Source organism: uncultured Tenacibaculum sp. (genome assembly GCF_947502995.1).
In the GTDB taxonomy this organism is placed as follows: domain Bacteria; phylum Bacteroidota; class Bacteroidia; order Flavobacteriales; family Flavobacteriaceae; genus Polaribacter.
On record NZ_CANNBW010000019.1, the window covers coordinates 57,672 to 106,897 of the forward strand.

Genomic DNA, 49,226 nt, shown 5'->3' on the forward strand with positions numbered 1-49,226 from the left:
AAAGAATTATGATATTTCTAAAATAAAAGTTTCAAAATATATAGGTTTTGAAAAACTTGCTGGAGGCTATCAAATTAGAACAAATCAAGTGTATCCTTCAAAAAAGGATATTAGTATTATTTCATATATGAGACAAAATGACAACATTCCAAATGTAGACTTAATCATTAGGTATGCTTTTTCTAAAAAAGATTCTTTGATGAAAGAAATACAATACGAATTTGACATCATTAATTTTGAAGATCAAATTGATAAAAAACAAAATCTCGATTTTAGAAAAGCTTTAGTTTCTCATTACTTATCCTTTGAAGAAGATTTAACTTCTAGCTTTGGAAAAAGTAAAATTAAAGGAAAATTAAGCAAAAACACCCATATAGATGATCGAAAAGATTATTATAAAATGAATACTTGGATTTTAGATAACACAAAGCTGGAACTTTTCATTGAAATGTCTAACACGATTAATTATGAAAAGTTTAAATACCCTGTACATAAAATGATTATGAAATACAAGGTTACAGAAACCCCAAATATTGAATACATAATCCGAAAAAAAAGACGGTTAAAATCTATTCCTAAAAAATTCACAAACAGATCTAGAACTCCATTATTAAAAAAATGTAGAAAAACCCCTACAGATGCTTGCTTTATGAACACTATTAGTGATTTAGTTTTAAAAGAAGCAAAAAGGAAAAAACTTATTTTAAAAAATGATACTTTGAAAATTGGTATTGATGTTAAAACTAATGGAAAAGCTTCTTTAGGAATCAATCAAACAAAAAATTCAGAACTTAAAAAACTAGTCAATCAATTATTCTCATCTATGGAAACTATTGAACCTGCTTATTCTGATTATTCAAAAAAATATACTCAATCTTCTACGTCTTGGTATATTATTATAAAGGATAATGAAATGGTAAACCGATTCAAATAAGACTTAAAAATACTCCAAACCCAATCTTTAAAGATTGGGTTCTTTGTATAATAGAAGTAATAAAAAACGCTCATCAAACGTTTTTCTACTCTTATCATTCAAACTACAACACTTATCTTTTTTAACTAATTAGCTAACTATTAAAGTTTATAGATTTATAACTAAAGGAGGTTTTAACCTTCACTTAAACTTTAGGATAGTTACTCAACACACATAAAAACTACGCTAGCTTCCCTAAATAAAATTTGATTGCTTAACAACCTCCTTTAATAGACATAACCTTTGAATGTCTTTAAATGTTCAAAGTATTAATCAATTTTAAATTTTAATTATTATGAAAAAATCAATTTTAGATTTAGGTAAAACTTTAGACAAAAGTGAGCAAAAGAATGTTTTTGGAGGTATTGATATCACAATTACTGCTGAGTGCGGTTTTGTAGGTATAGGAAAACCTTATAAAAAATGTCCTCCAGGAGCTGCTTGTATTAGCGGTAAATGTCGCTATGTATTATTATAGAGATTATTTATAAGCTCACAAGGAAGAATAATATTTTCTTCCTTGTATCTTGTTAACTACCTAAAAGCGTTAACACTAATTTTCTACGTCCACCAAAGTTTCTATGTTCTCCCAGATAAATACCTTGCCAAGTTCCTAAATTTAATTTTCCATTTGTAATTGGAATCAGTACTTGACATCCTAACATAGAACTCTTAATATGCGCGGGCATATCATCAGCTCCTTCGTAATCATGCTTGTAATATGGCATATTTTCAGGAATCATTTTATTGATATGCGTTTCAAAATCCATACGAACTGTTGGATCTGCATTTTCATTAATCGTTAAACTGGCAGAAGTATGCTTTATAAATACTTGCAACTGTCCTATTTTGATTTCTTTTAACTCAGGTATTTCATTAATTACGATATCAGTAATTAAATGATAACCTCTTTCAAAAGCAGGTAAACTAATTTCTTTTTGATAAAATTTCATTGAATTTAAAGTTAGGATAATTCTAATTTAATTTCTCGAAGTGATTTATTAGATGTTAATATTTGCTTTATAATTTTCTCTTGTAAAACCTCAACTTCTTCTTCATGATATTGCATCCATTTGGTATTTTTAAACACCTCTTCTACTTCCTTTTTCTTTTTAAAAACAACAGTTAAATTAAACAACTGATCTTTTCTTTCAGGTTTGTATACTTCTACTTTTTTAGTTTCAAAATCAATTTTTAATCCGAATAGTTTTGCTTCCGAAGTTAAGCTATAAAAATCAGCCCATTTTGCATATCCTACATAATAATTCTGATTCTGATATTTAGCAATACCATTTAATTTCCATCGACAATTTGCTACTCTTCCCCAGTGATTCGAATATCGATATACACCTTTTTCAGTATACACATAAGAACTTCCCGATTTACTCTTAAAATGAATATTTTCTTCTTGTAAAACACTTAATTCTTTGTATTCAAATTGACAATATGTGTGTTTAAAAAAATTAGTTTTATCGTACTTACGCATAAATTACTGCATCAATTTAAACACAAACCTAAAACATTTATCAGTATAAATAAAAAAGCCTGAAAAGTTTTGATTTTACTTTTCAGGCTTGAGTAATTAGAATATTGAAAATATGATAAAAAACACCAAGGAGTACATTACCAACAATAGTATTTCTAGTTTATATTTTTCGATTTTATTCATCATTACCTTTTAATAATCCTTCTAGAAGCTACACGTCCCTCCGAATTTGTTACTTTAAGTATATAAATTCCGTTTACTAAACTAGATAGATTCATCTTTCTCTCTTTTGTTTCTGACACCTTTTTCCCCACTATACTATATAAAACAACTTTCTTTATATCGTAACCTGTTGTTACTTCAATATTTAAAATATCTGAAGTTGGTATTGGATAAATTTTTACTTCTTTATCGAATTCTTCATCAACAACACTAGCTGTAACTGCACTAAACATTGCCGTAACTGTTTTATCTGCATCCATAACAACATCAATCGGATTTGTAGTTCCTGATAAATCTCCACTCCATCCGTCAAATTGATAACCTACATTTGGTGTAGCAGTTAATCTTAATGTTGTTCCGTCATCAACCTGTCCTGTTGTTGGGGTATTGTTTATGTTTCTTACTGCGAATGGATTAGATATTGTTACCGTTCCATTTGTCGCATTTACTGTTAAAGTTCGTTGAATTCTACTGAATACTGCTGTAACCGTTTTATCAGCATCCATTGTAAGTGTTAATGGGTTTGCAGTACCCGTTGCATCACCGCTCCATCCATCAAATTGATATCCTGTAGCTGGCGTTGCTGTTAATTCAACTGATGTTCCATCATCATAAGTTCCTCCTGCTGGATTAGGATTTGTACTAACCGAACCATTTGTCGCATTAATAGTTAATATTCGCTGAATTTTACTAAACATTGCTGTAACTGTTTTGTCAGCATCCATAACAAGAGTTAATGGATTTGTAGTTCCTGTTGCATCTCCACTCCATCCATCAAATTGATAACCTGTAGCTGGTGTAGCTGTTAACTCAACTGATGTCCCATCATCGTAAGTTCCACTTGTTGGATTTGGACTTGTACTAACCGAACCGTTTGTAGCATTAACAGTTAAAGTTCTCTGAATTTTACTAAACATTGCTGTAACTGTTTTGTCAGCATCCATAACAAGAGTTAATGGATTTGTAGTTCCTGTTGCATCTCCACTCCATCCATCAAATTGATAACCTGCAGCTGGTGTAGCTGTTAATTCAACTGATGTTCCATCATCGTAAGTTCCTCCTGTTGCATTAGGATTTGTACTAACCGAACCATTTGTAGCATTAATAGTTAAAGTTCTCTGAATCTTACTAAACATTGCTGTAACTATTTTATCAGCATCCATTACAACTGTTAATGGATTTGTAGTTCCCGTTGCATCGCCGCTCCATCCGTCAAATTGATAACCTGCAGCTGGTGTAGCTGTTAATTCAACTGATGTTCCATCATCGTAAGTTCCACTTGTTGGATTTGGACTTGTACTAACTGAACCGTTTGTAGCATTGATAGTTAAAGTTCTTTTAATTTTACTAAACATTGCTGTAACTGTTTTATCAGCATCCATTACAAGAGTTAATGGATTTGCAGTTCCTGTTGCATCACCACTCCAACCATCAAATTGATATCCTGCAGCTGGCGTAGCTGTTAATTCAACTGATGTTCCATCATCATAAGCTCCTCCTGTTGGATTTGGATTTGTACTAACCGAACCATTTGCAGCATTAATAGTCAATGTACGTTGAGCAATGTAAGGAAGTGCTCCAAATTCATAAGCCCCCATATCAACAGTAGTATTATGAACTCTGTTGTTACTTAATAAATCTGTTACAATTCCAGTTGGTATTTTAGTGTTATCACCTGAATCTAAAGCAGGAGAAGTATTTTGTAATGTAAAATCTCCATTAGTAGGATCTGTAAATAATGGATCAGAATTTGATGTATTTGTTAAATTACTAGAAGTAATATTTGAGAATCCTTCTTCATCAATACTATTGAAAATTGTTAGTCCAGAAGCAATACTAGTATCGGTTCTTCTTCCAAAAGCCAAAGCTGTATTCCCAGAATTATCAATATTGCCCCAAAAAATATTATTCGCAACATTAACAGATCCATAAGTTCCGTTTTGTTGGCTAATACCAAAAGTTGCAAAATCTGAAGTTCCTGTACCTTCATTTCTATTATTAACAAAAGTATTATTTACAATATCTGTATTAATCTCACTTCCTGAGTAAAATGAACGTATCCAAACAGTACTTAATCCATTTCCAAGAGCAGAACCATTATTTGCTGTACGATTATTATTAAATAATGAATTCGTTAATGTGAAATTTATTGTTGTATTAGCTTCCGGAAAAACATAAATACCAGCTGCTACATTTGAACTTAAATTATTTTCAAAAACACAAGCATCCACAGTATAACTTAATACATTACTAGATTGAGCTCTTAAATTTAATGCTCCCAATACACTTGTATTATCTTTAATAAGTGAATTTTTTATAGTAAAATTTTCTGCATTATTGTTTACCCCTAAAGCAGCACCAAATCTATCATTCCCTGAACCGTTTGCATTACCTCCTGAAATAGTAACACCATCTATAATAATATTGTCTCTAATAACATCAACTACTCTATAACTATTGTCTGAACGAGTAGCTTCAGTAAAACTTACAACACCGTTGTCATCTCCATTTAAATCACCACTTAAGACAGTTGCATTTGTAGTATGAATAAGTGACATATCTCTATCTGACAATAGCACTTCATTCCCTGAAAAACCACCATAAACTTTTACGCCAGGATTTCTAAATTCAAAAGTTGTACTTCTGGATGTAGTTGAAGGAATATATATTCCTTTAGCTACCCAAACTTCTCCATTAGCAGCAGCAGGTTGGTCTAATGCAACTTGCAGATCATTGAAAGCATTAGCCCAATCTAAACCTGTATTATTTCCTGTCGCATTTATATCTACAAAAACAGGTCCTGGTAAAATGACTGTCTTAAAAGAAGACCAACCTAACATTGGATCTTGACATGTATTCTGTTTTATGTAGATTCTGTATTTTACATTCTTGACTAAATTTTGTAAAGTGGTTACACCAGTTGAAACTCCTGAAACTATTGTTGCCGTAGAAAATGGTTCTACCTCATTATGATAAGCTATATCAAAATTTCCAGTATCATTAATATTTACATTAACAGCATTGCTTCCAGAATTCATTATAGAAAAAACACTATCAGATGAATAACAATTATCATTTTCTGTATATATCTGCTGGATTTCACTAGGAGATAAAACTCGATTGAATATTGCCAAATCATCAAAATCAGATGAATAATTGTATATACTGGGGAATGAATTTTTAGCTGCTCTAAACAGCCAGACATCAGTATTATTATCTACCCCATATACAGAAGTAGGATTATATCTAAATTCGTCAGTAGATAAAACACCTTCTTCAACTCCATCAATATAAACTTTCGTAACAATTCTTGTTATTTCATTAGGTAAATTAGAAAAACTAAATGTTACAGCAACATGATGCCATTGTGAATCTGAAATTATAGTATTTGCAAAATTTTCTCTTTTAGTAAATTGTATATTAGTTGCAAAATGCTCCTTAGCAAAACGATATTCTAATCCTATTTTACCATCCCTTAAAACAACTGAAAAACCACTACTATTAAATCCTGCAACGGGTGAGGTACCAGAACTAAAACTAGGAAAAACTTTGTCTGATTTGTCTATTATATTCCTATTATTAGCATCATTTACAGAAGTTCTAATCCAAAAACTCAAAGTAGATGCATTAGATATAGAGAAATTATTCCTTTTAAGACGAACATTAGTTGCACTACTTCTTAATGCCGACACTTGAACTCCAAATCTATCTTTAATAGGACTAGTCACAGATGAGCTAGCAATTTGTAAATTTCCTCCGCCTGAAACCTCATTAAGATAACTTCCATTTGAAAATTTATAATAGGAAATCAATCCATTAGTAGGGACTTGTGCTGTAGTAGTTATTGCTACAAACATTATTATTCCTAAGAGTATTTTTTTAAGCATAACTTTTTGATTATATAATTATGACGCAAAAAAACACACCTGTTTTTAAAGGGTTAGCTTTTTATTTCCGAATGAACATTTTTTATTTCCAAAATTAATTTACGAAGTGAAAGAAGCTTCAAAAGATTCTTTATAACCTTTACTTACTGGTATTAATTTTTCTAGGCTTAACTTTAATTGTCGTTCTCTTTTTGAATAGATAATTACATGATCTGTATTTACAATCCAAGATCGATGAACTCTTGTAAAAGAAACTTCATTTTCAAATAAATTCTCGTAGTAATTTAATTTTTTTGATGCTATATATTCTTTATTTTGAATTGTATAAATAATAGAATACATTCGATCTGCTTGAATACAAATAATATCTTTTGTATCGATAATTGCATAATCGTTTTTGTATGGGATTGCTATTTTCTTTAGCTTTTTTTTGTTTTCTTTTAATACTGAAATTCTAGTATCAGACTTTTTTTGATTGATAAATTCTTTTGCTTTTTTTACTGCATTTTGTAATAAACTTACCTCAACAGGTTTTAACAAATAATCTATTGCAGCTACTTGAAAAGCTTTTATCGCGTATTGATCGTAAGCTGTTATGAAAATAACTTGAAAATTAATTTCCTCGAACTCATTAAAAATTTGAAAACCATTTTTTTCTGGCATTTCTATATCTAAAAACACTAAATCTGGAATTTCTTTTTCTATTAGAATAACCGCATCATCTATATTTGAAGCCTCACCTACTATTTCAACTTCACTACAAAAATCTCCTAATAAATACCTTAAGTTTTCTCTAGCATTTAATTCGTCGTCTACCAATATTGCTTTTACTTTATTCATTTTCTATTATAAAAGGTATTTTAATAATTACTTTTGTTCCTTCTTTTACTTTTTCATAGTTAAAACCAATATTCGATTTATAATAATCTTTTAACAACATTAATCTCTCCTCAATCAATTTAGTAGATAATGAAGTAGATTTTATTCCATTTCTTTGCTTTATTCTTTCTGACTCTGAAATACCAACACCATTATCAATAATAGTACAATGTAAGACTTCTTTTAATTCAAACTTTAAAATTATTTTTTTTACACCTTCTTTCTTGTGTAGTAAACCATGTTTAATCGCATTCTCTACAAATGGTTGAATTATCATTGAAGGAATTTTAATATTAAATAAATTTTCTCCTCCATTTATACTGTATTCAAAGTTTGTACGAAATCTGAGCTTCTCTAATTCTAAATATTTTTCTAATAAAAGTAATTCTTCATCAAAGAAAATAAAACTTTTCTCACTCATGTTTAAGTTTTCTCTTATTAAAGCAGCAAACTTGGTTAAATAATCGTAAGCTTTATGCTTATCTCCTTTCAATACTAAATTTTGAATTGAATTCATCGCGTTAAACATAAAATGTGGATTCATTTGTGCTTTTAATGATTTCAATTGTAAATGAGCAAATTCATTTTTTCTTTTTTCCTCTAACTCTACATAGGCTTTTTTGAGTTTCTTCTCATTTGAATCATTTAAATTTTTAAAAAAATTTACGACTAGAAATAAAATCACAAATAGGAATATCTTTTCTTCCGGAACGAAATTCTCTATATTTCTTTTTTGCGTCACATAATAAGGTATAAAAAACAGACCAACTGATATTAGTAAAGTCATATAATGCACCCATTTTTTATCAAAAAAGAACAAGGCTAAAATAGGAAGTGCTAAGTAATTATATTCTGTATTTTCATATTCAAATAAAATATGAGTTAAACCAACTACTGCTATAATATAAGAGCACAAAAATAGTACTCTAGCTGTTATATAACATCTTGCTTTTTGTAATGTGTAAACGATAACAAACAATGTTAAAAAAGCAGTATAAAAATACGCTATCTCAGATGTTAGTGTTTTTTCAAAAAATCTTTTAATTGTAAAAAACACGATATCCAGCCCCATCATTAAGCAGCAAAAATTTAGAATCGTAATTCTTTTTGCATCTAACCCTTGTAGCGTTAAATCTTGATTATAAATATATCTTTCTAAAAACCTTTTCATTCAACTCCACAAATACTAACATAAATATGAAAGTTAGAAAATTTACTTTCTTAACGACATAAAAAAGTTTCCGAACAGCTAAAACTTAAAATGAACTAAGCTAAATATGGAATTTTAATAATCACGATAGTACCTTCTTTAACTTCTGGATACTCTACTCCAATATCAGTTTTGTAGTAATCTCTAAGAAATAATAATCGTTCTTGAATTGATTTTGTTGAAAATGATTTTCTTTTCACTCCATTCGCTTTTTGAATTTCTTTTGATCTTTTTATACCAATTCCGTTATCATAAATTTTACTAACTAAAACGCCTTCACTAATGTAAAACTCTATTTTTATTCTTTTAATTCCTTCTTTTTTATGGAGCAAACCATGCTTTATTGCATTTTCTACATAAGGTTGAATAATCATCGTAGGTATTTTAACCTCTTCAACATCTTCACCAAGAATAATTTGATATATAAAATTCTCTTTGAATCTGAGTTTTTCTAACTCTAGATATCGATTAATAAGCGATAGCTCTTGTTCGAAAACAACAAAATTCTGAGTACTTAAATGTAAGTTTTCACGGATTAAAGATGAAAATTTTGTTAAATAGTTATACGCTTCTTGTTTATCGTTCTTTAAAATTAAATTTTGTATTGAATTTAATGCATTGAATGTAAAATGTGGATTCATTTGAGAACGTAAAGTTTCTAATTTTGTAGACACCAACTCTTTCTGTAATCGTGCTTTTTCTAAAGCTACTTCTTGTCTATTTTTAACTCTTTTAAGTCGAATACTGAAACGATACCAAATAAACAAAACACCTGATAAAAAAATAGAAATTATAAACCACCATTCTTTATAAATAGGTAAAGCGATTGCAAATTTTATATTTCTAGAAAATTTATTTTTTGGATTATCTATTGATGTTGCTTTCAGCGTAAATTCATATGCACCAGACGCCAAATTATTAAAAGTGACTTGATTTATATTTTCATCAAGATTATTCCATGAACCACTATCTTTTTTATTCGATAATTTATATGAATACTGAACATTTTCTTCTGATAAAAAACCATTAATTTGAAATTTAAAATGCACCTTATTTTCATCAGAGTTCAAATCGTATTTCTCTTTTATTTCTCTAGTTTTATCATTAATTGAAACATCTGTAAAATAAAATTCAAGTGTATTCACTTTTTTAAATAACCTTTCCCTATCAACTACAATAACTCCTTTATTAGAACTAAAAAACAATTTATCTTCAAAAGGTATAATATCTGTGATATTATATGTATTTATTCCATCTCTTCTAGTTAAATTTCTAAACTTTTTAGTTTTTGTGTTTAATAACTGTACTCCATTAGTAGTTGAAATCCATAAATTATCTCCATCTCCTTTAATCTCTCTTGTTAGATTTGATAATAACCCGTTATCTCTGTTATAATTTATATAAATATTATTCTCTTTAACACCCAAAATCCCTTTCTTAAATGTAGATAACCAAACTGTTCCATCATTAGTTTCTCCAATATCTATTGTAAATATTTCTCTATCTTCATGCAATATCTTCATCTCTTTATTTTCATCGTAAACTCTAGTTCCATCCACGTAACCCACATATTTCTTATTATCTTTTTTACTATAATGTGTAGTGTAAGAACGTAATGCTCCTAGTGGTTTTGCTTTAATTTCTTTTGAGCTTAATTCTAATTCTGCCGCAGAATTGTAACAAGCCACTAAAACTTTGTTTTTTTCTACAAATGAAAAATCTTTTATTCCAGTAAGATAATAGTCGAATACATATTCATAACTAAAATCATTAACATCTATAATTACAGTATATGATTCATAACTTACAATGGCCTTACTTTCATTAATTTCAACAATTGCAAAAACTTTTTCCTTTTTTAACGTTGGTAATTTTGTTCGTTTTTTTGTGTTTACATCTACTAAATCAAGATTACCTTTAGAAGAACCTATTAATATTTTATCTTCTCCTATTTTACTCATTGCCGTTATATTAGCATCTGTTAAATCGAACTTAAGTTCATTTAAATGAATATTAGGAACAATATAAACACCGTTTCTTAGCGTAGTAAACCAATAATTATCATTTCTATCTTTAATAACTTTAGAAACTCTCCTACCTTTAAAAATATGATCTTTAATTATAATTTCACCCGCTAAATCATCATAATCACAAATAAAGACACCATTTTCGGTAGCTAACCATAGTAAATCTTCGTATTTGTAATAATCGATATACGGAGTATATTTTAGAATATCAGGTAATTTGATTTCTGCTAAACTATCTTGGGTTTCTAATACTAACCTATTGTTTTCTTTATTTACTTTTGTTGCTAGTTTTTCTAATCCTAAAAAAAAGTTTTTTCCTCTAAAAGGAATAAAATTCCAATTGATGTAGAAAAAATTTGACTGTAATTTATTTTTGAACTTCTTTTCTATAGTTGACTCCCCACCAACCCCAATACTAAACTTATGATCTTCTATGATGTATGAAAGGTTTCTTTCATTTTTAATCACAGATATAGTTTTACGATCATCATTAATTTTTTTTACAGTATTTGAATTATTTAAATCAACTAAAATAATTTCCCTGTAGTAATAAATGACGAGTTTATTTTCAAAAAACACAAAATTTGTTAGCTGTCCTTTTGCTTCATTTTTTACATCTTTAAATAGTGTTAGTGAATCATTTTCAACATAAAAAAACTGCCCTGATATATTATTACACCAAACTCTACCCTGACTATCTAATTTTACTCCAAAAACAGATAAACCTCTTTTATCTGGATGTGTGTAGTTTTTAAATTTCTTTCCATCATAACGGAATAAACCTTTATCTGCTGCTAACCAAATAAAACCTTTATTATCTTCTACAATACCATAAAATTCAATATCCGGTAATCCGTCTTTTTCTGTGAGTTGTGTATACACAGGATGTTGTGAAAAAGCTTCAACAACAGAGAACAGTAAAATATAAAATAATAGTAATGTAACTTTATTCATAATCATCAAAACTACTTATTTTTAACTTGAAACTTTAGCTTAAAAATAATGTTTTAATTATTTCTGATTTCTGATAATAAATTATTTAATCTTTCTTCTGGTGATTTTGCAGATATAAGTATATCTGGTATTGTTTTAGTTTCTTCATTAGCACTACCATCTGGATTTAAGCCCATTTCTCCTGTAAACCTTACTACTAAACCACTATTAGGCAGAGTTAATAAAAGAGGATCAGTTCCTACTCCATCTCCGTTGGTGCGTTCCCCAATTACCATTCCGATTTTAGTTGTTTTAAAAAAATGTGCTAAAGCTTCTGCACTTGAGTAAACTTCTTTATCTACTAATAAAAAAACTTTTCCTTGATACCTTTGATTTGATTTAGGATTTATCTTGTGTTTAGTTGAATAAATTAAATATTCTTGAGATTTTAATTCCTGAGGTATTTTTTCTAAACCTAAATCTTTATAGCTACCATTTTTCTTAAAATAATCCGGTTTAAACCTTTTAATTCTTTCAGAGGTTTTATATCCATAATTAACAGTATATTTTAAAGTATCTTTAATTAAATAACTTATAATATTATCTGACCAATAACTTGTATCACCTCCTTTATTTCCTTGAATATCGATGATTAAACTCGAATAATCATTAAGTTTATTTTGAAAAAATATCTGCAACTTTTCGGAATCTTGCTCTATTAGATCGTAACTAAAAGACCTTATCTTTATAATAGCAATGGAGTCTTCCTTTTTCTCGTCTACAATTAAATTAACCTCTTTTTCAGTTTCTTTTAAATTTTTATTAGATACTTCTATTTTTTTTAACTCTTTGTCAATTAAGCTCCAATAATTAGTTTTAATTGTGTTTGTTTTTTCTAATTCTTCAACATAAGCTTTATAAAGACCATATTTTTTAAAGCCTCGTTGATAAGCTTTTAAAAAATAATCATAAATTAAAGTAGGATAAATATCGGTATGATCGTTATTTAAATCATCTAGAATTTCATTGATTGCATTTAAAAACTCTTTGTCATTTTTAGTTTTTAATACATTATCTAAATAGAGATTTTTATTCGACAACCAATCTATATTATTTAGTCTTTTGTTAATATGAAAATACGGATAAGATTCTTTTAACTCTTTGTACAAAAACTCAAAATCTTCAATTTTCTCCTTTGTGGTTAATTGTGAACTTTTTTTTTCACAACCTAAGTTGGCTATCACAATCAAAAAAAACACTACTATTTTTCTCATCATTTAAGTAATTATTTAATCCTAATAAAACCTTAATAACTGAAAAATGCATCAACAATAGATTTATATATTTCCTAATGTCAAATTTATGTTTCCTAATGTCTATTTTTATTCAAAAAAGAGGGTTGTTCTAAATTAGAACAACCCTCTTTTAAATTTATGTAAAAGTTGTGAATTACTTCACTTCTTCGAAATCTACATCTTCTACATTATCATTGCTATCCGCTTGCGCATTTGCTCCAGCATCAGCTTGAGGTCCACCTGCAGCTCCACCAGCTTGTTGTTGTGCAGCATACATTTCTTCAGACGCAACTTTCCATGCTTCATTAATTTTCTCCATTGCAGCATCAATTTGTGCTAAATCTTTACTCTCATGAGCTTTCTTTAACTCTTCTAAAGCTGACTCAATTGGAGCTTTTTTATCTGCTGATAACTTATCACCAAACTCTTTTAATTGCTTTTCTGTTTGGAAAATCATAGAGTCTGCTCCGTTAATTTTATCTGCAGTTTCTTTAGCTTTAGCATCAGCTTCTGCATTTGCTTCAGCATCAGCTTTCATTTTTTGGATTTCCTCATCAGTTAATCCAGAAGAAGCTTCAATACGAATATCTTGCTTTTTACCAGTAGCTTTATCAGCAGCAGAAACATTAATAATTCCATTCGCATCGATATCAAATGTTACTTCGATTTGAGGAACACCTCTTGGTGCTGGAGGAATATCAGCTAATTGGAAACGTCCAATTGTTTTATTATCAGCTGCCATTGCTCTCTCTCCTTGTAACACGTGAATATCTACAGAAGGTTGGTTATCTACAGCTGTAGAGAATACTTGTGATTTCTTAGTTGGAATAGTTGTATTCGCTTCAATTAACTTCGTGAATACATTACCCATTGTTTCAATTCCTAATGATAAAGGTGTAACATCTAATAATAATACATCTTTTACATCTCCTGTTAAAACTCCTCCTTGAATTGCAGCTCCTAAAGAAACTACCTCATCTGGATTTACTCCTTTACTTGGAGATTTTCCGAAGAATTTTTCTACAGCTTCCTGAATTGCAGGAATACGAGTAGAACCTCCTACTAAGATTACTTCATCAATATCAGAAGTACTTAAATCTGCATTTCTTAAAGCAGTTTGACATGGCTCTATAGTTCTCTTTACTAAATCGTCGATTAACTGCTCAAATTTTGCTCTACTTAATGTACGCACTAAGTGTTTAGGTCCGCTAGCAGTAGCTGTAATATAAGGTAAGTTAATCTCAGTAGATGTAGTACTAGATAATTCTATTTTTGCCTTTTCAGAAGCTTCTTTTAAACGCTGTAAAGCCATAGGATCCTTACGTAAATCCATATTCTCTTCAGCTTTAAACTCCTCTGCTAACCAATTAATGATTTTTTCATCAACATCATCTCCTCCTAAGTGAGTATCTCCATCAGTTGCTAATACTTCAAATACTCCATCTCCTAATTCTAAGATAGATACATCATGTGTACCTCCACCGAAATCAAATACTACAATTTTCTTATCAGAATCAGCCTTATCTAAACCATAAGCTAAAGCAGCTGCAGTAGGTTCGTTAATAATACGACGAACTTTTAATCCTGCAATCTCTCCTGCTTCTTTTGTAGCCTGACGTTGAGCATCGTTAAAATAAGCTGGAACTGTAATTACTGCTTCAGCAACATCTTGCCCTAAGTAATCTTCAGCAGTTTTCTTCATTTTTTGTAACACCATTGCAGAAATTTCTTGCGGTGTATACAAACGATCGTCAATCTTTACACGAGGTGTATCGTTATCTCCTTTTACTACTTCGTAAGGTACCCTTTCTGCTTCTTGTAAACTTTCAGAATATTTATTTCCCATAAAACGTTTAACAGAATAAACCGTTTTAGTTGGGTTAGTTACTGCCTGACGTTTTGCTGGGTCTCCAACCTTACGTTCTCCTCCTTCTACGAAAGCAACAACAGAAGGTGTAGTTCTTTTTCCTTCTGAATTAGGAATTACTACTGGCTCATTACCTTCCATTACAGAAACGCATGAGTTGGTAGTACCTAAATCTATTCCTATAATTTTACTCATAACTTTATAATCGATTTTATTTTTAATCTAAATTTTACGAGTAGAAATAGTCAAAGGTTATGCCATTAGAAAAAAACTATTGTTTTGACAGTAATCGATAAATTTTAATGACAGTGTGACAGTATTTAGTTTTATAATTTGTAGTATTCTTCTAGAACGCTTCTAACATTGGCATATGTATTCTGTAAAGCTGCTTTTACTTGAGAAGGATTTTTAAATTTAACTCTTTTAATTCCTTCTTCTAACAAAGGTGTTAGTTTACCAGAATAATCTGTATACATTAAATACCAATATATTTTCTTTAATCTTAATTTCTTTTCGTGATAGTAGAAATGATAAGTATTAAGTAAAAATTTTTTTATAATAACATTATTTATTCCACACTCTTCCTCCACTTCTCTGACAGCAGTTTCTTCAATATCTTCATTTCCATGAATTCTTCCTTTAGGCAAATCCCATTTCCTTGCTCTAAAAATAAATAAAAGCTCTTCTTTAGCATTGCACACTAGTCCACCACCTGCTTTAATCATGTTATATTGATTGCAGAATTGTTTCCAATCGTTTTCTATATCTTCAGAATATAGGTATACACCTTTTAATTTACCTGTTTTTACCTGCTTTATAACACTACGTATTACAATATCTTTGACGTTTAATAAAGAAAAATTTTCTTCATTTTTTAGTGAAGAAGTAAATATTATAGGTCGATCATTCACAAAAACTTTATACATTTGCGCTATGATTTTAAACAAAGATACTGCAAAAAAAACTGCTGAACTTCTTTTGCAGATTAAAGCCATCAAACTAAGTCCAAATGAGCCTTTTACATGGGCTTCTGGTTGGAAATCTCCAATTTATTGTGATAACAGAGTCACACTCTCTTATCCACCGGTAAGAAACTTCTTAAAGGAAAAAATAGCGAAACTAATTGAAGAGAAATATGGAAAACCAGATGTAATCGCAGGTGTTGCTACAGGTGCTATTGCAATTGGAGTATTAGTTGCACAGGAATTAGGTCTTCCTTTTGTTTATGTAAGACCAGAACCAAAAAAACATGGCCGTAAAAATCAAATTGAAGGTTTTTTAGAAAGTGGACAAAATGTTGTCGTTGTAGAAGATTTAATAAGTACTGGAAAAAGCAGTTTAAATGCTATTAAAGCTTTAAAAGAAGCAAATGCTACTGTTAAAGGTATGGTTGCTATTTTTTCTTATGGATTTTCTATTGCAGAAGAAACATTCAGTGAATATAATTTAGATTTTTCTACGCTTAGTAATTATGAAAACTTACTAGAACAAGCTTTAGAAAGTAATTATATTACTCAAAAAGAATTACAAACCCTAGGAAATTGGAGATTAAATCCAAGTGAATGGGAACAATAATTATATATTGATCATTTAAATCTACCATAAAAATGAATATTGAAGGAAATAACGTTAATGTAAATAAATCTCAAAAAGATTTGTACGAGTTTTTAGTTCAGTTAGAGAACTTTAAAGTATTAATGCCAGAAAATACTGAAAAGTTTGAAGTAGACGGAGAATCTTTCATTTTTGGTTTAAAAGGTATGCCAGAAATTAGATTAGTGATGAAAGAAAAAACTGAATACTCAAATGTTACTTTAGGAGCAGCAAGTAGCAAATTACCTTTTACTTTATCAGCAGATATACAAGAAGTATCTGATAGTGAAAGTAATGTTCAGTTAAAATTTGAAAGTAGCTTTAACCCTATGATGGCTATGATGGTAAAAAAACCATTAACTAACTTTATTAATACACTTACTGAAAATTTAGGAAAACTATAAATTACACGAAAGTAACTTCTTTTAAATGGAACGATCGTATTGTTTCATCAGCAAGTTCTATCAGTAGTTTTCCATTAGAAGTATCTACTTCTAATATTTTACCCATAAAAACAACATCTTTATCATCTTTAAACATGCTAGGGATGTTTTTTTTATGTAAAACATTATGATACTCGTTTTTTAAAACCTCATATTGTTTTGTCGATAATAAAAGAACTTTTTCTTCAATTTTTTTTACAACATTAAATAAAACATCATCTATTGCAGCTGATTCCCCTGTAATATTTTTAATTGAAGCTGCATTGGGTATCTCATCAGAAAAGCTATTTTGATTAACGTTGATACCTATACCAACAATTGTGGCATCTATCTTATTACCTTTTAAAATATTTTCAATTAAAATCCCACAAACTTTCTTTTTCCCTGACAGAATGTCGTTTGGCCATTTAATATCTAAATTTGGCAGTCCAAAACTAGATAAAGCTTCATGTATAGCTATTGCAATAGCAAAATTTAAATATACTTGTTTACTAATTGGAAAGTCTGAAAAAGTAATATAAACACTACATAACAGGTTTTTATTAGGTTCAGAAATCCATTTTGTATTCATTTGCCCTCTGCCAGAAGTTTGTTTATCAGTTACAACAACAGTGTAGTTTGGAAGGTCTGAATTTACTGACAATTCTTTCAAAAAAGAGTTGGTAGACTCAGTGGCATCAAGTTTGATTATATTCATACACGATTAATAATAATGAACTCGTGTCAATATTACGTAAATTACTCACAAAAAAGTAATAACTTTGCTAAAAACTAAAAATATTTAATGACAAAAACTCAAGCAAGTACAGACGATTTAATCGCTACAATAATCAAAGGGATAGACGATGTTAAGGGAGAAGATATTCAATTACTAGACTTAAGAGATATCGAGAATACAGTATGTGATTATTTTGTAATTTGCACAGGAAATTCTAATACTCAAGTAAATGCTATATCTGGTTCGGTACAAAAAGTAGTTAGTAAAGAACTCAAAGACAAACCTTTTAATGTTGAAGGTCAAGGAAACTCAGAATGGGTTTTAATGGATTATGTAAATGTTGTTGTTCATATTTTCCAAAAACACGTTAGAGATTATTACGACATAGAAAGTCTTTGGGGGGATGCTAAAATTACCGAGATTAACCCCGCATAATTCTATAATTTTTCACCTACACTTATGAGCGAAAAGAAAAAAAACACTTCAAACTTTAATCTAGGCTCGAACTGGATTTATATAATATTAATTTTATTCTTAGTAGGGATGACTCTTTTTGGTAGATCTAGCGGATTTACAGAAGGAAAAGACTTATCTTCTATTGCTTTTAATGAAATTTTAAATGACAATGATATTGATAAAGTTCTTATTTTAAATAATTCAAGAGCTGAGATATATATCAAAGAAGAAGCTATAAAAGCTAAAGAAAAATATGGTAAAATTGTAAAAAATCCATTTTACAGAAAAGGTAGCCCTCTTTATGAATACAACTTTGGTGATCTTCAAAATTTTGAAAATAAAATAGAGCGTGCTAAAGAAAAGAATAATTTATCATTAGACTATCAGTACAAAGAAAGAACAAGTATTTTAGATACTGTTTTAGGTTTTTTACCTTTCATTTTATTAATCGCTATCTGGTTATTCTTCATGAGAAGAATGTCTGGTGGTGGTAGTGGTGCTGGTGGAGGCGGACAGATTTTCAACATTGGAAAATCTAGAGCTAAATTATTTGATGAAAACACCAAAGTAAAAACTACTTTTAAAAATGTTGCTGGTTTAGAAGGTGCCAAAGAAGAAGTACAAGAAATTGTTGATTTCTTAAAGAACCCTGATAAATACACTAAATTGGGTGGTAAAATTCCAAAGGGAGCTTTATTAGTAGGACCTCCAGGAACAGGTAAAACTTTATTAGCAAAAGCAGTAGCTGGTGAGGCTGGAGTACCTTTCTTTTCTCTATCTGGTTCTGATTTTGTTGAAATGTTTGTTGGTGTTGGTGCCTCACGTGTGCGTGATTTATTTAAACAAGCTACACAAAAATCTCCTTCTATAATTTTTATTGACGAGATTGACGCTATTGGTCGTGCTCGTGGAAAAAATAGTATGACTGGTAGTAACGACGAACGTGAAAATACATTAAACCAGTTATTAACTGAAATGGATGGGTTTGGAACTGATACGAACGTTATTGTATTAGCCGCTACAAACCGTGCCGAAATCCTTGATAAAGCCTTAATGCGTGCTGGTCGTTTCGATCGTCAGATATATGTTGATTTACCAGACTTACATGAGCGTAAAGAGATTTTTGATGTACATATTAAACCACTAAAACTTGCAGAAGATGTAAAGCTAGACTTCTTAGCACAACAAACTCCTGGTTTCTCTGGTGCCGATATTGCAAATTTATGTAACGAAGCTGCTTTAATTGCTGCCCGAAACAATAAAACTGCTATACACCACCAAGACTTTATGGATGCTGTTGACAGAATTGTAGGTGGTTTAGAAAAGAAAAACAAAGTGATAACTCCTAAAGAAAAGAAAGTTATTGCTTATCACGAAGCTGGGCATGCAACTGTAAGTTGGATGTTAAAATACGCTGCTCCATTAGTTAAAGTTACAATCGTTCCTAGAGGACAATCTTTAGGAGCTGCATGGTACTTACCTGAAGAGCGTAAAATTGTACAAACAGAGCAAATGCTTGACGAAATGTGTGCTACAATGGGCGGTAGAGCTGCTGAAAAGTTAATTTTTGATAAAATATCTACAGGTGCTTTAAGTGATTTAGAAAAAGTTACTAAACAAGCACGTGCTATGGTTACGGTTTATGGATTAAACGATGAAGTTGGTAATGTAACTTATTACGATTCTTCTGGAAATGATTCATTTGTAAAACCATATAGTGAAGAAACTGCTAAAACTATCGATAAAGAGATTTCTAAAATTATTGAAGGACAATATCAAAGAGCAATAGAAATCTTAGATCAGCATAAAGACAAATTAGATATTTTAGCACAAAAACTTCTAGAGAAAGAAGTTATTTTTAAAGATGATTTAATAGAAATTTTCGGTAAGAGACCTTTTGAAAAAGATGAAAAAATATCTGATGAATTAAACTCTACTGAAGAATAGTATAACTAGTAACTTTTAAATGAATTTTTTAAGAAAGTTATTTAATATAGATAAAGAGTCGTCTAATGATAAATTGATAAAAAAACAACCTGTCAATTTATCATTGGACGATTCTTTTGTACATTATTTTATTAATAAAGGCGGTAAGTTTTTATACAGTACAAAAATTGAAGAAGTCGTTCATAATTTAAAGCATATTATTGCAGAAAATGGATGGAATGAAATTTCTTGTAATGACATTGATCTGTTAAAACTTACAACCAATATTCCTGTAAAAACAAACGAAAAGTTAACCAATACAATGCCTATTCTTACAGGGTGTGAACATTTGATTGCTAATTCTGGAGAAATTTTATTTTCTTCTAATCAATTAGGAAGTCAAAAATTAGCACAACTGTCTAATGATTTTATTGTATATGCTACCACAAGCCAACTAGTAAAGAATATTGGTGAAGGTTTAACAGGAATTAAAATGAATTTTAAAGGGAATATCCCTACAAATATAAGTTCTATAAAAAATTACTCTATAACAGATTCTAAAGATGATATCTTAGAATTCAATCGTAATTCAAAAAATTTATATTTATTATTATTCGAAGATTTGTAATTATGAGTAATTTTTTAACAAGAATTATTTCAGCAATTGTTTATGCTGCACTTTTTATCTTCTGTATTGTTTTTTCAAAAGAAAGTTATATTTCATTAATAACAATCTTTGGTTCTATATGTATTTGGGAGTTCTCTAAAATAATTAATACTAGAGAAATTTTAGGATTTATACCTTTACTTCTAGGTGGTGTATATTTGAAATACACAAATTCTTTAACAGACGATATAAGTTTATATTTTTTAATTATTACTATAATCTACTTATTGTATTTAATAGTAGATTTATATGATCAAAAAATTAGAACTAGAAGTTTTTTTAATAGAATGTTTTTAACTCTAAACTATCTTATTATTCCTTTTCTATTTTTAGCCTTTTTACCTTTTGACCAAGAAAATTACAAACCACAATTAATTGTATTTGTTATTTTAATAATATGGGCCAATGATAGTTTTGCTTATTTAGTTGGTAAAAACTTTGGAAAAAGAAAGCTATTTGAGCGAATTTCACCAAAGAAAACTATAGAGGGTTTTATAGGTGGTTTTATATTCTCAATTTTTACTGGTTTATTAATAGGTAAGTATACACAACTGTTAAGTTTAACTAATTGGGCTATTATCGCTATTTTAATTTCTGTCTTTGGAACTTATGGTGATTTAGTTGAAAGCAAATTCAAAAGATTAGCAAACGTAAAAGACAGTGGTACAATTATGCCTGGTCATGGTGGACTTTTAGATCGTCTAGACAGCTTGTTTTTCCTTGCCCCCTTCGTATATTTGTATATACATTATTGTATATAAAATGATTTCTGATTTAGATAAGCTTTTTTCTGATGCCTTTGAACGTGCGAATAATACTACAAAAAAATTCGCTCCAGATGTTCAGTTACGTTTATATGCATATTATAAACAAGCTACAAAAGGAGATAATTTTTCGTACAACAATGAAGACAATTTAAAAAATGCATTTAAATTTAATGCATGGATTCAGTTGAAAGGAATGGATGAAAATGAAGCTAAAGAGAATTACATTAAATTGGTTAATTCAATTTTAAAATAGATTATCATTATTGAAAACAAACGAATAGAAAAGTAATTAGTATTAATTTAACCAACAATCTAAAATAAGATCCAAGATGAACAAATTTCTAACTATTGTAAGTATTGTAGTATTATCTTTACAATTTACTTCATGCAAATCTGAAGCTAAAAAAGAAGAAAAAAAGGAAGTTGAAACCACTACAGAAACTCCTGTAGAAAAAACTGCTCCTTTTGCTATAAAAAATGCAACAAATAGTATCAATTTTACTGCATATAAGACTACTGATAAAGTACCAGTAAACGGAATTTTTAAAAAAATTGAAATCACGAAAGGTGGTGAAGGAAATTCTATTAAAGAGGCAATGAATGGTGCTGAATTTAAAATTCCTGTAAGTAGTTTAGAAACTAAAGACAATGGAAGAAACATAAAAATCAGAAAGTTTTTCTTCTCTGTAATGGCTAACACAGTAGATTTAACAGGAAAAATTACTATTGATAACGATAGTTTAGGTACTGCAGAATTTACAATGAATAGCGTTACTGAAAAACTTCCTTTCAAATATACAATTAATGACAAAGTATTCTCTATGAGTACTACTATGGATATTGATAAGTGGAATGCACAAAGTGCTATCGCTTCTTTAAACAAAGTTTGTGAAGATTTACACAAAGGAGCTGATGGAGTTTCTAAAACATGGAATGAAGTTGCTATTAATGTAACATCTACATTTAAATAAGCTACATAAAACGATACTTTTAACATAAAAAGACCGAAATATTTTTAATATTTCGGTCTTTTTAATTTCTGCCATAACTTACTAAATAACAATGACTTGAACTTTAAAACACTTAATCTGAACATTCCCCCTCAATAAAAACAAATAATTCAATATCAAACACTTAAACTAAAACCCTCCCTTATTCGAACTTAATTTATTGTAGATTTTTCTTTTTTCCTTAACACAAGTTTTTTCTTTGCTGCAACATTTTAGTTGAAGTACTAAAAAGATGTATATGCTTTACTCTATCCCAACTATAAAAGAGTAAATATTAATAACCCTTTTAAACATTTTACAATGAAAAAACTAATTACTGCAATTGGTATCACATCAGCATTATTGTTTTTGCAATCGTGCGACAATCAAGAAGAAGAATTAAATATTATTGAAAACGAAACTAGCATACATCCTGAACATGTTTATGGACCAGCTATAACCATTAAAGATAGTGAAGAATCTGGTTTAACTAACAGAAATACTAACAGCATAAGTACAAACTGGAAAAGAATTTCATATGACGATCTTCGAACTTTTGAAGATGAGCATGGTAGAAAATCTTTTACAACTACTGATGCTTTAAAAAACAGATTCACTTTTATTTTAAATAGAGGAAGTAGAAGACCTAATAATGTTAGTATTAATGGTAGTAAATTTGGATTTGGTTCTAACCCTAACGGTAGATTTAACTGGAATGCAGATTTTAGAGCTTCTGGTAAAAAAACGAAGAATTCTAACTCAACATATACTGCTTGGAAAAGAATACAAGACATACCTGCTAGATGGGATAGAAACCGATCTAAAAAAGGAAGATGGATGGAACTACCAGGGGAATGGAGAGTAGAAACTACTAACGAAACTAATTGGAGTGTTAAAAATAGTTTTAGTCATAGTTTTTCTTTAGAAATTTCGGTTCCAGACACTTTTAAAGCTACTAATACTTTTACTGTTGGTTTAGATAGAACCAAAGGAGGTAGCGAATCAAGAAAAGTTACCGATGTATTAAGAGGTGGAAGAATTTGGGTTCCGGCAGGAAAGGCAGTAGTATGGGAAGCACAAGAACGTCATAAAACAAATAAATCTACTTGGAGCATTCCTTTAGAGTTTAGAGGGAAAATTGGTGCAGACTATGGGACTCAAAAGCATCATGGTTCACACTACTGGAGTGTACCAGCTAAAAACTTCTTTTACGATTATACAGAAAGAGATCGTAAATATGTTGTAAACGTAAGTGAAGATAATAGCAAACAAATAAGAGTTCACGCTTATATAGAATAAAAAATAAACATACATCTTTTTAGTATTCTCTAAACTTCACTGCTTTTAAACAAAAAGTATATGCAAAAACAAAAGCAGTATCTAATAATTTCTTAAATAATTTTATAATGAAAAAAGTGATTACAGCTGTAGGTATAGTAGTACTTTTCCTACACTTACATTCTTGTGATAAACAAGAAGAACAATTAATCCCCGATGAAACCAATAGTGGGGTTACAGAAAGCTTTATTATACCAGAAAGTATAATCAAAGTTAACAATCGAACTAAAAAAATTTTATCAAAAAAAAGAGACGTATTTAACACAAAATGGAGAAGGGTTACAAGACAAGATCTACAAAACTTTAGAGATGAACATGGCAAAAAGACATTTTTAAACTCAAATGGGGCTAAAAACAAATTCACCTTTATTTTAAATAAAGGAAATAGAAGACCTTGGAGTGTTAGCATCAATGATACTCAAATTGGATATAAAGGTATCAACTATAATAATAGAGCTGGATCTTTTGCTGAATTTAGAGCCTCAGGAAGGTTAATTGAAGATAAAGACACAAAACTAACTAAATGGACTCCAGTTAAAGGTATGTCTGCTTTTGTGGATAAGAATAGAGATCGTAAAGAAAAATTTATGTCGTCACCAGGTAAATGGACTGCTTCTGTTAGAAAGGGTACAACATTAACTGTTACTGGAGAAAATACAGTAACTAATGGGATAACCTTAAATATTGGTACGCTTCTTAGTGTAGAAGAAAGTGAAAGTTTTTCTTTAACCAAATCAGAAGAAAAATTACTTCTAAAAATAATTTCTCAAGAACTAAAATCTTCTGGTATATGGGTACCAGCTGGAAAATGTGTCCGCTTTACACCAGTAGAAAGACACAGAATAAATAAAGTTAAATGGAAATTTCCATTAGAATTTAAAGGAAAAGTAAGTGCAGATTTTGGAAGTAAAAAACATCAAGGTCGTCATTACTGGACTGTTAATGCTCATGATTATTTCTATGATTATACAAAAAGAGATCGAAAATTCATTGTAAATATTGATGATGAAGTTGCTCATGAATTTGGAATAAGAGCAGAAATCGTTAACTCAAAAGATAAAGGTTGTAAAAATCTTTAAAATTATTAATCATTTATTTAACCTCCTAAAATTATGAAAACCTCTATTACAAAAAACATATTAGCGTTTGCTATACTATCATTTTTTATTTCTTGTTCCTCAGAAGAATTAGTTACTAATGACGATATTCTTCAAGAACAAAATACTTCTAATTACTTAAACGAAACCAATACCATTCAGGCTAAAATTCCTAATGATAAAAGCCTTAAACTATTCTGTAAAATTGGTAGAAGTGTAAATATTAGTAAGAAACCTTCAGGTTCTCTAAAAAAGAGATTATCTCCTTATTATACTGAGAACTCTAAAAGAACTTCTCAAACTTTTAAGTTAGGTGCTAACGATTTTATTTTTAGAAAAGACGGTAAAACAAAACACTCAAGGTGTGAAGCTTTCTTAGGTGCTCAAGCTCCTAGTAAAGGAAAATACAAAACTTTAGAAGCTAAAATGAAAGTAAATACTGCTTTAAAAGAAGAATTAACATTAGCGCAATACTTTTCAGTAAACAAAAGTAAGCCTCAAATTGCACTTAGAATAGACAAAAGAGGACGTCTTAAAATTAATAGAACTGTACTAACTAATGAAAACATGGCTGGTAAATCTTTCTTTATAAGAATAGAAGCTGACGGTCATAAAGTAAGAGTTAAATACGCCAAGTCTTTAAGCGCTTTAAAGAAGAAAAAATCTTGGGATTACAATCAAAATGTTAGGTATAAGAATACAAAAAATCAGTTTAGATGGGGAGCATATTATAATTCTAAAACTGGAAAAAATGTTTCTAACACTGTAACAAATTTATTTACAAAACGTTAAACATCTTGCTTAAACATAAAGCCTATAAACAATTATAGGTTTTATGTTCCTTATATCCATTTTAACCTAAGCGATATACATCATAATAAGCTTTATTACTGATACAATGTAGCTATATTTTATTCCCTGAGTTTATTAGTTTAACCTTAGACAAATTCTGTTAATAATTATCAGTTAACAACTCTTCTGTGTAATAATGCATATTTATATCAATTAATTTACAAACAAAACCTGTGCAAAAGCACAAAAAACTGACTTGCTATCAGTTAAAAACCAAATAAACAAACGAAAAACTTTAAATCATGAAACTTACAAACATAAGTATACCCCTATGCTTTTATGTAATTTTTTCTTTAATTACATTAAACCTATCAAGTCAAACTATCGTTGAAAAACACGGTAGATTACAAGTGAAAGGAAATACAATAGTAGATAAAAGTAATACTCCTATCTGCTTAGCTGGTAATAGCTTATTTTGGAGTAACGCTGGCGATACATCAGACTTTTACAATGCTGAAACTGTTACACATTTGTCAAACAACTGGAATAGTTCTATAATTCGAGTTGCAATGGGTGTAAAAGAAAGTTGGGATTCTGGCAGAGGTTATATTGATAGTCCAGAAGCTCAAAAAGCTAAAATTAGAAAAGTTATCGATGCAGCTATCGATAATGGAATGTATGTTATTATAGATTGGCATACACATGAAGCAGAAAAATATGAAGACGAAGCTGTTGTCTTTTTTAAGGAAATGGCTGCTTTATACGGAAATTACGATAACGTTATTTATGAAATTTATAACGAACCAATTCGTCAAACTTGGCAAGAAATTAAAAGCTACTCAACAGCTGTAATAGCTGCCATTAGAAGTGAAGATCCTGACAATTTAATTGTAGTTGGAACTCCAACTTGGTCACAAGATGTAGATTTAGCATCTCAAGATCCTATTAGTGATGTTAATGTTGCATATACATTACATTTTTATTCAGGAACTCATACTCAATATTTAAGAGATAAAGCGCAAACTGCCTTAAATAATGGTATTGCTTTATTTGTTACAGAATGGGGAGCAGTTAATGCTACTGGTAATGGTGATGCAAATATTTCTGAAACTGAACGTTGGATGGATTTTTTAAAAGAAAATCATATTAGCCATGCAAATTGGTCTGTTAGTGATAAACCTGAAGGAGCTTCTATTGTTTTAAAAGATAAAGGAGTAAACGGATTACAAAATGATGAATTAACAGAAACTGGTGTTTTTATAAAAAACTTAATTAAAAACTGGCAAAATGATACAGATACAGACCCTGATCCAGATACCGGTCATGGTAAAATAGAATGTTCTACTGTGGACTGTATTTTACAAGCTATGAAAAATGCCAAACCAGGAGATGAAATTATTATAGCAGAAGGAACTTATATTCCAAGAGAAAAAGACAATACTAATGGTAGAGCTTCTAGATTTTTCTCTGATAAAAATGGAACTCAAGAAAAACCAATTATTATCCGTGCTAAAAACCCTAATAAACCTCCAATTTTAAAAGCTCCAGAAGGAAGTTATGATGGCTATGTAATGAGAATTCTTGGTGATTTTTGGCATGTTAAAGACCTTATTATAGAAGACGGTTCTAAAGGTTTAGTTTTTGATAACGCAAACAATGGAATTATTAGTAACATTACCGTTAGAGATATTGGCGAAGAAGGAATTCATTTAAGAGATGGTTCTAGTAATAATTTAGTTATCAACTGTAATGTTTCCAATACAGGAGTTAAAAAACCTGGTTTTGGTGAAGGTATTTATGTTGGTTCAGACAAATCTCAACACAACAATCCTTATGATCCAGATTGTGATAATAATACTATTGAAAATTGTATTGTTGGACCAAATGTTGCTGCTGAATGTTTTGATATTAAAGAAGGGACTACAAATACAATTATAAGAAACTGTACTTTATCTGCTAAAGGTATCACAGGAGAAAATAGCGCTGACGCATTCATTGATCTTAAAGGGACATACACATTCGTGTATAACAATACTTTTAACTTAGAAAATTCTGATGTTATTAATGCCGTTATAGATTTTCAGGATAGAAAAACAGGTTATAAAACAGGAAATAGAAATGCTGTTTTTAATAATACTTTTAATTTAGGAAACAGAGCAGATGAAATTCCTTCAATGCGCGCTAAAGGTGGTAAACCTTCAGAAATTCATTTTTGGAATAACAAAAGAAATCCTACTGGAGTTGATCCTATTTCAAACTTTTCATTAAAAGCTATGGTATTATCATGCCCATCTTGGAACATTGTTCCTTGTGAAGACAATACGAATATCGCGCCTGTTGTAACGATCTCCTCTCCTAATCAGAATGAAATATTTTTTATTGAAGATCAAATTAATGTAAATGTTTCTGCTGAAGATAGTGATGGAAGTATTGAAAATGTTGAACTTTATCTTAATGGTAAAAAAATAGATGAAGATGACTCAAAACCATACGAGTTTTCTATCTCAGATTTATCTGTTGGAAACTATACTATAACAGTTAAAGCAACTGACAACGAAGGTGCTTCTTCGGAAGATGAAGTTTCTATTGAAGTAAAAGAAAACGACAGCACTAATGAAAAACCAACTGTAACTATTACTTCACCAACTAACAATAGCACATTTACAGAAGACACAAATATTGAAGTTAATGTTAACGCTGAAGATAATGATGGAAATATTGAAAATGTGGAGCTTTATGTTAATGGTGAAAAAATAGATGAAACGAATACTAAACCTTATCTATTTTCAATTTCAGATCTTACCGCAGATGATTATACGATTTCTGTAAAAGCTACTGATGACAAAGGTGCATCTTCGGAAGATGAAATTACTATTAAAGTTACATCAGAAGATAATAACAATAACTGCAACTTTGGAACACCAGCTCAAAATGGTTTACCTTCTTTTAATGATGTTTCTTTTTTATATGCTCATATTTTGGGTAACAACGGACCTAGTTTAACTAATTTAAGACGTTTTAGAATCAATTGGAATGCAGCTCAAGGTAGACTTAGAAGATTTGCAATAAATACCGATAATGGAGTTCCAAAATACTATGTAGATTTAAAAAAGAACATCACATATGATTTTTCTAATCCTAATCCACACATCACTATTACAAATTCAGAAATAGATCGTTTAGATGGTTCGTACTGGGTTGCAAAACATCAAAATAATTTCGTAATGGTTTCCAGAGATAAAGATTTTACAATCTATTTTAGTAATACTGAAACTAAACCTAATTGTTCTCAAAACGAAATAACCTCAAGAAGTAACAATTCTAATATTCAACCAACAGTTTTCCCTAATCCAAACAAAGGAAACTTGTTGACAATAAAAAATCTTACTCCAGGAAAAAATAGCATTTCAATTATAAACTTTGATAATCAAGTTTTCCAAAAAGTAGAAGTTGAGAATGTAAATAGTACCCAAATAGATACATCTTCTCTCAAGAAAGGTATATATGTAGTAGTTATTCAAAACAATGGTACCAAAAGAACCATTTTACTTTCAAAGCTATAGTAAACACAAAGCCATCTTTTATTAAGGTGGCTTTACAATCAAACTAAAAAACAAACATCTTTCTATGTAACATTAAAGAAAATAATACAAAATAAAACCCTAAAAATGAAATACAAATCTATTGTATCACTTATTACTACTGGCATACTATTACTTGCCTGTCAAAATGAACACGAACTTATAGAAAATCAAGACGATACAAAACTATCCGCAGAAGAAACTCTTGACATTTACAATAAGAATTCAAATTTATCAAATTGTAATCCTGGTAAAAAAAATATGTTTACAAGAGAAGTAGACATAAAAAACCCAGTAAATGATGGTAAAATTGACGATCGAACTTGTTTCTCCGACTATTTTGAAACTAAAGAGGGAAATACCATTTATGGTAATTATCAAATCGCTGAGAATTCTAATCACTTTGGTGGAAGATTACAACCTAGGATGGAACGATCTTTTCCTAGATCAAACAATAAAAGTGGAAGTTTTGTAGAATTTAAAGGAACTGTACGAATATTACAAGTTGGTAATACTACTTCTTCTAGTAATGATGGTACTTACATTGCACAGGCCAAAGGAAAACACATTGGTGGAGGTGGTTCTCCAGATCCAGCCATTTGTTTATACTTAGCTAAACCAGTTTATGGTAAAGACAGACAAGGTAGAAGAACACAAATTGCTTTTGATATTTATAGAGAACAAATTAATTACAGAGGTGGTTCTGGTAAAAATGGTCGAAAACTTGTTAAGTTAACTAGAATAGATAAAGGTAGACCTACCAATTTTGAATTAAAAGTTGGATTTAGAACTGAAAATGGTAAAAAAATACAGTATGCTAATGCCGTTATTGGCAATAAAATTTTTTTCTGGAATATTCCTCAACCTCAAAGAGGAAGAGAATCTGGAATTAGATACGGTGCATATCGTGTAAAAGGTGGTAAAGCTAGAATTCAATGGGCTAACACATCTTTCAGGAAAATAAACAGATAGTAATTACGTAGTAATTTGTTTGGTTTAGTTTGATTATAAAGGAAGGCTGTATTTTACAGCTTTCCTTTTTTATTTTAAACATTCTGTAAAAAACTTATCACGATAAACACTTGGTGATAATTCGTGATGTTGTTTAAATACTTTTGAAAAATGCTTACAATCTTTATACCCTACTTTGTATGCTATCTCTGCTATTGTAAAATCTTTATTTTCTATCAATTTAGCAGCTCTTTTCATTCGTTTACATATTATAAACTCTTTAGGTGTTTGATTTGTATATTCTTTCATTTTAGCAAATAACATTGTTCTACTTAACCCTAATTCATTTGCAAATAAAGCAACATTAAAATTATAATCTTCAATATAACTTTCTACTATAAAATGCGCTCTGTTAATTAAATCATCTTCTCTAGATACATAATCATCACTATTTGTTTTAATGTGATTTTCACTTTTAATTTTAGTTATAGCATTTACTTTAGTACTTATTAAATTACTAGCTAATAAATTAAATTCACTTATGTTAAATGGTTTTGTAAAGTAACCATCAGCTCCTACCAATAAACCATTAAACCTATCTACTTCTGAAGATAATGAAGTAAGAAGTATCACAGGAATATGATTTGTATTTTCATTATGCTTTATCTTTTTACATAAATCAATTCCATCAATCAAAGGAATTTTAATATCTGAAATTATCAAATCTATATTACATTCAATAACTTTCTTATAACCTTCTTTCCCGTTTTCAGCAATTTTAATATTGTATTTATTTTTAAAATTATCGACTAGAAAATCTCTAAATTCAGTATTATCTTCAACAATTAACACTGTTCTTTTATTCTTGTCAAATTTTAAATCATCTACCTTTTTTATGTTTAACTTTTGTTCATTAAACACATCATATTGATAACATATATCTGATTTTGATTTTGTTTTATTTTCTTCAAAAAGTATTTCTTCATCAAAATGACTTTTTCCCTTTTTTATTTCAACCTTAAAAATTATCTCTTCAAAACTTTCATTATTTACAACGATATTTCCTTTATGTAGATCAACTATTTTCTTAGCTATAAATAATCCTATTCCAAAACCAGAATCAAAATCTTGAAAAGGATTATTTGTATCTAGTTTTGTATAAAAATTATTAAAAATATTACTGATTTCATTTTCTTTTAAAGGTGATTTTTGAAAATTAAAAATTTTTACAGCTATATTATCTTTATTTTCTCTAATTTCAATCTTAACCTTACCGTTCTTAGGAGAATGTTTAAAAGCATTGGAAATTAAATTGTAAAATACTCTTTCTAAACTAAACTTATTGCAATAAACATTTACACAATTTGTAGAAGATGTAAATGAAAAATCAATGTTTTTTAGTGTTGCAAAGTCTTGAAATGATTTATAAACGTTTTCTACTAATGAAATTAAATTCTCTTCTCGTATTTTAAATCTTTTTCTTTCTTCCAAAGATCTAAAGAATAATACTTCGTTAGATAACTTTAATAACTGATTTGCATTTCCTTCAATTACTTTAAGTTTCTTAAAGGTTTCTACTTTACCATTATAATCTTTAAGAATTTGTTGTAACGGTAATAAAATTAAGCTTAACGGAGTTCGCAAATCATGAGAAATATTAGTAAAGAAATCAATTTTGTTTTTATTTAAAATTTCTTGATTCTGGCTTTTTAATTTTTGCTTCTCTAACTTGAATTTAAGTTTTAGATTATTCTTATAATTAATACCATACAAATAAATCCCGGCTATTATTAATAACACATATAAACTGTAAGCCCAATACGTTTTCCACCAAGGTGACTTTATGCTTACTTGTATACTTTTTACTTGCGCATTAGGGATATCAGCTAACTTTACTTGAAAGATATAGTTTCCTGCTTTTTGTGGTATAAATGAAGCTTCATTTTGCTTCGTATATATCCATTCAGTATTTAACCCTTTTAATCTGTATGCGTATGTATTTTTATGTAGATTGTTAAAATCTGGACAAGCAAATTGAATGGTAAAAAAGTGTTCATCTGGATTTAAATACACAGTACTTAAACCTAATAAATTCTTATTTGAATCTTTTTGATTGATTTGAAAATTTGTAAGAATAATGTCTGTTTTCCTATCTTTTATCTCTAATTTATTTGGGTTAAATCTTATAACATTATTAACGGTCGAAAAATAAAAATCTCCATAATCATCTATACTACAAGCACCCATTAAAAAATCATTACCCTTAAAAGTTTTAGATTCATTGTGAAGTCTTATCTCTTTTGTTTTTAAATCATAACTAGTTACTCCTATATTACTTGTAAAAAAAATACTTGTTTTAACTTGACCAAGAATACTATAAACTGAAGTAAGTTGAAATTTATCTTTATTTTGATAAACTGACTGAAATGAATTATTTTCATACAAAAACAAGCCATTTTCATATGAACCTGCTATAATTTCCCCTTTATTAGTTTTTAAAAATGATGTGATTTTATTTGCTAATACATCACCATTATCATTTAAATAAAAAGATATTTTAGGTTTTTCAAATTTTTCATCAGCAGTAAATTGAAACTTTGTTATTCCTTTTTCAGTTCCTATCCATAGGTGATTATTTGTAGCATCTAATAATAAACTTCTAATTTGATTGTGTGTTATAACTTTCCTTTCTGAAAATTTATTTTTAAACTGTTTAATAAACTTGAAGTTCTTTAAGTTATAAACGATCAATCCACTACCAAAGGTTCCTAATATTAAGTAATTTTTAAACTGTACAATATCGTATACACTAACTCCTTTAAAGTTTGTATTGTAATGCTTTAAAATATCATTTTGCTCAAATTTTTCTGTATCCAAATTGAAATAGAAAATTCCATTTTTTAAAGTAGTAATCCATAATTGAGATTTAACAATATTTATTTTTTTGATTTGTTTGTCTTGAAACCCAACGCTTAGTTTTTCACTCAACTCTTTTTTAAAAGTTTTTTCTTTACTAAACACCTTAATTCCTTTTGAAACAAAAAACATATTACCTTCTTTATCTCTTGTCATAGAATTACACAAGGATAACCTTTTAAAGCTATTCGCTTTCTTATAGTATATTTTATTAAAAGAAGAATCATTATTTAAAATATTAATTCCTCCATAATAGGTTCCTACAATTACTTCTCCAAGTTTATCGGTATAGATATCTTTGATACTATTTTTACTTAAACTTTCCTTTCTTCCTTTTTGATTGTATAGTTTTAGCAACTCATTTCTTTGATTTAAAACATAAAGTCCTTCAAAAGTTCCAATCCATAAATTATGATGACTATCATACTGTAATTTTCTAATATCTTTTGATTGTACTTTTGTTTCTAAGTCTGAAGAAATTAATCTAGATAGTTTTTTATTAAAAAGTTTTAATCCATTTTTTTTAGTGGCTAATAAAAGTTTATGAGGTTCAAAAAAAATAATATCCTGAATATTTAACTCTTTTGTTTCACGATAGTATTCTAATTTATTTTCAAGTTTATTTAGTTTACAAAGTCCTTTATTTGTCGTTATCCATACATCATCTTTATCTTCAAAAAAACTAGTAATTGTGTGGCTTGATAAATCATACCCGTCGCTACTTTCTATACTAACTGGATTAAATGTATCCTGATTATTATCATATATAAAAAGCCCTCTAGAAGTTCCAATCCAAAGATTTCCATTTTTTAATTGAAAAATTGACTTTATAATTAAATGAGACAATTTGTCTTTTGGACATTTTATAATGTATCTTTTAAACTCATTAGTTTTAAGATTGTAGCTGTTTAAACCTATGTTAGTTCCTATCCATAAAAGACCTTTTTTATCTTTTTTTATAGTAGTAATATCATTACTTATTAAAGTATTTAACTTGCAGTCATTTGCTTTAAAAACAGTGATATTTTCTCCATCAAATTTATTTAATCCATTGCGTGTACCAATCCACAATTGACCTAGATTATCTTTCTCTAAAGCAGTAATAATACTATTTGATATTCCATGCTCGGTATTAAGTTTTACGAAGTTATTGGGTACTTGATAAGAATATGCTTTCTGAAATAAAAAACAGAAAAACATAAAATAATAGATTCGGAGGGGGATCATTTTATTAAATATTTCGTGAAAAATACTCAATAAATTTATTTTTTAACAAAACACAATCAAAACATTAACATTATGTAATTTTATTCATTAAAAAACGTCATATATGTAAGCAAAATATGACGTTATCTTTTTTTATGTTACTAAGCTAGTATTTTATCTACTAAATCTTGTTTTTTAGTTTCATTATCTCCAAATAGCCATTGCAAAACATTACATTGCCACATTTGATCTCTATGTTCTTCTGAAATAATTTCTCTATCTATGGCCAAATCAAGAATTTTCCCTGGATAAGAAGATTGTTTATCACTTTCCATTTCTCCTAACGGATAAGGATCATCTAAACCTATTAAAACTTGATTCACTCCTTGATTTTTAATTAATAAATCTAAAGAACCAGTATCGTGAACTAAAGTATCAAAGAAAATATTTTTATGCCCTACAGCCTTTCTTGGGTGTTGTTTTCCTTCAAATAAATCAGGTCTTCCATCAAAACCTTGTATTCTTCTTCCCAAATTCATTTGAGCTAACTGACCACCATGAGCAAAACATATTCTCATATTAGGATATTTTTCATAATAACCATTTAAAGTTAAAAAATGATACGCATCTGCACACTGAGCTAACATCCAAATTAAATGAAAACGCCAACTTGTATTTTCTAACTTAATAAATTTCTCTCCATCATAAGGATGAATTTCTACAGCTAAATTATATTTATCTGCTAATTCAAAAATTGGTTCATTTTCTTCATCGAAAATACAACGCCAAGTTCCAATAGTATCCATGTAATGCGTAGGTAAACACAAAAGATTCATTCCTAACTGTTCTACACATCGTTCAATTTCCCAACATGCTCCTCTTACAAAACCCGGATGAACAACAAAACCACAGGTAAACTTACTTGGATGATCTTGTTGTATTTTTGCGTTAAAATCATTCTGGAAACGTAAAGCTTGTTTCATTTCTTCTAATCGTAAACCATTTCCATATAATTGAGAAAGATTTAAAACTACAGCATGATCAATTTTAAAGTGTTCCATCCATGCGAGTTTCTCATTCAGAAAGAAACTGGAATCAGTTACTGGTCTTTTCCAGTTTTTTTGAAGCATGAATTTTTTATCTTTATCTACCCAAAAAATCCCTTTGTCTTTCATAAACTGAGGAATTTCTTCTGGATAAGGAAGTAAATGAGAATGTCCGTTAATTCTTAGTTTTCGTTTAGCTTGCATTAATTTCTTTTAAAGTTTCAGTTTTTCTTTTAGCTATTAACTTTTTTTCTTCGGAGCTTCCATAACTGTTCCGCAATTAGAACAAGTACATTTTTCTCTGTCTGAATAATATTTATCAAAGATAATTGGCATATCTGTTTCAATATTATCTAAAGCAAACTCTTCTCTATATAAAGGAGTTCCACAATTTTCACAATACCACTCTAAAGCATCTAACATCCCTTCGGATCTTGGATACTCGATAACTAAACCAACTGTATTTTCTTTACGCTGAGGAGAATGCGGAACTTTTGCAGGTAACAAATAAATATCTCCTTCTTTTATTTCTACATCAATCATTTCGCCTTTATCATCAATAATCTTTAATACCATATCTCCTTCCACTTGATAGAAAAATTCTGGTGTTTCATTATAATGATAATCTTTTCTATTATTTGGTCCACCAACGACCATTACGATATATTCTCCATTATCCCAAACCTGTTTATTTCCTACAGGCGGCTTTAATAAGTGACGATGTTCATCAATCCACTTTTTAAAATTTAAGGGCTGTACTAAATTCATATTATTTTGTATTGAGTTATAAAATTAAATAAAAACTACTCAGAAAATGCACTTAAAAGTTAATTAAAATTGTGAATTAAGTTATTAAACAAACTAAAAATTACATTTTATTCGTATTCTAAATAAGAAATGCTACTTTTAAACACATCTAAACGGGACAATTTCAACTAGGTATAAAATACTTAGTTATGTACAAAAAACCTCTTATGAAGAAAAAAATAATAATTGCATTATCTATCCTTTTAATTATATCTATTGCTGCCTTTATCTGGATAAAAAACAGTAACAATTTTAAACGAGAAGGAAAATTTGAAATAAGCATTAATGAAAAACCAATCAAAATTATTCGTGATGAAAATGGTATTGCTTATGTAATTGCGGAAAACAAAGCTGATCTTTTTAGAGGGCAAGCTTTTGTAACCGCTCAAGATCGACTATTTCAAATGGAGTTTTACAGAGCTTTAATCAAAGGAAAAGCTGCCGAATTAGTTGGATCGTCTATGTTACAATCTGATATTAAAATAAGGGTTCTTGATATTTATGGAAATGCAAAAAGAAGCTATGCGTATTTAAGTGAAGAAACTAAAGAGATTTTGCAATGGTATTGTGAAGGTTACAACGAATATTTAAAAGTTGCCAAAGATGAATATCCGTTGGAATTAAGTTTGTTAAAAATGAAACCAACAGAAATGTTACCTGAAGATATTATGTCTATTGTACATTTTGTCGGTTTATTTCAAGGACAGAATATGGAAGACGAAATTATTAGTCACAATTTGGCTGCTCGTTTCAAAAATGCTTCTGAATTATTACCGCTTTCTATTAATGTTGATAGAACAAAACCGCTACAATTCGACTCTATTGTTAAACATCGAAGCACGACAAAAGAACTTACATATACCAAACTTCCAAATCCTTTGATTCCATATCCAAAATTAGGTTCGAATAATTGGATTCTTTCAGGAAAAAGAACAGAATCTGGTAAACCTATTTTAGCTAACGATCCACATGTAGATTCTCGCATTTTACCGGGGCTATTTCATCCTATAGGTTTAGTTTGTCCAGAGTTTAAAGCTGTAGGTATTTCTACACCAGGAATTCCTGGATTATTATCTGGTCGAAATGAATTTGTTTCTTTTGGTGTAACTAATGCTTATGGCGATAGTCAAGATTTATTTATTGAAAACATAGATGGAGATTTTTATGCAGAAAACGATAAAAAGATTCCTTTAGAAACTAGAAAGGAAATCATAAAAATAAAAGATAGTAGTACTATTGAATTCACAGTGAGATCAACAAAAAGAGGTCCGATTATCTCAGATTTTCCAGTTTTTAATGTACTAACAAAAGACGCTATTAGTTTACGTTGGACTCTAGCCGAGACTCAAAGTAAAGGCATTGGACAAATTGGTTTACTTGAAACAAAAGATATCACTTCTTTTAGAAAGGTTTTAGGAAACATGGACAATATGTTTTACAATTATGTTTTTGCAGATGTAAATGGAAATATAGCACATCAGGCAACTGGATTAATTCCTGTAAGAAGAAATGCTAGTGGAGATTTCCCACAGCCAATTGACTCTTTAGATAACTGGAATGGTTTTATACCTAAAAATGAATTACCTCATCTTATAAACCCTGAAAAAGGCTGGTTAGGAACTGCAAATCACGATACACGTCCAGATGATTATCCGTATTACTATTCAAATCACTTTTCTCCTGCTTACAGGTATGAAAGAATACATGAGCTTTTTGCTTCTGATAAAAAATATAATGCTAATGAATCTTGGGAACTTTTGTTTGATGTAAAAAATGTACAAGCACAAAAGCTGAATCCTTTATTCGTAAAAGCATTACAAGAAAATGAAAATACTAAAGCACTTGCTGAAATTTTAAAATCTTGGGATTTAACTGAAGAGATTGATAAAGTTGGAGCTGCTGTTTATACATTGTTATACAATGAACTGGTTTATCTTATTTTAAATGATGAATTACCTGACGAAATAGAAGATATGTATTGGGAGAACTTATACTATTGGAATCAAAGAGTAGATGAAATGATACTAACCAATCATCGTTTTATTGATAATGTAAATACTCCTAAAAAAGAAAACTTAGCTCAATTAATTGTAGAAGCTGGAATTACAACTCAAAAAATATTAACTGAACGATTCGGTAAAGATGTTAAAAACTGGACTTGGGGTAAATTACATACTGTGAAATTTGCGAGTCCGATTAAACAAAATGGTTTTGGTAGCGAATTCGTTGGAGGTGAATTATTACCGAAAGCAGGATCAAATCAAACTTTAAATAGAGGCGGATTTGTAAAAAACAAAGAACATCTTTTTGAAACTTCTTGGTTTAGTTCTTTTCGAATGATTGCTGATATGAACGATAATGAAAAAATCATGGGAATTATTGCCGGTGGAAGTTCTGCAAGAGTTTTTCATCCTTATTATAAATCTCAACTTGAAAAATGGAATACCAAAGAATGGATTCCGTATTGGTTTTCAAAAGAAAAGATAGAAGAGCACGCTAAATACGAGCTTATTTTAGAATAATAATTACCAATCATTTTTATAAAAACAAAAAGAGCTTCAAAAATGAAGCTCTTTTTTTATAATGATTTTGTTCGTCCGCCGTCTACAGGAACATTAATTCCATTAATATAACTAGCACGATCACTAGCTAAAAAAACTATTGCATTGGCAACCTCTTCAGGTTCTGCAAAACGCTTAGCTGGCGCTGCATTTTTCATGGTTTCTATAACTTCATCTACAGATTTACCAGTTTTCTTAGCTTTATTATTTATAATTTCATTTAATCGTTCTGTTGCTGTAGCTCCAGGTAATACATTGTTTACTGTGATTCCAAACTGACCTAATTCATTAGCCATTGTTTTCGACCAATTTGCCACAGCACCACGAATAGTATTTGAAACGCCTAACCCATCTAATGGTTGTTTTACAGAAGTAGAAATTACATTAATCACTCTTCCGTAACCTTGTTCTTTCATAAAAGGCACTACAGCTTGAACTAACACATGATTACACTTCAAATGCATTGTAAATGCGCGTTCAAACTCATCGATCTGCGCATTAAAAACTGGTCCGCCTGCTGGTCCACCTGTATTATTTATTAGAATATGAAAATTTAAAGATGAAGCTTCTATTTTCTCTTTTAATTCTTGTGGATTTGAAAAATCAGCTACAAGATAATTATGGTTCAACTCTTGATTTGGCAGCTCTGCTAAAACTTTTTTTAGCTTCTCTTCGTTACGCGCTACTAAAGTTACACTAACTCCTTCTTCAGCTAAAGCAATTGCAGATGCTTTTCCAATTCCTTGAGTACTACCACAAACTAAGGCGTTTTTATTTTGAATTCTTAAATCCATTTTAGTTGTTTAATATTTTATACATATGTTTTTAGGTTCGGTAAAGAAACGTAATGCTTCAAAACCTCCTTCTCTTCCCACTCCACTTGCTTTTACACCTCCAAATGGAGTTCTTAAATCACGAAGCAACCAAGTATTTACCCAAACAATTCCTGCTTGTAATTCTTGAGTCATTCGCATCGTTCTATTTAAATTGTTCGTCCATAATGTACCAGATAAACCATAACTTACATCATTGGCATACCCTAATACTTCTTCTTCTGTTTTAAAAGGCATAATTGTAACTACTGGACCAAATATTTCTTCTTGATTTAATTTACATGAGTTATCCTGAATTTCAATTACAGTTGGTTGTAAATAATATCCATTCTCACTGCCTTTTACAGTTACTGTTTCTCCTCCAAATAAAATCTTTCCGCCTTCTTCTTCGGCAATATCTATATACGATTTCACTTTTTCTAAATGTGGCTTAGAAACTAAAGCACCAAGGTTTGTATCAGCATCAAACGGATTACCAACTTTAAGTTTTGAAACTTTATGTATAAAATCTTTTTTGAATTTTTCATAAATAATTTCTTCTACAAAAATTCTACTTCCACATAAACAAATCTGACCTTGATTGGCAAAAGATGATTTTACTGTTGTTGCTAACATTTCATCATAATCAGCATCCGCAAAAATGATATTTGGATTTTTACCTCCTAATTCTAACGATAACTTTTTAAACATTGGCGCTGCCGTTCTTGCAATATGAGCTCCTGTTGTAGTTCCTCCTGTAAAAGAAATCGCTTTAATATTTTTATGCTCAACAATAGCTTGACCTGTAGTTTGACCTAAACCATGTACAATATTTAAAACACCTTTAGGCAAACCAGCTTCGTTACAAATGTCACCTAATAAATAAGCAGTCATTGGTGTAACTTCACTTGGTTTGGCAACCACACAATTTCCAGCAGCAATAGCAGGAGCAATTTTCCAAGTAAATAAGTACAAAGGTAAATTCCACGGAGAAATACAACCGACAACTCCAATCGGATGACGTAACGTAAAATTCATTGCATTTAAACCAACACTTTCATGAGCTTCAGAAGGAAACTGTGTGATAGCGTTAGCAAAAAAACGAAAATTAGAAGATGCTCTTGGAATATCAATAGCTTTTGCTAAACTTAATGGCTTCCCATTATCTTTAGCTTCTGCTTCTGCTAAAAAATCAAGCTTTTTAGTTATTAAATCTGCTATTTTAAGTAATGTACGACTTCGTTCTTCTAAAGTAGTTTTAGACCAAACAGGAAAAGCTTCTTTAGCTGCCTTATAAGCTAATTCAACATCTTCTTTAGAAGAATTTGGTATTTGTCCGTATACTTCTCCAACAGAAGGATTAAAATTATCAATATAATTTTCATCAACTGGATTTATAAATTCTCCGTTTATGTAGTTTTTGATCGTCATTATACAATTTGTTTTTCTAACCATTGCATTGGAATTTCTTGATTACAAAATTCTAAATGAATGACTCTTCGATTAAATGCTGATATTGATCTTTGCGATGCATGTAACAATAATGGTTTCATGATCATCACTCCTCCTTTATCAACATTACATAATACTTCTTTTTCTAATTTATTTTTATTGAAAGTTTCATCAACTCTAATAATTCCTTTGTTATGACTTTTTGGAATTACATGTAAGGCTCCATTAGTTTCATTTGTATCATCTATATGAATTCGAAATGTAACTATATTTTCTAAAATCTCTCTTGGTGGAATAACACCTAATTGTCCGTTTTTATTCGTCCAATTAGAATATCCTTGTGTTTCTTTTTTACTCTTTACACTTATGCTTAAATCTTGATGATAACTTACAAACCAATTCGACATTTTAGGTTTATTAAAAAAGATCGCTTTTGATAAAAAATACCTTTCATCACAAATACTTTTGTATAATTTTTTAAAATTATCATTATTGAAAATTAACTCTTGCAGTTTAGGAACTTTCAATACCAACTGACGAATAGCAAAATTGTGATCAGATTGATCAATTAAATCACACATTTCTTTTAGTTCCTCATTTGAGAAAAGACTTTTAGAAATAGAAAAACCTTCTGTTTCTAATATTGTTTTATGTGAATCTATTTCGATCAATTATTGTTTTTTGTAAGCTGTTACTTTGATCTCTACTACTAAATCTGGATGTGGTAATTGATGAACAGCAACTGTAGTTCTTGTTGGTCCGGTTTGCTTATCGAAAAACTCTCCATAAGCTTTATTATAACCTGCAAAATCGTTCATATTTACTAAAAAAGTAGTGACATCTACAACATCTTTTAAACTTGCTCCAACCGTTTGTAAGTTTCTATCAATATTTTTTAAAACTTCTCTAGTTTGAACTTCAATATCTAATTTTTTGGTATTCATTTCGTCAATAAGTTCAACTCCAGCTATTGTATTATCTGGTCTTCTAGAACTTGTTCCTGAAACAAATATAAAATCTCCTACTACTTTTACATGTGGATATGCACCTCTTGGTGTTACTTTTTTTTCCATCTTTTATTTCTTCATTATGAGATTCTGAAATACTGAAAATATATTCAGTTCTGGTTAATTCAGAATAACATTTAATTAATTTCTTTCGCTAGTGTTAATAGCTTTAAGGTTGTTTTTAAATTTCTTGTGGTTGCTGTTACATTCAGTTTCTTTTCAAACAAATTGTTCGTCAATTTTGTTTTTCCATAGCCTCCAACTGCATTTACATATACAACATCATCAATTACTTCATAAGTATCAGCTTTGGCATCAATATCAAAGCTTTTGATTTCTGGAATCGCTGATAAAAATGTAAAATATTGTTGTTTTTCTTCTACTTCTGAATACGGATTATTAGCTATTGCTTTTTCCCATTCAGTAACTGTTCTAGCTAATACTGGAACATCGTAACCGAATGTTTTTGATATTCCTACTTTGATTATCTTTTCAACTTCTATAGTTTCCTTCGAAGATTTTAAAACAATATTTCCGCTTTGGATATACGTTTTTACTTCAGAAAATTCTAAACCTTCAAGCATAACTCGTAATTCTTGCATGGGAAGTTTATTTTTTCCTGAAACGTTTATTCCTCTGAGTATAACAATGTATGTTTTCATTATTTCAATCCAGCAATTTTATCTTCGGTAAGAATCTCTTTTGTTTCGTGATTTACTTTATTCAATACGATTTCTAATTCTTGTGTAGACATATTTTCTGAAGTTGAAACCTCAGCATCAGCAATTAAATTTAGTAACGCTTTATCTTGTGCTCGTCCTTTTTTCATTGCTTCGTTGTAACCAATATCTTCATTAAAAGTTACCATAGAATATTTTGAATAATACGATTCTGGAAACTTTTCTTCTAAATCCATCTCTAACTTACGTTTTTGTTTGAATAATGGATTTGCAACATGATCTCGCATTTCGTAATAATTGTCGACGGCCAAATCTGCAATTGCATCAGTATCTTTTTTACGTTCTTGTTGATACGTTTTAAATATTTGCTCCCAATCACCTTCGAATCGTTCTAAAACACTATCAAAAACAGCAACATCTTCAAAAGAAGCATTCATTCCTTGTCCATAAAACGGCACAATTGCATGAGCAGCGTCACCTATTAGTAATGTTTTATTCTTATACATCCAAGGTGAACACTTTACTGTTCCTAAAGAACCTGTTGGATTATTAAAAAATTCATCTTTTATATTCGGAATTAACGCTAATGCATCTGGGAATTGAGTTTCAAAGAAATGTGTAACTTCTTCTTCTGTAGTTAAGTTTTCGAAATTAAACTTTCCTTCTTCATAACTTAAAAACAAGGTTACTGTAAAACTTCCATCTAAATTTGGCAACGCAATTAACATATATTCACCTCTTGGCCAAATATGTAAATGATCTTTACTGATTTGATGATTGCCTAATTTATCTGCTGGAATTTCTAATTCTTTATATCCATGCGTTAGATAGTCTTGACTATAACTGAATAGAAATTTACGTTCTAAATAATAACTTTTTCGAAGTATTGATCCTGCTCCATCTGCTCCAAAAATAATATCTGGATTTACAGAAAATTCTTGATCAGTTTCATAACTTTTGAAATGAGCTACAGTGTTTTCTATATCTATTCCTGTACACTTAGCATTGAAATGTATGTTTACATTTTCGTGTTTTTCTGCTTCATCAAGTAGTAAAGCATTTAAATCTTGACGCGAAACTGAGTTTATATATTCTCCTGTTCTACCTGAATAATTAGAGGCAAAAGTATTTCCTTCAATATCATGAATTAAACGACCATACATTGGAATACACAATGCTTTCGCTTGTTCTTCAACACCGGCTAATCGTAGTGATTTTAATCCTCTATCTGATAAAGCTAAGTTAATTGATCGGCCGGCAGAAATATCTACTTTTCGTAAATCTGGTCTGCTTTCGTATAATTCTATTTTATATCCTCGTTGCGCTAAACGTAATGCTAATAAACTTCCGCATAAACCAGCTCCAACAATTAATATTTTGTCTTGTTTCGTCATGAATAATTAATTTTTAACGAATCTGTATTTTTTTAAAAAACCTTTTCTTCAAGATACAATTGGCTATTTAAAATTGATTCATAATACATATGAAAGGCTACATAAATACTTAATAACTCTTTATCTTCTTTTAACATTCTTGTAATTAAATCTTCATGTAATAAACTTTCAGCAACAATTGCACTTGAAATGTTTACCCCTTTATCATTTAACACTATAAAAAAGTCTTTAAATATTTCTGTTTTAGCTACACTTTCTAGACAAGAAAGATAATTTCCTTTTGCAACTTCATAATCTTCCTGTTTCTGTATTGATTGATCTGTTTTATTAATAGTCCAAAAGCTATTTATCTTATTTAATTTTCTCAATTTATCTATAAATTGCACCGCTTTAGTATTAGATTCTAACATTACTAAACTATCTGATGCAATTGTTAAATCTTCAAGATATGCTTTATAGTTTTGCGCTAAATTCTTTTTTGAATAAAATTTAACTAAAGCTTCCTCAAAAATTATTTTCCCTTCATATAGAAGTTCTACTTCATTTTCATCTAAACATTGTTTCAAGTTTTCTTTACTTTTATTTGAACAACTAAATAGAAAAGTTAAGATTGTAATACATATAAAACGCTCCATTTTACAATAAGCCTTTTAAAATCTCAACCATTCTATATACATCTTCAAAACTGTTATACATTGGCACTGGTGCACAACGAATCACATCTGGTTCTCTCCAATCGGTGATGATATGATGATCTGTTAATTTTTGATGTAAACTTTTATCTGCATGCTGTACTTGAATTGATAACTGACAACCTCTTTCTTTTGGATTAGAAGGTGTAATGATTTTGATTCTATCAGTATCAATTTGATTAATTAAATACTCGAAATATCCAGTAAGCTTTTCTGATTTTTCTCGTAATGCATCCATTCCTACAGTATTAAATAAATCTAAAGACGAACGAATTGCTGCCATAGATAAAATTGGTGGATTTGATAATTGCCAACCTTCAGCACCAGACATTACATCAAAAGGTTGACGCATATTGAAACGTGTATCTTTATTATGATTCCACCAACCTGCAAATCTTGGTAAATCTCTATTATGCGCATGTTTTTCATGAACAAATAATCCTGATAAACTTCCTGGTCCAGAATTTAAATATTTATAAGTACACCACGCTGCAAAATCTACTCCGCTGTCATGTAAATTAGGTTGAACATTTCCTGCTCCGTGAGCCAAATCGATTCCAACAACACAATGCTTAGCATGACCTATTTCTGCAATACGTTTAATATCTAAATATTGACCAGTATAGTAATTTACACCTCCAATTAGAAGTAAGGCAATTTCATCTCCTTGTTCTTCAACAATAGTTTCTAGGTCTTCGATTCTCAATAACTCTTCACCAGCTCTTGGTTTCCATTCTACCAATCCATCTTCAACATCGAAACCATGAAATTTTAATTGTGATTGTACTGCATATCTATCTGAGGGAAAAGCATCACTTTCAATGACGATTTTATACTTCTGCTTTGTTGGTTGATAAAACGAAACCATTAACAAATGTAAGTTTGTAGTTAACGTATTCATAACTACAACTTCTAATGGTTTGGCTCCAACAATATTTGCCATTTTTTCTGTTAAAAACTCATGATAAGGTAACCATGGTGTTTCCCCTTCAAAATGTCCTTCTACTCCATATTTTGCCCAATCATCTAATTCTTGCTGAATGTACTTTTGTGTTTGTTTTGGTTGTAATCCTAGTGAGTTTCCTGTAAAGTATAACCAATCATTTCCTTTATCATCTTTAGGAATATGGAACTGGTTTCGTAAATAAGCTAATGGATCATTTTTATCTAGTAATTTAGCATAATCCAAAGAGTTTTCGTAGTTCATCAAAGAATGATTTTTATCAAAGATAGTAAAACCAAAGAAGATTTAGAAAGCTTATGGAAGTCAGAAACTTTTATCAATTTTTATTTTCTATCCACTAAAATATTTTCTGCAATTTTAATTCAAAACTTTATTTCTTAAATTCTATAACTTAAAAAAAGGCTTTCATGCTCTTCTTTACTATTCTTATGGAAATTAAACAAATTTGAAAATCCTATTTCTATAATTTTAAATCATTATAAACTAACTAATATTTGAAAATTATGAAACTCCGTAGATTTACTTTTTTGTTTGTAATCGGTGTATTATTAATTACATCATGTAAAAATGAAAAAAAAGAAATAAAGAAAATTGAAAAAGAAGTTGAAGCTTATGCCAAAAGTGAAATTAATGAGTTATGGTGTAAGGCAAATCCTTCTTGGTTTACTATAGATTCTTCAACAGGAAAACGAAAAACTGAAGCTCCAAGAGAAGGAAAATCAAGTGTTTTTGGTGATAATAAAACAGTTTCAAATTGTGATTTTCATCAATGGTCTTGGCAAAAGTTTCTTTGGTTAACAAATGACATAAATGGAAAACCTTTATTTATGAGTGAACTAATTCAAGTTGACAGCCATAATGTTCCTGTTACACAACCAAAAGGTCAGGACAAAATTATTCTTTCAGCTCAAGAAAATATTCAAGCTACAGGCGATATTCTTAAATCAAATAAAGCTTTTAGTACAGATAATACTAGTTATGATGTTTATTATTCTATCCATGTAAATGATACATTATATAATAACATTGAAAAGTATGCTAAAATGGAAGCTAGTAAGTATGTTGATGCTACTTTTCCTGTAAGTTCTTTAGAATTAAAAGTTGCTTGGGTTGATGCAAAAGCTATTAAAGATACAAGTTCCTATTTTGTAACAGATGCGGTAATTAATGGAAATGAAACACAAATAGCTTTGTTAGGAATGCACGTAGTTGGTGTTGTATATAATCATCCAGAATTTATTTGGGCTACTTTTGAGCACGATGATTTAGTACCATATTACGATTGGAAAGCTACTACAACATCTGATGTTCCTGTAACTTCTTCAACAAATAAATTATTCTTTAATAAAGATGCTACAGGTACAATTGACAATCTTGCTAGTCACTATAATGATCCTTCTAAAGATAACCCGAATGTATTTGCTGTAAACAAATATGGAGTACCTCGTCAAGCAGGAAATACATTTTTAGCAACTAGCCAGGATGGAAAAACAAATTATGACAACATCGATAAAATTAATAAAAGTGTAAAGTCACAATTAAAAGATATCTGGACAAATTATTTTTACAACGGTTCAATTTGGATTGATACAGAAGGTTATAAATACCCTACTGAGCAAGCTAAACTATTAAATACTTTGGGAAATAATTTAAGTAACTCGGCACCTGGAAAATTAACTCGAGGATCTGTAGCTGCTTATAACATTACAATGGAAACATATGAACAATTAGGCTTTAATCCTCCAAAATCTATACACCAACAATCGGTTGCTACGATGGGAAATTGCTTTTCTTGTCATAGCAGTAACGGAACAAGCGGTTCTCCTTTAAACATAAGTCATGTTTTTAATGGTGCTGTAGATCGTAATAATAAACTATCTAAAAAACAAACAAAACAAAAGCATTTAAATGAAGTGCTTGATATTGTAAAAAAGATGAAATAATTTTCAGAATAATATTAAAATAAAAGTCTAACCAAACTTTGTATTTTACTAAAACCAAAACCTTGTTGACCAATAGATCAACAAGGTTTTCTATTATTTAAAAACTCTTATTACATAAATATAAGCTTTGATGATTCTTTTAGCTACGCTAGTGCATTTTAATATCATAAGGAAATAAAGCATTTGTAATTTTATTGTATAGAATAACTAACAAAACTGAGTCATGAAATCAATAAAACTAATCACTTTAGTTACATTTATAATAGCATTTATATCATGTAATAATGAAAAAAAGAAAGAAGAAAAGAAATATACAAAAGTTGTAGACAGTTATGGTTATCCGACCGATTCTGTTACAATTAACAAATGGGTTGCTGATAATGATCTAAGATCTATGTATAAACATAGTTGGGATGTTTGGAAACACCTAACAACGAGTGTAGGTCATAATAAATTAAGATATCAAACATGGGCTAGTCCTACACAAATTATTAATAAACTAAACAATCCTACAAAAAACGAAAAAACAGAAACTCTATTTGAAAAACCTCATCAGTTTTCTCATCATAATCCAGAATTTGTTGCTGATGATTTAAGTATTGTTGTTACTGTGGGATATAATAAAGCTTCAGAAAAATATGCTATTGATAATAAAATCTTTTATTTATCTAGCTTGAAAAAAATGCAAACTGGACCTTATAGTAGAATACCTGATTTTCCTTCTGATGCTATAAATATTAAACCTGTTTACAAAATCATTACAAAAGATAAAGTAAAAGATGACATTTATACAATGTCTGCTTGGAATGGACCAAAATCATACGATGATGGTTATCCCCAAAGCAAATGGAAATCGTGTATTCATGTAAATGTTAAGGACAAGAAAAATAACCCAAGTGGTCGTTTAGATTATTCTTGTGATAGCATTAATGCTAATAATACTTTTTATTTAGATGATTTTATACATTTTAAAATTTCAGCTAAACAAGCAGCATCTTACAATCAGCAAATAAAAAATCCAGACACACAAGCTAAAGAAGGAGATATCGCTTTATTGGTTGCTATGCATGTTACAACAAAAGAAATTAAAAGATGGACTTGGCAAACATATTGGTGGTCGCCTACTCCATTAAATCCAAGAAACCCTAGTTCTAACGCTATTGCTTCTTCTAAAAACGGAATTCAACTTGAAGGTGCTGCCACGCATTATGCTATGGCTGTTGCCTATTCTATGATAACACCAAGCCAACCATATATTAACGGAAAAAACGAAGGAGATCCATTAATTGCTTTTAATCCGTATTTAGAAGCTCACTTTGGAAGATTTGGTTCAGACAGTTATGTGATGAATAACGGGAATAAAATAGACACGAATTTAGGAGTAGATTCTAACTGTATGTCTTGTCATATTGTTGCAGCTATTAACATTAAAGGCACAACTTTTAACGGACCAAGTTATCAAGGAGATATGTATACAAGTTATAAAGATTCTGTTTTCACAAATAGATTGATGTTAGATTTTGCATGGTCTATTCAAGGAAACTTACAAAAAGATAAATAATAACTATACTATGACTAGTCCTAAATAACCGTTACAGTTATTTATTGATTAAATATATTAAACATCATCTAAAGCTATAGCTTTAGAT

General features: G+C 29.5%; 39 protein-coding genes (1 of these 39 only partly in view). 18 read left to right on the plus strand and 21 right to left on the minus strand.

Going from position 1 to position 49,226, the window contains the following annotated elements; translation table 11 throughout:
• Positions 1-934: the 3' portion of a hypothetical protein gene (locus Q1A46_RS15825; RefSeq protein ID WP_299680907.1), read on the plus strand. It extends 65 nt beyond the left edge of the window; the window shows 934 of its 999 coding nt (coding positions 66-999); the start codon falls outside the window, past its left edge; the stop codon is at positions 932-934.
• A gap of 334 nt (positions 935-1,268) precedes the next feature.
• Positions 1,269-1,451: a hypothetical protein gene (locus tag Q1A46_RS15830; RefSeq protein WP_299680910.1), complete on the plus strand. Its 183-nt coding sequence runs from the start codon at positions 1,269-1,271 to the stop codon at positions 1,449-1,451.
• Positions 1,452-1,503: 52 nt separating this feature from the next.
• Here Q1A46_RS15830 and Q1A46_RS15835 read toward each other — a convergent pair whose 3' ends face one another.
• The 9 genes from Q1A46_RS15835 to Q1A46_RS15875 form a co-directional block, all read right to left on the minus strand.
• Positions 1,504-1,926, minus strand: coding sequence for a secondary thiamine-phosphate synthase enzyme YjbQ (locus tag Q1A46_RS15835; protein ID WP_299680913.1), 423 nt, complete (start codon positions 1,924-1,926; stop codon positions 1,504-1,506).
• Positions 1,927-1,937: 11 nt separating this feature from the next.
• The gene (locus Q1A46_RS15840; protein WP_299680916.1) at positions 1,938-2,459 is read right to left on the minus strand and encodes a hypothetical protein; all 522 of its coding nucleotides are present in this window, start codon (positions 2,457-2,459) and stop codon (positions 1,938-1,940) included.
• Positions 2,460-2,644: 185 nt separating this feature from the next.
• Positions 2,645-6,568: an InlB B-repeat-containing protein gene (locus tag Q1A46_RS15845; RefSeq protein ID WP_299680919.1), complete on the minus strand. Its 3,924-nt coding sequence runs from the start codon at positions 6,566-6,568 to the stop codon at positions 2,645-2,647.
• 99 nt (positions 6,569-6,667) lie between these two features.
• Positions 6,668-7,408, minus strand: coding sequence for a LytTR family DNA-binding domain-containing protein (locus tag Q1A46_RS15850; protein WP_299680922.1), 741 nt, complete (start codon positions 7,406-7,408; stop codon positions 6,668-6,670).
• Positions 7,401-8,618 carry a sensor histidine kinase gene (locus Q1A46_RS15855; RefSeq protein ID WP_299680925.1) on the minus strand — a complete coding sequence of 406 codons (1,218 nt, stop codon included), beginning with the start codon at positions 8,616-8,618 and terminating at the stop codon, positions 7,401-7,403. The genes Q1A46_RS15850 and Q1A46_RS15855 overlap by 8 nt, the downstream gene beginning before the upstream one ends.
• Before the next feature lie 95 nt (positions 8,619-8,713).
• Positions 8,714-11,638 (minus strand): histidine kinase, encoded by a 2,925-nt coding sequence (locus Q1A46_RS15860; RefSeq protein ID WP_299680928.1) that lies wholly within the window; start codon positions 11,636-11,638, stop codon positions 8,714-8,716.
• Positions 11,639-11,691: 53 nt separating this feature from the next.
• Positions 11,692-12,891: a S41 family peptidase gene (locus Q1A46_RS15865; protein ID WP_299680931.1), complete on the minus strand. Its 1,200-nt coding sequence runs from the start codon at positions 12,889-12,891 to the stop codon at positions 11,692-11,694.
• A gap of 175 nt (positions 12,892-13,066) precedes the next feature.
• Entirely contained in the window at positions 13,067-14,974 is a 1,908-nt protein-coding gene (gene dnaK, locus Q1A46_RS15870) for a molecular chaperone DnaK (protein WP_299680934.1), read from the minus strand.
• Between the two features lie 131 nt (positions 14,975-15,105).
• Positions 15,106-15,705: an NUDIX hydrolase gene (locus tag Q1A46_RS15875; RefSeq protein WP_299680937.1), complete on the minus strand. Its 600-nt coding sequence runs from the start codon at positions 15,703-15,705 to the stop codon at positions 15,106-15,108.
• A gap of 7 nt (positions 15,706-15,712) precedes the next feature.
• Between Q1A46_RS15875 and pyrE the strand changes: the two genes are divergently transcribed.
• Entirely contained in the window at positions 15,713-16,354 is a 642-nt protein-coding gene (gene pyrE, locus Q1A46_RS15880; RefSeq protein ID WP_299680940.1) for an orotate phosphoribosyltransferase, read from the plus strand.
• A 32-nt stretch (positions 16,355-16,386) separates the two neighbouring features.
• The gene (locus Q1A46_RS15885; RefSeq protein ID WP_299680943.1) at positions 16,387-16,776 is read left to right on the plus strand and encodes an SRPBCC family protein; all 390 of its coding nucleotides are present in this window, start codon (positions 16,387-16,389) and stop codon (positions 16,774-16,776) included.
• Position 16,777: 1 nt separating this feature from the next.
• Here Q1A46_RS15885 and Q1A46_RS15890 read toward each other — a convergent pair whose 3' ends face one another.
• Complete coding sequence (locus tag Q1A46_RS15890; protein WP_299680946.1) at positions 16,778-17,512, minus strand: biotin--[acetyl-CoA-carboxylase] ligase; 735 nt, start codon at positions 17,510-17,512, stop codon at positions 16,778-16,780.
• An 87-nt stretch (positions 17,513-17,599) separates the two neighbouring features.
• On the opposite strand from Q1A46_RS15890, the gene rsfS reads away from it, so the two are divergent.
• From rsfS to Q1A46_RS15945, 11 genes are all read left to right on the plus strand, one after another.
• Positions 17,600-17,968, plus strand: a complete 369-nt coding sequence (gene rsfS, locus Q1A46_RS15895) for a ribosome silencing factor (RefSeq protein WP_095070708.1) — start codon at positions 17,600-17,602, stop codon at positions 17,966-17,968.
• A gap of 24 nt (positions 17,969-17,992) precedes the next feature.
• Positions 17,993-19,936, plus strand: coding sequence for an ATP-dependent zinc metalloprotease FtsH (ftsH, locus tag Q1A46_RS15900; RefSeq protein WP_299680953.1), 1,944 nt, complete (start codon positions 17,993-17,995; stop codon positions 19,934-19,936).
• Between the two features lie 19 nt (positions 19,937-19,955).
• Complete coding sequence (locus tag Q1A46_RS15905) at positions 19,956-20,543, plus strand: hypothetical protein (RefSeq protein ID WP_299680956.1); 588 nt, start codon at positions 19,956-19,958, stop codon at positions 20,541-20,543.
• A 2-nt stretch (positions 20,544-20,545) separates the two neighbouring features.
• Positions 20,546-21,343 carry a phosphatidate cytidylyltransferase gene (locus Q1A46_RS15910; protein WP_299680959.1) on the plus strand — a complete coding sequence of 266 codons (798 nt, stop codon included), beginning with the start codon at positions 20,546-20,548 and terminating at the stop codon, positions 21,341-21,343.
• A gap of 1 nt (position 21,344) precedes the next feature.
• Positions 21,345-21,602: an acyl-CoA-binding protein gene (locus tag Q1A46_RS15915; RefSeq protein ID WP_299680962.1), complete on the plus strand. Its 258-nt coding sequence runs from the start codon at positions 21,345-21,347 to the stop codon at positions 21,600-21,602.
• Between the two features lie 76 nt (positions 21,603-21,678).
• Positions 21,679-22,320: a YceI family protein gene (locus tag Q1A46_RS15920; protein WP_299680965.1), complete on the plus strand. Its 642-nt coding sequence runs from the start codon at positions 21,679-21,681 to the stop codon at positions 22,318-22,320.
• A 339-nt stretch (positions 22,321-22,659) separates the two neighbouring features.
• Complete coding sequence (locus Q1A46_RS15925; protein WP_299680969.1) at positions 22,660-23,637, plus strand: hypothetical protein; 978 nt, start codon at positions 22,660-22,662, stop codon at positions 23,635-23,637.
• 107 nt (positions 23,638-23,744) lie between these two features.
• Complete coding sequence (locus Q1A46_RS15930) at positions 23,745-24,755, plus strand: hypothetical protein (RefSeq protein WP_299680972.1); 1,011 nt, start codon at positions 23,745-23,747, stop codon at positions 24,753-24,755.
• 33 nt (positions 24,756-24,788) lie between these two features.
• Positions 24,789-25,565, plus strand: a complete 777-nt coding sequence (locus Q1A46_RS15935) for a hypothetical protein (RefSeq protein WP_299680975.1) — start codon at positions 24,789-24,791, stop codon at positions 25,563-25,565.
• Positions 25,566-25,867: 302 nt separating this feature from the next.
• Positions 25,868-29,128, plus strand: coding sequence for a cellulase family glycosylhydrolase (locus Q1A46_RS15940; protein ID WP_299680978.1), 3,261 nt, complete (start codon positions 25,868-25,870; stop codon positions 29,126-29,128).
• A 105-nt stretch (positions 29,129-29,233) separates the two neighbouring features.
• Positions 29,234-30,118, plus strand: a complete 885-nt coding sequence (locus Q1A46_RS15945; RefSeq protein WP_299680981.1) for a hypothetical protein — start codon at positions 29,234-29,236, stop codon at positions 30,116-30,118.
• Positions 30,119-30,187: 69 nt separating this feature from the next.
• Here the strand turns inward: Q1A46_RS15945 and Q1A46_RS15950 are convergent, their stop codons facing one another.
• The 3 genes from Q1A46_RS15950 to Q1A46_RS15960 form a co-directional block, all read right to left on the minus strand.
• A complete protein-coding gene (locus tag Q1A46_RS15950; RefSeq protein ID WP_299680984.1) occupies positions 30,188-34,213 on the minus strand; it encodes a hybrid sensor histidine kinase/response regulator transcription factor in 4,026 nt (1,341 codons plus the stop codon).
• Between the two features lie 167 nt (positions 34,214-34,380).
• Positions 34,381-35,469, minus strand: a complete 1,089-nt coding sequence (locus Q1A46_RS15955) for an amidohydrolase family protein (RefSeq protein WP_299680987.1) — start codon at positions 35,467-35,469, stop codon at positions 34,381-34,383.
• Positions 35,470-35,505: 36 nt separating this feature from the next.
• Positions 35,506-36,033 carry a 3-hydroxyanthranilate 3,4-dioxygenase gene (locus Q1A46_RS15960; protein ID WP_299680990.1) on the minus strand — a complete coding sequence of 176 codons (528 nt, stop codon included), beginning with the start codon at positions 36,031-36,033 and terminating at the stop codon, positions 35,506-35,508.
• Positions 36,034-36,239: 206 nt separating this feature from the next.
• Here Q1A46_RS15960 and Q1A46_RS15965 point away from each other — a divergent pair, with 206 nt between their 5' ends.
• On the plus strand, positions 36,240-38,594 hold the full coding sequence (locus Q1A46_RS15965; protein ID WP_299680993.1) for a penicillin acylase family protein: 2,355 nt from the start codon (positions 36,240-36,242) through the stop codon (positions 38,592-38,594).
• Positions 38,595-38,650: 56 nt separating this feature from the next.
• Here the strand turns inward: Q1A46_RS15965 and Q1A46_RS15970 are convergent, their stop codons facing one another.
• From Q1A46_RS15970 to kynU, 8 genes are all read right to left on the minus strand, one after another.
• Positions 38,651-39,427, minus strand: coding sequence for an SDR family oxidoreductase (locus tag Q1A46_RS15970; RefSeq protein ID WP_299680996.1), 777 nt, complete (start codon positions 39,425-39,427; stop codon positions 38,651-38,653).
• Positions 39,428-39,436: 9 nt separating this feature from the next.
• Entirely contained in the window at positions 39,437-40,876 is a 1,440-nt protein-coding gene (locus Q1A46_RS15975) for an aldehyde dehydrogenase (RefSeq protein ID WP_299680999.1), read from the minus strand.
• Positions 40,876-41,568 (minus strand): phytanoyl-CoA dioxygenase family protein, encoded by a 693-nt coding sequence (locus Q1A46_RS15980; RefSeq protein ID WP_306420536.1) that lies wholly within the window; start codon positions 41,566-41,568, stop codon positions 40,876-40,878. The genes Q1A46_RS15975 and Q1A46_RS15980 overlap by 1 nt, the downstream gene beginning before the upstream one ends.
• Positions 41,569-41,970, minus strand: coding sequence for a RidA family protein (locus tag Q1A46_RS15985; protein WP_095070674.1), 402 nt, complete (start codon positions 41,968-41,970; stop codon positions 41,569-41,571).
• A gap of 71 nt (positions 41,971-42,041) precedes the next feature.
• On the minus strand, positions 42,042-42,566 hold the full coding sequence (locus Q1A46_RS15990; RefSeq protein WP_299681004.1) for a DUF1697 domain-containing protein: 525 nt from the start codon (positions 42,564-42,566) through the stop codon (positions 42,042-42,044).
• The gene (locus Q1A46_RS15995) at positions 42,566-43,978 is read right to left on the minus strand and encodes an NAD(P)/FAD-dependent oxidoreductase (protein ID WP_299681007.1); all 1,413 of its coding nucleotides are present in this window, start codon (positions 43,976-43,978) and stop codon (positions 42,566-42,568) included. The genes Q1A46_RS15990 and Q1A46_RS15995 overlap by 1 nt, the downstream gene beginning before the upstream one ends.
• Before the next feature lie 32 nt (positions 43,979-44,010).
• On the minus strand, positions 44,011-44,544 hold the full coding sequence (locus Q1A46_RS16000; RefSeq protein ID WP_299681010.1) for a hypothetical protein: 534 nt from the start codon (positions 44,542-44,544) through the stop codon (positions 44,011-44,013).
• A gap of 70 nt (positions 44,545-44,614) precedes the next feature.
• On the minus strand, positions 44,615-45,877 hold the full coding sequence (gene kynU, locus Q1A46_RS16005) for a kynureninase (RefSeq protein WP_299681013.1): 1,263 nt from the start codon (positions 45,875-45,877) through the stop codon (positions 44,615-44,617).
• A gap of 260 nt (positions 45,878-46,137) precedes the next feature.
• On the opposite strand from kynU, the gene Q1A46_RS16010 reads away from it, so the two are divergent.
• Both Q1A46_RS16010 and Q1A46_RS16015 read left to right on the plus strand, forming a co-directional pair.
• Positions 46,138-47,577, plus strand: a complete 1,440-nt coding sequence (locus tag Q1A46_RS16010) for a hypothetical protein (RefSeq protein WP_299681016.1) — start codon at positions 46,138-46,140, stop codon at positions 47,575-47,577.
• 223 nt (positions 47,578-47,800) lie between these two features.
• A complete protein-coding gene (locus tag Q1A46_RS16015; RefSeq protein ID WP_299681019.1) occupies positions 47,801-49,138 on the plus strand; it encodes a hypothetical protein in 1,338 nt (445 codons plus the stop codon).
• The last annotated feature ends 88 nt before the right edge of the window (positions 49,139-49,226 follow it).

What these genes read in the sequence shown, in the direction of transcription:
- Q1A46_RS15830 (WP_299680910.1), top strand. Translation starts at nt 1,269, where the DNA reads ATGAAAAAATCAATTTTAGATTTAGGTAAAACTTTAGACAAAAGTGAG.
- Q1A46_RS15835 (WP_299680913.1), bottom strand. Translation starts at nt 1,926, where the DNA reads ATGAAATTTTATCAAAAAGAAATTAGTTTACCTGCTTTTGAAAGAGGT.
- Q1A46_RS15840 (WP_299680916.1), bottom strand. Translation starts at nt 2,459, where the DNA reads ATGCGTAAGTACGATAAAACTAATTTTTTTAAACACACATATTGTCAA.
- Q1A46_RS15845 (WP_299680919.1), bottom strand. Translation starts at nt 6,568, where the DNA reads ATGCTTAAAAAAATACTCTTAGGAATAATAATGTTTGTAGCAATAACT.
- Q1A46_RS15850 (WP_299680922.1), bottom strand. Translation starts at nt 7,408, where the DNA reads ATGAATAAAGTAAAAGCAATATTGGTAGACGACGAATTAAATGCTAGA.
- Q1A46_RS15855 (WP_299680925.1), bottom strand. Translation starts at nt 8,618, where the DNA reads ATGAAAAGGTTTTTAGAAAGATATATTTATAATCAAGATTTAACGCTA.
- Q1A46_RS15860 (WP_299680928.1), bottom strand. Translation starts at nt 11,638, where the DNA reads ATGAATAAAGTTACATTACTATTATTTTATATTTTACTGTTCTCTGTT.
- Q1A46_RS15865 (WP_299680931.1), bottom strand. Translation starts at nt 12,891, where the DNA reads ATGAGAAAAATAGTAGTGTTTTTTTTGATTGTGATAGCCAACTTAGGT.
- dnaK (WP_299680934.1), bottom strand. Translation starts at nt 14,974, where the DNA reads ATGAGTAAAATTATAGGAATAGATTTAGGTACTACCAACTCATGCGTT.
- Q1A46_RS15875 (WP_299680937.1), bottom strand. Translation starts at nt 15,705, where the DNA reads ATGTATAAAGTTTTTGTGAATGATCGACCTATAATATTTACTTCTTCA.
- pyrE (WP_299680940.1), top strand. Translation starts at nt 15,713, where the DNA reads ATGATTTTAAACAAAGATACTGCAAAAAAAACTGCTGAACTTCTTTTG.
- Q1A46_RS15885 (WP_299680943.1), top strand. Translation starts at nt 16,387, where the DNA reads ATGAATATTGAAGGAAATAACGTTAATGTAAATAAATCTCAAAAAGAT.
- Q1A46_RS15890 (WP_299680946.1), bottom strand. Translation starts at nt 17,512, where the DNA reads ATGAATATAATCAAACTTGATGCCACTGAGTCTACCAACTCTTTTTTG.
- rsfS (WP_095070708.1), top strand. Translation starts at nt 17,600, where the DNA reads ATGACAAAAACTCAAGCAAGTACAGACGATTTAATCGCTACAATAATC.
- ftsH (WP_299680953.1), top strand. Translation starts at nt 17,993, where the DNA reads ATGAGCGAAAAGAAAAAAAACACTTCAAACTTTAATCTAGGCTCGAAC.
- Q1A46_RS15905 (WP_299680956.1), top strand. Translation starts at nt 19,956, where the DNA reads ATGAATTTTTTAAGAAAGTTATTTAATATAGATAAAGAGTCGTCTAAT.
- Q1A46_RS15910 (WP_299680959.1), top strand. Translation starts at nt 20,546, where the DNA reads ATGAGTAATTTTTTAACAAGAATTATTTCAGCAATTGTTTATGCTGCA.
- Q1A46_RS15915 (WP_299680962.1), top strand. Translation starts at nt 21,345, where the DNA reads ATGATTTCTGATTTAGATAAGCTTTTTTCTGATGCCTTTGAACGTGCG.
- Q1A46_RS15920 (WP_299680965.1), top strand. Translation starts at nt 21,679, where the DNA reads ATGAACAAATTTCTAACTATTGTAAGTATTGTAGTATTATCTTTACAA.
- Q1A46_RS15925 (WP_299680969.1), top strand. Translation starts at nt 22,660, where the DNA reads ATGAAAAAACTAATTACTGCAATTGGTATCACATCAGCATTATTGTTT.
- Q1A46_RS15930 (WP_299680972.1), top strand. Translation starts at nt 23,745, where the DNA reads ATGAAAAAAGTGATTACAGCTGTAGGTATAGTAGTACTTTTCCTACAC.
- Q1A46_RS15935 (WP_299680975.1), top strand. Translation starts at nt 24,789, where the DNA reads ATGAAAACCTCTATTACAAAAAACATATTAGCGTTTGCTATACTATCA.
- Q1A46_RS15940 (WP_299680978.1), top strand. Translation starts at nt 25,868, where the DNA reads ATGAAACTTACAAACATAAGTATACCCCTATGCTTTTATGTAATTTTT.
- Q1A46_RS15945 (WP_299680981.1), top strand. Translation starts at nt 29,234, where the DNA reads ATGAAATACAAATCTATTGTATCACTTATTACTACTGGCATACTATTA.
- Q1A46_RS15950 (WP_299680984.1), bottom strand. Translation starts at nt 34,213, where the DNA reads ATGTTTTTCTGTTTTTTATTTCAGAAAGCATATTCTTATCAAGTACCC.
- Q1A46_RS15955 (WP_299680987.1), bottom strand. Translation starts at nt 35,469, where the DNA reads ATGCAAGCTAAACGAAAACTAAGAATTAACGGACATTCTCATTTACTT.
- Q1A46_RS15960 (WP_299680990.1), bottom strand. Translation starts at nt 36,033, where the DNA reads ATGAATTTAGTACAGCCCTTAAATTTTAAAAAGTGGATTGATGAACAT.
- Q1A46_RS15965 (WP_299680993.1), top strand. Translation starts at nt 36,240, where the DNA reads ATGAAGAAAAAAATAATAATTGCATTATCTATCCTTTTAATTATATCT.
- Q1A46_RS15970 (WP_299680996.1), bottom strand. Translation starts at nt 39,427, where the DNA reads ATGGATTTAAGAATTCAAAATAAAAACGCCTTAGTTTGTGGTAGTACT.
- Q1A46_RS15975 (WP_299680999.1), bottom strand. Translation starts at nt 40,876, where the DNA reads ATGACGATCAAAAACTACATAAACGGAGAATTTATAAATCCAGTTGAT.
- Q1A46_RS15985 (WP_095070674.1), bottom strand. Translation starts at nt 41,970, where the DNA reads ATGGAAAAAAAAGTAACACCAAGAGGTGCATATCCACATGTAAAAGTA.
- Q1A46_RS15990 (WP_299681004.1), bottom strand. Translation starts at nt 42,566, where the DNA reads ATGAAAACATACATTGTTATACTCAGAGGAATAAACGTTTCAGGAAAA.
- Q1A46_RS15995 (WP_299681007.1), bottom strand. Translation starts at nt 43,978, where the DNA reads ATGACGAAACAAGACAAAATATTAATTGTTGGAGCTGGTTTATGCGGA.
- kynU (WP_299681013.1), bottom strand. Translation starts at nt 45,877, where the DNA reads ATGAACTACGAAAACTCTTTGGATTATGCTAAATTACTAGATAAAAAT.
- Q1A46_RS16010 (WP_299681016.1), top strand. Translation starts at nt 46,138, where the DNA reads ATGAAACTCCGTAGATTTACTTTTTTGTTTGTAATCGGTGTATTATTA.
- Q1A46_RS16015 (WP_299681019.1), top strand. Translation starts at nt 47,801, where the DNA reads ATGAAATCAATAAAACTAATCACTTTAGTTACATTTATAATAGCATTT.